The 52,845-nt window shown below is 70.2% G+C and carries 60 protein-coding genes (2 of these 60 cut by a window edge); 30 read left to right on the forward strand and 30 right to left on the reverse strand.

Features of this window, described 5'->3' with window-relative positions; all coding sequences use genetic code 11:
* On the reverse strand, positions 1-446 hold the 5' portion of the coding sequence (locus PSESU_RS10445) for a gamma-glutamyl-gamma-aminobutyrate hydrolase family protein (RefSeq protein WP_013535740.1). It extends 343 nt beyond the left edge of the window; 446 of the gene's 789 nt are visible here — the first part of the coding sequence; its start codon is at positions 444-446; its stop codon lies off the left edge, out of view.
* Positions 447-611: 165 nt separating this feature from the next.
* Here PSESU_RS10445 and PSESU_RS10450 point away from each other — a divergent pair, with 165 nt between their 5' ends.
* The 4 genes from PSESU_RS10450 to PSESU_RS10465 all read left to right on the forward strand — a co-directional run bounded on the left by PSESU_RS10450 (position 612) and on the right by PSESU_RS10465 (position 5,249).
* Positions 612-1,994, forward strand: a complete 1,383-nt coding sequence (locus tag PSESU_RS10450) for a glutamine synthetase family protein (RefSeq protein ID WP_013535741.1) — start codon at positions 612-614, stop codon at positions 1,992-1,994.
* 21 nt (positions 1,995-2,015) lie between these two features.
* Positions 2,016-3,293 carry an NAD(P)/FAD-dependent oxidoreductase gene (locus PSESU_RS10455; protein ID WP_013535742.1) on the forward strand — a complete coding sequence of 426 codons (1,278 nt, stop codon included), beginning with the start codon at positions 2,016-2,018 and terminating at the stop codon, positions 3,291-3,293.
* Between the two features lie 91 nt (positions 3,294-3,384).
* Positions 3,385-4,674, forward strand: a complete 1,290-nt coding sequence (locus PSESU_RS10460) for a diguanylate cyclase (protein WP_013535743.1) — start codon at positions 3,385-3,387, stop codon at positions 4,672-4,674.
* 89 nt (positions 4,675-4,763) lie between these two features.
* Complete coding sequence (locus PSESU_RS10465) at positions 4,764-5,249, forward strand: bacteriohemerythrin (protein WP_013535744.1); 486 nt, start codon at positions 4,764-4,766, stop codon at positions 5,247-5,249.
* Between the two features lie 27 nt (positions 5,250-5,276).
* Here the strand turns inward: PSESU_RS10465 and PSESU_RS10470 are convergent, their stop codons facing one another.
* Entirely contained in the window at positions 5,277-6,539 is a 1,263-nt protein-coding gene (locus PSESU_RS10470) for an MFS transporter (protein ID WP_013535745.1), read from the reverse strand.
* 157 nt (positions 6,540-6,696) lie between these two features.
* On the opposite strand from PSESU_RS10470, the gene PSESU_RS10475 reads away from it, so the two are divergent.
* The 3 genes from PSESU_RS10475 (at position 6,697) to PSESU_RS10485 (ending at position 8,123) form a co-directional block, all read left to right on the forward strand.
* Positions 6,697-6,984: a DUF3247 family protein gene (locus tag PSESU_RS10475; RefSeq protein WP_013535746.1), complete on the forward strand. Its 288-nt coding sequence runs from the start codon at positions 6,697-6,699 to the stop codon at positions 6,982-6,984.
* A gap of 188 nt (positions 6,985-7,172) precedes the next feature.
* Positions 7,173-7,688, forward strand: coding sequence for a hypothetical protein (locus PSESU_RS10480; protein ID WP_013535747.1), 516 nt, complete (start codon positions 7,173-7,175; stop codon positions 7,686-7,688).
* Positions 7,689-7,832: 144 nt separating this feature from the next.
* Positions 7,833-8,123, forward strand: a complete 291-nt coding sequence (locus PSESU_RS10485) for a hypothetical protein (protein ID WP_013535748.1) — start codon at positions 7,833-7,835, stop codon at positions 8,121-8,123.
* 29 nt (positions 8,124-8,152) lie between these two features.
* On the opposite strand, the gene PSESU_RS10490 is transcribed toward PSESU_RS10485, so the two are convergent.
* On the reverse strand, positions 8,153-9,298 hold the full coding sequence (locus PSESU_RS10490) for an MFS transporter (RefSeq protein ID WP_013535749.1): 1,146 nt from the start codon (positions 9,296-9,298) through the stop codon (positions 8,153-8,155).
* Between the two features lie 109 nt (positions 9,299-9,407).
* Between PSESU_RS10490 and PSESU_RS10495 the strand changes: the two genes are divergently transcribed.
* The 3 genes from PSESU_RS10495 (at position 9,408) to PSESU_RS10505 (ending at position 10,742) form a co-directional block, all read left to right on the forward strand.
* Complete coding sequence (locus tag PSESU_RS10495) at positions 9,408-9,656, forward strand: DUF6522 family protein (RefSeq protein WP_233275215.1); 249 nt, start codon at positions 9,408-9,410, stop codon at positions 9,654-9,656.
* 91 nt (positions 9,657-9,747) lie between these two features.
* Positions 9,748-10,017, forward strand: coding sequence for a hypothetical protein (locus tag PSESU_RS10500; RefSeq protein WP_013535751.1), 270 nt, complete (start codon positions 9,748-9,750; stop codon positions 10,015-10,017).
* A gap of 65 nt (positions 10,018-10,082) precedes the next feature.
* Complete coding sequence (locus PSESU_RS10505; protein ID WP_013535752.1) at positions 10,083-10,742, forward strand: HAD hydrolase-like protein; 660 nt, start codon at positions 10,083-10,085, stop codon at positions 10,740-10,742.
* Between the two features lies 1 nt (position 10,743).
* Here the strand turns inward: PSESU_RS10505 and PSESU_RS10510 are convergent, their stop codons facing one another.
* Together PSESU_RS10510 and xth are read right to left on the reverse strand one after the other, a co-directional pair.
* Complete coding sequence (locus tag PSESU_RS10510; RefSeq protein ID WP_013535753.1) at positions 10,744-12,930, reverse strand: hypothetical protein; 2,187 nt, start codon at positions 12,928-12,930, stop codon at positions 10,744-10,746.
* Positions 12,931-13,068: 138 nt separating this feature from the next.
* Entirely contained in the window at positions 13,069-13,872 is an 804-nt protein-coding gene (gene xth / locus PSESU_RS10515) for an exodeoxyribonuclease III (protein ID WP_013535754.1), read from the reverse strand.
* Positions 13,873-14,039: 167 nt separating this feature from the next.
* Between xth and PSESU_RS16555 the strand changes: the two genes are divergently transcribed.
* Complete coding sequence (locus PSESU_RS16555; protein ID WP_013535755.1) at positions 14,040-14,171, forward strand: hypothetical protein; 132 nt, start codon at positions 14,040-14,042, stop codon at positions 14,169-14,171.
* Between the two features lie 394 nt (positions 14,172-14,565).
* Here the strand turns inward: PSESU_RS16555 and PSESU_RS10520 are convergent, their stop codons facing one another.
* The 5 genes from PSESU_RS10520 to PSESU_RS10540 all read right to left on the reverse strand — a co-directional run bounded on the left by PSESU_RS10520 (position 14,566) and on the right by PSESU_RS10540 (position 17,795).
* Complete coding sequence (locus tag PSESU_RS10520; protein ID WP_013535756.1) at positions 14,566-15,312, reverse strand: DUF72 domain-containing protein; 747 nt, start codon at positions 15,310-15,312, stop codon at positions 14,566-14,568.
* A 73-nt stretch (positions 15,313-15,385) separates the two neighbouring features.
* Complete coding sequence (dapA, locus tag PSESU_RS10525; protein ID WP_013535757.1) at positions 15,386-16,288, reverse strand: 4-hydroxy-tetrahydrodipicolinate synthase; 903 nt, start codon at positions 16,286-16,288, stop codon at positions 15,386-15,388.
* A gap of 192 nt (positions 16,289-16,480) precedes the next feature.
* On the reverse strand, positions 16,481-16,981 hold the full coding sequence (locus PSESU_RS10530; protein WP_013535758.1) for a lipocalin family protein: 501 nt from the start codon (positions 16,979-16,981) through the stop codon (positions 16,481-16,483).
* 75 nt (positions 16,982-17,056) lie between these two features.
* A complete protein-coding gene (locus tag PSESU_RS10535; RefSeq protein ID WP_013535759.1) occupies positions 17,057-17,326 on the reverse strand; it encodes a hypothetical protein in 270 nt (89 codons plus the stop codon).
* A 169-nt stretch (positions 17,327-17,495) separates the two neighbouring features.
* Complete coding sequence (locus tag PSESU_RS10540) at positions 17,496-17,795, reverse strand: DUF5076 domain-containing protein (RefSeq protein ID WP_013535760.1); 300 nt, start codon at positions 17,793-17,795, stop codon at positions 17,496-17,498.
* A 463-nt stretch (positions 17,796-18,258) separates the two neighbouring features.
* On the opposite strand from PSESU_RS10540, the gene PSESU_RS10545 reads away from it, so the two are divergent.
* Complete coding sequence (locus tag PSESU_RS10545; RefSeq protein WP_041764851.1) at positions 18,259-19,020, forward strand: OBAP family protein; 762 nt, start codon at positions 18,259-18,261, stop codon at positions 19,018-19,020.
* 67 nt (positions 19,021-19,087) lie between these two features.
* Here the strand turns inward: PSESU_RS10545 and PSESU_RS10550 are convergent, their stop codons facing one another.
* Positions 19,088-19,309, reverse strand: coding sequence for a hypothetical protein (locus tag PSESU_RS10550; RefSeq protein WP_013535762.1), 222 nt, complete (start codon positions 19,307-19,309; stop codon positions 19,088-19,090).
* A gap of 275 nt (positions 19,310-19,584) precedes the next feature.
* On the opposite strand from PSESU_RS10550, the gene PSESU_RS10555 reads away from it, so the two are divergent.
* A complete protein-coding gene (locus PSESU_RS10555) occupies positions 19,585-20,013 on the forward strand; it encodes an organic hydroperoxide resistance protein (protein ID WP_013535763.1) in 429 nt (142 codons plus the stop codon).
* A 102-nt stretch (positions 20,014-20,115) separates the two neighbouring features.
* Here PSESU_RS10555 and PSESU_RS10560 read toward each other — a convergent pair whose 3' ends face one another.
* From PSESU_RS10560 to PSESU_RS10575, 4 genes are read right to left on the reverse strand one after another with little or no spacing between them, the layout of a single operon-like run.
* On the reverse strand, positions 20,116-20,556 hold the full coding sequence (locus PSESU_RS10560; RefSeq protein ID WP_013535764.1) for a DUF1810 domain-containing protein: 441 nt from the start codon (positions 20,554-20,556) through the stop codon (positions 20,116-20,118).
* 21 nt (positions 20,557-20,577) lie between these two features.
* Complete coding sequence (locus tag PSESU_RS10565) at positions 20,578-20,898, reverse strand: hypothetical protein (protein WP_013535765.1); 321 nt, start codon at positions 20,896-20,898, stop codon at positions 20,578-20,580.
* A 55-nt stretch (positions 20,899-20,953) separates the two neighbouring features.
* Positions 20,954-21,280 (reverse strand): hypothetical protein, encoded by a 327-nt coding sequence (locus PSESU_RS10570; protein WP_013535766.1) that lies wholly within the window; start codon positions 21,278-21,280, stop codon positions 20,954-20,956.
* Between the two features lie 57 nt (positions 21,281-21,337).
* Positions 21,338-21,691: a hypothetical protein gene (locus tag PSESU_RS10575; protein ID WP_013535767.1), complete on the reverse strand. Its 354-nt coding sequence runs from the start codon at positions 21,689-21,691 to the stop codon at positions 21,338-21,340.
* Positions 21,692-21,789: 98 nt separating this feature from the next.
* Here PSESU_RS10575 and PSESU_RS10580 point away from each other — a divergent pair, with 98 nt between their 5' ends.
* Complete coding sequence (locus tag PSESU_RS10580) at positions 21,790-24,255, forward strand: cation-translocating P-type ATPase (RefSeq protein ID WP_013535768.1); 2,466 nt, start codon at positions 21,790-21,792, stop codon at positions 24,253-24,255.
* 18 nt (positions 24,256-24,273) lie between these two features.
* On the opposite strand, the gene PSESU_RS10585 is transcribed toward PSESU_RS10580, so the two are convergent.
* The 9 genes from PSESU_RS10585 to PSESU_RS10625 all read right to left on the reverse strand — a co-directional run bounded on the left by PSESU_RS10585 (position 24,274) and on the right by PSESU_RS10625 (position 33,343).
* On the reverse strand, positions 24,274-26,853 hold the full coding sequence (locus PSESU_RS10585) for a bifunctional diguanylate cyclase/phosphodiesterase (protein ID WP_013535769.1): 2,580 nt from the start codon (positions 26,851-26,853) through the stop codon (positions 24,274-24,276).
* A 1,054-nt stretch (positions 26,854-27,907) separates the two neighbouring features.
* Complete coding sequence (locus tag PSESU_RS15720; RefSeq protein WP_013535770.1) at positions 27,908-28,315, reverse strand: hypothetical protein; 408 nt, start codon at positions 28,313-28,315, stop codon at positions 27,908-27,910.
* A 149-nt stretch (positions 28,316-28,464) separates the two neighbouring features.
* Positions 28,465-28,860 carry a hypothetical protein gene (locus tag PSESU_RS10595; protein ID WP_041764110.1) on the reverse strand — a complete coding sequence of 132 codons (396 nt, stop codon included), beginning with the start codon at positions 28,858-28,860 and terminating at the stop codon, positions 28,465-28,467.
* Between the two features lie 58 nt (positions 28,861-28,918).
* A complete protein-coding gene (locus tag PSESU_RS10600; protein WP_013535771.1) occupies positions 28,919-29,365 on the reverse strand; it encodes a hypothetical protein in 447 nt (148 codons plus the stop codon).
* Positions 29,366-29,799: 434 nt separating this feature from the next.
* A complete protein-coding gene (locus tag PSESU_RS15730; RefSeq protein ID WP_049782334.1) occupies positions 29,800-30,315 on the reverse strand; it encodes a hypothetical protein in 516 nt (171 codons plus the stop codon).
* A 42-nt stretch (positions 30,316-30,357) separates the two neighbouring features.
* Entirely contained in the window at positions 30,358-30,768 is a 411-nt protein-coding gene (locus tag PSESU_RS10610; protein ID WP_155942761.1) for a hypothetical protein, read from the reverse strand.
* Positions 30,769-30,913: 145 nt separating this feature from the next.
* Positions 30,914-32,416 carry an aldehyde dehydrogenase gene (locus PSESU_RS10615; protein WP_013535773.1) on the reverse strand — a complete coding sequence of 501 codons (1,503 nt, stop codon included), beginning with the start codon at positions 32,414-32,416 and terminating at the stop codon, positions 30,914-30,916.
* 43 nt (positions 32,417-32,459) lie between these two features.
* Positions 32,460-32,786, reverse strand: coding sequence for a hypothetical protein (locus PSESU_RS15735; protein ID WP_013535774.1), 327 nt, complete (start codon positions 32,784-32,786; stop codon positions 32,460-32,462).
* Positions 32,787-32,794: 8 nt separating this feature from the next.
* Entirely contained in the window at positions 32,795-33,343 is a 549-nt protein-coding gene (locus tag PSESU_RS10625; protein ID WP_013535775.1) for a cupin domain-containing protein, read from the reverse strand.
* Between the two features lie 231 nt (positions 33,344-33,574).
* Here PSESU_RS10625 and PSESU_RS10630 point away from each other — a divergent pair, with 231 nt between their 5' ends.
* From PSESU_RS10630 to PSESU_RS10655, 7 genes are all read left to right on the forward strand, one after another.
* Complete coding sequence (locus tag PSESU_RS10630) at positions 33,575-34,870, forward strand: aspartate aminotransferase family protein (RefSeq protein WP_162145841.1); 1,296 nt, start codon at positions 33,575-33,577, stop codon at positions 34,868-34,870.
* A gap of 31 nt (positions 34,871-34,901) precedes the next feature.
* Positions 34,902-36,020, forward strand: a complete 1,119-nt coding sequence (gene ald, locus PSESU_RS10635; protein WP_013535777.1) for an alanine dehydrogenase — start codon at positions 34,902-34,904, stop codon at positions 36,018-36,020.
* Between the two features lie 35 nt (positions 36,021-36,055).
* Positions 36,056-37,546 (forward strand): CoA-acylating methylmalonate-semialdehyde dehydrogenase, encoded by a 1,491-nt coding sequence (locus PSESU_RS10640; RefSeq protein ID WP_013535778.1) that lies wholly within the window; start codon positions 36,056-36,058, stop codon positions 37,544-37,546.
* A 425-nt stretch (positions 37,547-37,971) separates the two neighbouring features.
* Positions 37,972-38,115 (forward strand): hypothetical protein, encoded by a 144-nt coding sequence (locus PSESU_RS16425; RefSeq protein ID WP_203415159.1) that lies wholly within the window; start codon positions 37,972-37,974, stop codon positions 38,113-38,115.
* 224 nt (positions 38,116-38,339) lie between these two features.
* Positions 38,340-39,626: a DUF445 domain-containing protein gene (locus PSESU_RS10645; RefSeq protein ID WP_013535779.1), complete on the forward strand. Its 1,287-nt coding sequence runs from the start codon at positions 38,340-38,342 to the stop codon at positions 39,624-39,626.
* A 409-nt stretch (positions 39,627-40,035) separates the two neighbouring features.
* Positions 40,036-40,407, forward strand: coding sequence for a response regulator (locus tag PSESU_RS10650; protein ID WP_013535780.1), 372 nt, complete (start codon positions 40,036-40,038; stop codon positions 40,405-40,407).
* A gap of 34 nt (positions 40,408-40,441) precedes the next feature.
* Positions 40,442-41,284: a chemotaxis protein CheX gene (locus tag PSESU_RS10655; protein ID WP_013535781.1), complete on the forward strand. Its 843-nt coding sequence runs from the start codon at positions 40,442-40,444 to the stop codon at positions 41,282-41,284.
* A gap of 230 nt (positions 41,285-41,514) precedes the next feature.
* Here PSESU_RS10655 and rlmKL read toward each other — a convergent pair whose 3' ends face one another.
* The 3 genes from rlmKL to PSESU_RS16640 form a co-directional block, all read right to left on the reverse strand.
* On the reverse strand, positions 41,515-43,743 hold the full coding sequence (gene rlmKL, locus PSESU_RS10660; protein WP_013535782.1) for a bifunctional 23S rRNA (guanine(2069)-N(7))-methyltransferase RlmK/23S rRNA (guanine(2445)-N(2))-methyltransferase RlmL: 2,229 nt from the start codon (positions 43,741-43,743) through the stop codon (positions 41,515-41,517).
* A gap of 118 nt (positions 43,744-43,861) precedes the next feature.
* Positions 43,862-43,984, reverse strand: a complete 123-nt coding sequence (locus tag PSESU_RS16635; protein ID WP_428992101.1) for a hypothetical protein — start codon at positions 43,982-43,984, stop codon at positions 43,862-43,864.
* A 72-nt stretch (positions 43,985-44,056) separates the two neighbouring features.
* Positions 44,057-44,224 carry a hypothetical protein gene (locus tag PSESU_RS16640; RefSeq protein ID WP_155942762.1) on the reverse strand — a complete coding sequence of 56 codons (168 nt, stop codon included), beginning with the start codon at positions 44,222-44,224 and terminating at the stop codon, positions 44,057-44,059.
* A gap of 110 nt (positions 44,225-44,334) precedes the next feature.
* On the opposite strand from PSESU_RS16640, the gene PSESU_RS10665 reads away from it, so the two are divergent.
* Positions 44,335-45,423: an IS5 family transposase gene (locus PSESU_RS10665; RefSeq protein ID WP_013535305.1), complete on the forward strand. Its 1,089-nt coding sequence runs from the start codon at positions 44,335-44,337 to the stop codon at positions 45,421-45,423.
* A gap of 148 nt (positions 45,424-45,571) precedes the next feature.
* Here the strand turns inward: PSESU_RS10665 and PSESU_RS10670 are convergent, their stop codons facing one another.
* Together PSESU_RS10670 and PSESU_RS10675 are read right to left on the reverse strand one after the other, a co-directional pair.
* Entirely contained in the window at positions 45,572-46,102 is a 531-nt protein-coding gene (locus PSESU_RS10670; protein ID WP_013535783.1) for a hypothetical protein, read from the reverse strand.
* Entirely contained in the window at positions 46,099-46,617 is a 519-nt protein-coding gene (locus tag PSESU_RS10675; protein ID WP_013535784.1) for an MOSC domain-containing protein, read from the reverse strand. The genes PSESU_RS10670 and PSESU_RS10675 overlap by 4 nt, the downstream gene beginning before the upstream one ends.
* A gap of 24 nt (positions 46,618-46,641) precedes the next feature.
* Between PSESU_RS10675 and PSESU_RS10680 the strand changes: the two genes are divergently transcribed.
* The 3 genes from PSESU_RS10680 (at position 46,642) to PSESU_RS10690 (ending at position 48,777) form a co-directional block, all read left to right on the forward strand.
* On the forward strand, positions 46,642-47,229 hold the full coding sequence (locus PSESU_RS10680) for an N-acetylmuramoyl-L-alanine amidase (RefSeq protein WP_013535785.1): 588 nt from the start codon (positions 46,642-46,644) through the stop codon (positions 47,227-47,229).
* 99 nt (positions 47,230-47,328) lie between these two features.
* Complete coding sequence (gene tesB / locus PSESU_RS10685; RefSeq protein ID WP_013535786.1) at positions 47,329-48,240, forward strand: acyl-CoA thioesterase II; 912 nt, start codon at positions 47,329-47,331, stop codon at positions 48,238-48,240.
* Between the two features lie 3 nt (positions 48,241-48,243).
* On the forward strand, positions 48,244-48,777 hold the full coding sequence (locus tag PSESU_RS10690; RefSeq protein ID WP_013535787.1) for a hypothetical protein: 534 nt from the start codon (positions 48,244-48,246) through the stop codon (positions 48,775-48,777).
* A gap of 9 nt (positions 48,778-48,786) precedes the next feature.
* On the opposite strand, the gene PSESU_RS10695 is transcribed toward PSESU_RS10690, so the two are convergent.
* Positions 48,787-49,377, reverse strand: coding sequence for an EF-hand domain-containing protein (locus PSESU_RS10695; RefSeq protein ID WP_013535788.1), 591 nt, complete (start codon positions 49,375-49,377; stop codon positions 48,787-48,789).
* A gap of 30 nt (positions 49,378-49,407) precedes the next feature.
* On the opposite strand from PSESU_RS10695, the gene PSESU_RS10700 reads away from it, so the two are divergent.
* The 5 genes in view from PSESU_RS10700 to PSESU_RS10720 are tightly spaced (at most 45 nt apart) and all read left to right on the forward strand, a layout consistent with a single transcriptional unit that may run on beyond the window.
* Positions 49,408-50,289 carry an arginyltransferase gene (locus PSESU_RS10700; RefSeq protein ID WP_013535789.1) on the forward strand — a complete coding sequence of 294 codons (882 nt, stop codon included), beginning with the start codon at positions 49,408-49,410 and terminating at the stop codon, positions 50,287-50,289.
* A gap of 27 nt (positions 50,290-50,316) precedes the next feature.
* The gene (locus PSESU_RS10705) at positions 50,317-51,546 is read left to right on the forward strand and encodes an endonuclease/exonuclease/phosphatase family protein (protein WP_013535790.1); all 1,230 of its coding nucleotides are present in this window, start codon (positions 50,317-50,319) and stop codon (positions 51,544-51,546) included.
* A gap of 45 nt (positions 51,547-51,591) precedes the next feature.
* Positions 51,592-51,981 carry a roadblock/LC7 domain-containing protein gene (locus tag PSESU_RS10710; protein WP_049782336.1) on the forward strand — a complete coding sequence of 130 codons (390 nt, stop codon included), beginning with the start codon at positions 51,592-51,594 and terminating at the stop codon, positions 51,979-51,981.
* Positions 51,982-51,990: 9 nt separating this feature from the next.
* Positions 51,991-52,494 carry a PAS domain-containing protein gene (locus PSESU_RS10715; RefSeq protein ID WP_013535792.1) on the forward strand — a complete coding sequence of 168 codons (504 nt, stop codon included), beginning with the start codon at positions 51,991-51,993 and terminating at the stop codon, positions 52,492-52,494.
* Positions 52,491-52,845 carry the 5' end (the start) of a PhnD/SsuA/transferrin family substrate-binding protein gene (locus tag PSESU_RS10720; RefSeq protein WP_013535793.1) on the forward strand. The gene runs 401 nt beyond the window's last position, so only the first 355 of its 756 coding nucleotides appear in the window; its start codon is at positions 52,491-52,493; its stop codon lies beyond the right edge, outside the window. The genes PSESU_RS10715 and PSESU_RS10720 overlap by 4 nt, the downstream gene beginning before the upstream one ends.

The raw sequence follows: 52,845 nt of genomic DNA on the forward strand, positions 1-52,845 counted from the left end.
TCCAGCGGATCCTCTGGGTTCTCGCGGTGGTCCATCATCCCGGGGACCTCGTGCACCTTCTGGTGCAGGCGACCGCCCAGGGCGACGTTGACCTCCTGCAGGCCGCGGCAGATCGCCAGTACCGGCAGGCCCATGGCGATCGCACGCGGGGCCAGGGCCAGGGTGTTGGCGTCGCGGGCGGGGTCGTGCAGGTTGCCCTCCCAGCTGGGCTCGTCGCTGTAATGGTGCGGCTCGATATTGCTGACCGCGCCGGTGAGCAGCAGGCCGTCCAGGCGGGAAAGCCACGTGTCCGGATCCGGGGCCGGCTGCAGCGAGGGCATCAGGACCGGGATGGCATCGGCGCCGTCGACCACCGCGCGCACGTACTTCTCGCCGGCGGCGAGGAAGGGGTGCGGACCGATCAGTTTGCGGTCGGTAGGCAGTCCGACCAGCGGCGTCAGGGCCATGCGAGCAGCGTCCGATGGCGTTCAGGCAACTTACCCCGGCCGTTTTATTTTTACAACACGAGGCCATTACCCACGCGACAGGCGGCGCCGCGGCGGGCGATGGCGTTGAGTATTCTTGACGACAGCACCGCTGTTACCCTCGTCTGGACCCGCCGAGCCACCGCCATGACCCCACCGTCCACGTCCGCACTTCCCGCCGGCGACCTGGCCACCCTGCAGGCCCTCGGGAGCGCGCCCGACGCCCATGTCGACCTGCTGCTGCCGGATGCCAACGGCGTGCTGCGCGGCAAGCGCGTACCCGCCTCCGCGCTGGAGAAGGTCTACGCCAATGGCGTCTGCCTGCCGATGTCGCTGGTGGCCGCCGACATCCTCGGCAACACCGTCGAGGAGACGGGCCTGGGCTACGACATCGGCGACGAGGACCGCATCTGCCGCCCCGTCCCCGGCAGCCTCAGGCCGGTGCCATGGTCGCCGCGCCCTGCCCTGCAGCTGCTGCTGCAGATGGAGGATGCCGAAGGCGGCTGGTTCGAGGCGCATCCGCGCCGGGTGCTGCAGCGGGTGCTGGACCGCTTCGCCGCCGCGGGGCTGGCCCCGGTGCTGGCGGTGGAGCTGGAGTTCTACCTGTTCGACCGCCTGGCCGATGCCGACGGCCGCCCGCAGGCGACGATCAACAGCGCCACCGGTCGCCGCAACGACAGCACCCAGGTCTATTCGATCGACGACCTGGACGAGAACGCCGGCTTCATCCATGCCGTGGCCAGCGCCTGCCGCGCCCAGGGCATCCCCGCCGACACCGCCGTGGCCGAGTACGCGCCGGGCCAGTTCGAGATCAACCTCGCCCATCGCGCCGACGCGCTGGCCGCGTGCGACGACGCGGTACTGCTCAAGCGCGTGATCAAGGCCGTCGCCCAGCAGCACGGCGCGCTGGCCAGCTTCATGGCCAAGCCGCTGGCGGGCCAGGCCGGCAGCGGCATGCACCTGCACGTGAGCCTGCTCGACCGCGACGGCCGCAACGTGTTCGCCTGCTCCCCGGATGCGCCGGCCGACGCCCTGCGCCACGCCGTGGCCGGGCTGCAGGCCAGCGCGCGCGACAACCTGCTGCTGTTCGCACCGCACGCCAACAGCTACCGCCGCTTCGTCGCCAACGCCTTCGTCCCGCTCAACGACAGCTGGGGCTTCAACAACCGCACCGTGGCCCTGCGCATCCCGCACAGCGACCCGCGCAACACCCGCATCGAGCACCGCATCGCCGGCGCCGATGCCAATCCCTACCTGGTCGCCGCGGCGGTGCTGGCCGGCATCCTGCACGGGCTGGAAACCCGCCAGGATCCGGGCCCGCCGGTGGCCGGCAACGCCTACGAACAGTTCGAAGTCCAGCAGCCGCATTGGCGCCAGGCGATCGACGACTTCCTCGCCAGCGAGTTCGCCGCCCGGTGGTACGGCGAGTCCTTCCGCCACGTCTACGGCCAGCAGAAGCGGCGCGAGATGCTGGACTTCAACACCCTGGTCCCCGACATCGACTATGCCTGGTACCTGCGCAGCGTCTGATACCGCCCGCGGGGGCCGCCAGTGAGCGCGCCCTATCCGCCCAGCTGGTACGCGGCCAGCGCCGCGCCGCTGCCGGAACAGCCGGTGCTGGAGGGCGCGGTCGAGGCCGATGTCTGCATCCTCGGCGCCGGCTATACCGGCCTGACCGCGGCGCTGGAACTGGCCGAGGCTGGCTATTCGGTGGTGGTGGTCGAGGCGCAGCGGGTCGGCTGGGGCGCCTCGGGCCGCAACGGCGGCCAGGCCATCGTCGGCTACGGCTGCGAGCAGGAAACGCTGGAACGGCTGCTTGGCCCGGACGAGGCGCGGCTGCTGTTCGATTACTCGCGCGAGGCCATGGACCGCCTGCGCGGACGCATCGCCCGCCACGGCATCGAATGCGATTGGCGCGACGGCCATGCCCACGTGCCGATCAAGCCGCGCCAGGAACGCGCCCTGCGCGCCGGCATCATCGAGATGGCCGGGCGCTACGACTACCCGCTGGAATGGTGGGACCGCGCCCGCCTGCGCCAGGAACTGGCCAGCGACCGCTACCTCGGCGCGATGTACGACTCCGCCTCCGGCCACCTGCACCCGCTGGAGTACTGCCTGGGCCTGGCCCGCGCGGCATTGGCCGCCGGCGTGCGCATCTACGAGCAGTCGCCGGTCGTGGAGCTCGTGCACGGCGCGAAGCCGGTGCTGCGCACCGCCCGCGGCCAGGCCACCGGCGAATTCGCGGTCCTGGCCGGCAACGCCTGGCTGCGCGGCATCGCCCCGGAGCTGGAATCGCGGGTGATGCCGGTCGGCACCTATATCGCCGCAACCGCGCCGCTGGGCGAGGAGGCCGCGCGTGCCCTGATCCGCAACGACATGGCCGTGGCCGACGTGAACTGGGCGCTGGACTACTTCCGCCTCAGCCGCGACCACCGCCTGCTGTTCGGCGGCCGCGCCAGCTATTCCAGCTATCCGCCCCCGAACCTGTGCGGGGTGATGCGCCGGCGCATCCGCAAGGTGTTCCCGCAGCTGGCCGACGTGCCGATCGACTACCTGTGGGGCGGCTACGTGGACATCTCGCTCAACCGCGCCCCGCACTGGGGCCGGATGGGCAACAACGTCTACTACGCCCAGGGCTTCTCCGGCCACGGCGTGGCCACCACCGGCCTGGCCGGGCGGCTGGTGGCCGAGGCCATCGCCGGGCAGTCGCGCCGGCTGGACGTGTTCGCGAAGATCCCGCATGCGCCCTTCCCCGGCGGCCGCCTGCTGCGCATGCCGCTGCTGGTCGCGGCCATGGCCTGGTACCGCCTGCGCGACGCGCTGTGGTGAGACGCCGCCCGGCGGAATGACGATCGGACCCTAAAGTCGGCCGCCCCCCGCGCCGCTAAGGACAGGGACAGACCGTCCACCTGATCCGGGCATGCCAGCGACCGCGCCAACCCCGCACGCAAGTCCCCTGCCGCAGCGCGTGCTGCTGGTGGAGAACTCGCGCGCGTTCGTGCAGGCGGTCGCCCAGGCGATCGAGCAGCAGCTGGAGCTGCCGGTCACCGTCGCCTCGACCCTGGCCGAGGCGCGTGCCGCCCTGGCCACCCACGACGACTGGTTCCTGGTCCTGACCGGCCTGGTCCTGGCCGACGGCGACCTGGAAACCGTGGTCGACTGCTTCCTCGGCCGCGAACTGCCCACCGTGGTGGTCAGCGGCGTGTACGACGAGGAGCTGCGCGAGCGCCTGCTGCGCCGGCAGATCATCGACTTCGTGCTGAAGAACACCCCCGGCAGCCTGGACTACATCGTCTGGCTGGTGCAGCGGCTGGAGCGCAACCGGCGCATCTCCGCGCTGGTGGTGGACGACTCGGCCAGCGCGCGCGCCCAGGCCGGCCTGCTGCTGGAGATGTTCGGCTACCGCGTGGTGCAGGTGCCCGACGGCGACCGCGCCCTGGCCGCGGTCGAGGCCGACCAGAGCATCCGCCTGGCCATCGTCGACCAGGAGATGCCGGGCATGCAGGGCATCGAGCTGACCCGCCGCCTGCGCGCCCTGCGCGCACGCGACCGCATGGCGGTCATCGGCGTGTCCGGCCGCGACGATCCGGGCCTGGTGGCGCGGTTCCTGAAGAACGGCGCCAACGACTTCCTGCGCAAGCCGTACTCGCGCGAGGAGTTCTTCTGCCGGGTTTCGCAGAACGTGGACCAGCTGGAGCTCATCGGCAGCCTCCAGGACCTGGCGACCCGCGATTTCCTCACCGGCCTGCCCAACCGCCGCCACTTCCTCGACCAGGCCGAGCGCCTGGTGCCGCGCATGCGCGACGTGCGCCAGCCGCTGGCGATGGTCATGCTCGACCTGGACCACTTCAAGCACGTCAACGACACCTGGGGCCACGAGACCGGCGACCGTGCACTGCGCGCGGTGGCCTCGACGATCTCGGCCCATGCCCGCCCGCAGGACCATATCGCCCGCTTCGGCGGCGAGGAGTTCTGCATGCTGTTGCCCGGCCTGGAAGGCAGGGAGCTGCACGAGCACCTGGAGAAGCTGCGCCTGCGGGTGGAGGACCTGCGGGTGCCGGTGGACCAGGGCGAGCTGCGCCTGTCGATCAGCATCGGCGCCTGCAACGCACGCGTCGGCGATACCCTGCACAGCTTGCTGGCCGAGGCCGACCGGCGCCTGTACCTGGCCAAGGCCGGCGGCCGCAACCAGGTCATCGACGTCGCCTGAGCCGCCAGCGGCGGCTTTTGATCGCGATCAAGGCCGCGCCGTCCGCGGCGCCCTAGCCTGCACGCAACTCCAATCGCGTGCATGACCGCATGTCCCTGATGATCTGGCAGGACAGCCTCGATACCGGCATCGAGGTGATCGACGAGCAACACCGCCGCATCGTGTCGATGATCAACCAGCTGCACCAGGCCCAGACCGGCGCATCGGCCCTGGCCGTGGCCGAGGTGCTGGACGAGCTGGTGGACTACACCCTATCCCACTTCGCCTTCGAGGAGGAGCTGATGGAGGAGGCCGGCTACCCGTTCAGCGCCGCCCACCGCCGGGTGCACGAGGTGTTCACCAAGCGCGTCAGCGAGTACCGCATGCGCTTCCAGGCGGGCGAGGACGTGGTCGACGAGCTCAAGAGCATGCTCTCGCGCTGGCTGTTCAACCACATCCGCAACGACGACAAGGCCTACTCGGAGCAGGTGCGCCGCCACCTCGACCGCTTCGCCCGCGAGCACCAGCAGGGTGGCTGGCTGGCACGCACCGTGCACCGCCTGTTCCCGCGCCACGGCCACCACCACGCGCACTGAGGCGCGTGGCGACCGGTGCGGGCCGGATCATTCCACCGGCTTGCGTGGCACCAGAAGCAGGGCCAGCAGGGTCAGCGTGGCCATGCCGGCCATGTAGCCGCCGACCGCGGCGATGCCGTGGTCGCCGGCCAGTCTGGTCGCGATGTACGGCGCCGGCGAGGCGCCGAGGATGCCGGCCAGGTTGAAGGCCAGCGACGCGCCGGTGTAGCGCACCGGCGTGGGGAACATCTCGGCGAGGATCGTGCCGCAGGGGCCGTAGGTCATGCCCATCAGGCCCAGGCCCACGCACAGGAACAGCAGCACCTGCCAGGCACTTCCGGCGCCGAACAGCGGCTTGAACAGCAGGCCGAACAGGATGATGCCGACGGTCGCGACGATCATCGCCCGGCGCCGGCCGAAGCGGTCGGCGTACACCGCAGACAGCGGGATGGTCGCGGCGAAGCAGAGCACGCCGACCATCTGCAGCAGCAGGAACTGCTCGCGACCGTAGCCCAGGGCCGAAGTACCCCAGCTCAGCGCGAACACCGTCATCAGGTAGAACAGGACGAAGGTCGCCATCAGCGCCAGGGTGCCAACCACCAGGGTGCCCGGATGGCGCAGCAGCACCGTGGCCATCGGCAGGCGCTCGCGCTCCTCGCGTTCCAGGGTCTTCTGGAACGCCGGCGTCTCGGTGATGCGCAGGCGCACCCACAGGCCCACCAGGACCAGGGCGGCGCTGGCCAGGAACGGCACGCGCCAGCCCCAGGCCATGAACTGGCCCTCGTCCAGGAAGTGGGCCAGCACCAGGAACACGCCGGTCGAGCACAGGAAGCCCAGCGGCGCGCCCAGCTGCGGGAACATCCCGTACCAGGCGCGCTTGCCCGGCGGCGCGTTCTCGGTGGCCAGCAGCACCGCCCCGCCCCACTCGCCGCCCAGGCCCAGGCCCTGGCCGAAGCGGCACAGCGCCAGCAGGGCCGGGGCGAGTACGCCGACCTGGGCGTAGGTCGGCAGCAGGCCGATCAGCACGGTGGAGATGCCCATGGTCAGCAGGGCCGCGACCAGGGTGGCCTTGCGCCCGATGCGGTCGCCGTAGTGGCCGAACACCGCCGAGCCCAGCGGCCGGGCCAGGAAGGCCAGGGCGAAGGTGGCCAGCGACTGCAGGGTGGCCGCGGTCGGCTCCGAGGCCGGGAAGAACAGCTTCGGGAACACCAGCACCGCGGCGGTGGCGTAGATGTAGAAGTCGAAGAACTCGATCGTCGTGCCGATGAGGCTGGCGAACAGGATGCGGCGTGGCGAGGCAGGAGCACTCATCGGCAGTCGTCGGCTTCCACGGGAGGCGGCCGATTATGGCGCAGGTCCGGTGCGTGCCGCGGCCGTTGCACGGGCAACCGCACGGTTGCAGGCGCGATCATGATCCGGCGGTCACCTGCTCCCGGCTAGCGTACGCGGACCCGATGGAGGACGGCCGATGAACAGCATTGCCATCGCACCGCGCGTGCACACCGACCCGCAGGCGATCGAGCGCCTCAAGACCCTGCAGCTGGAACTGGACGGCGAGCTCGAGGTGGAACTGCACATGCGCGACGGCAGCGTCCTGCGCGGCACCCTGCCGGAGCGTCCCACGATCCAGCAGTTCTTCGACCCGGACGGCAACGCGGGCACCAACGGCCTGTTCCGCATGGACGACGGCGACGGTGGCGTGCACCTGTACTGGCTGGACGAGATCGAGAAGGTGGTCCCCACCGGTACCGCCTGAGGCGCGAACTGCGTCTCCGTTGAAGGCTTTGCATCGCCAGAGCCGCCGCGATTCACGCGATGGATTCCCCGGGAAGCCCAGCGTGGGATCGCCCCACCCCACGCACGTCGCCTGCCCATGCACAACCCGCACCCGCCCTGTCGACCAGGTCGCCTGCCCTCCGCGCGCTTCACCGTGGGGGGCAGGCCATGAACGGCGCCACCGCCCGCAACCCGGGCAGACCTACCCTCCGCATCCAGCGCAGCCTCGCCTTCCAGGCCGACGGGCCGCGCATCCTTGATGCCTGGTGCGATCCGGGGGTCCAGGCCCGGATCCTCGCCGGCGCCGCCGACCCGGCCGGCAGCAGTGGCGATGCGACGCTCTGGGAGATCCGCGTCCCGCTGGGACAGAAGCCGCAGGTGCGCCTGCACCTGGACGCGCGCGACGCCACCTCGGCCCGCCATCGCGCCGAGGGCGACGGCGGATTCCAGCTGCGCAGCCGGCTGGCCACCCTGCCCGCCCGCGGGCGACCGGGCACCGAGGTCAGCCTGGAAGTGGAACTCCACGCCGACGGCTTCCTGACCGGGCTGCTGTCGCGCCGCGCCGATCCCGCGCCCCTGCTGCTTGCCGGCCAGGCCCTGCGGCGGCTGCGCGAATGGGTCGAGGCCGGGAACATCCACCCGGCGGCATCCAGCCCCCAGGGCGGAGGCGACGGCTCGGGTTGAGGCGGCGCCTCACCCGGGTTTGACCGGCGGCGCGCAAAGCTGGAGCTCCCCACCTGGCTACGCCCCCATGCACGCATCCAGCCGCGACCATCGCCGCGGGCCGCAACCGCTCCCGCCGCGCCCCTCGTCCACCCGGAGGGGAGGATGAATCCCGACCTGATCGGCTGGGCCGCTTCGGGGGTGCTGCTGGCCACCCTTGTCCGCCAGATCCTCAAGCAGGCACGCAGCGGCGGCGACGGCGTGTCGACCTGGCTGTTCATCGGCCAGGCAACGGCCTCTGCATTGTTCATCGTCTACTCGGTGCTGCTGGACAACACCGTGTTCATCGTCACCAACAGCTGCCTGCTGGCCACCGCGATCTTCGGCCAGGTGATGGCCTGGCGGACGCGGCGCAATGGCCCGTCCGGGGCAGCGGACCCGAGCAGCCCTCGCTGACCCCGCTCACGCGGGCAGAGGGCACGAGGTCAGACCCTCAGCCAGCGCGTCGCCAGGGCCACGCCAAGCACGGAGAAGGCCAGGCACCAGAACGCGAACTGCAGCGAGGTGCCATGGGCAACGAAGCCGATCAGCGCCGGCCCGGCCAGCACGCCCGCGTAGCCGAGCGTGCTGATCGCCGGGATCGCCAGGCTCTCCGGCATCGCGGTCTGGCGGCCGGCCGCGGTGAACATGACCGGGACGATGTTGGCGCAACCGATACCCACCAGCACGAAGCCCAGCAGCGCCACCGTGACGCCCGGCGCCAGCACGATCACCGCGAACCCGGCGAAGGCAACCAGCGCACCGGCCACCACCGCGCGCATCGCACCGACGGCCTGGACCACGCCGTCGCCGGTCAGGCGTGCAACGGTCATGGCCAGGGAGAACGCCACGTAACCCAGGCCCGCGCGCGCCGGATCCATGTCCTTGGCCTGGTCGAGGAACACCGCGCCCCAGTCCAGCATCGCGCCCTCGGCCAGGAACATCACGAAGCAGACCACGCCGACCAGCAGCACGATGCCGCGCGGCCAGGCGAACGCCGGTACGTCCGAGTCCACCCGCTCCCCGCGCCAGTGGCGGAAGGCCACGCCGACCAGGGCCAGGACGACCACCACCGCGGCCACGCAGGCCCAGACCGGCACGGCACCGGCGCTCAGCAGCGCGGTCATCGCCGCGGCCCCGGCGAAGCCGCCGATGCTGTAGAAGGCGTGGAAACCGGACATCAGCGCGCGCCCGCTCTCGCGCTCGACCACGACCGCCTGCAGGTTCATGGTGCAGTCCATCGCGCCGATCGCCGCGCCGAACACGAACAGCGCCAAGCCCAGCACCACGGCGTTGGGCGCGATGGCCAGCACCGGCAGCGCCGCGCAGGCGGCCAGCATCGCCGCGAGCATCACCCGGCGGCAGCCCTGCCGCGCGGCCAGTGCGCCCGCCATCGGCATCGCCAGCAGCGAGCCCGCGCCCAGGCACAGCAGGACCATGCCCAGCATCGCCTCGTCCAGTCCGGCACGCGCCTTGGCGAACGGCACCAGCGGGGCCCAGGCCGCGATCGCGAAACCTGGCATGAAGAAGGCGGCGCGGGTGGCGTGCTGCTGGAGGCTTGGCGTGGAAGGCACTCGGGTCCGGTCCTGCATCGGTCGGGGCGCCCATTATGGCCAGCCCCGGCGAGGCTGCCGCCGCCCGCATACGTATGCCGAGCGCGACACATGACCTGGATCAAGGCCGCGCCAGGCGCCGCCTGCGATGCTGCACGCACAGGAGGATGCGATGCAGGGCGTTCCCGCACTGGAAATCGACGGCGCGCGCGTGGCCGCGCGTATCGGCCTGGAGCTGCCGGTGTTCCGGCGGCTCATGGACCAGGGCCGGATCGCGGTGCTGTGCGAGCGCGGCACCGGCGAGGACGAAGGCACCTGGCGGGCGACCTTCTACTACGGTCGCCAGCGCGCGCGGTTCCTGGTCGACCGGCGCGGCAGGGTGGTCGATATCGACTGACGCCCGCCTGGAAGTTCATGCACCCGCCTTGACCCAGCGGCCACGCGGCGGGGCGGAACCTGCACCGGAGCCCACAGCAGCGAGGTGCGACATGATCCGAGGCCTGTTCGTCGGAGGCGTGGTGGACAACACCGAGATCGACCTGGACCCGGGCAAGCCGCCCATGCACTACCCGCCGGACAGCGGCGGCGGCCAGTCGCGGTATCGCCTGCGCCAGGTCGGGAGGGGCAAGGGCGGCGAGGCGGTATGCGCGGTCTATGGCGCCCCGGACACGCCCTATGCCGAGGTGGCACGGGTAAGCGACGAGCGCGACTACGCCCGCCGCTTCGAGGTGGAGCTGGAAGAAGTCGAGGGGGAATAACGGCACGGGTGGGTGGAATCCGGGCACTGCACAATCGCCCCGTCTCCACCCTTCCGCCGTGACCCATGTCTTCCGTCCCCGCGCCTGCCGGTACCCGCCACCACGACCTGGCGATCTTCGACCTGGACGGAACCCTGGCCGACTCCTTCGGCTTCTTCCTGGCCAACCACAAGCGGCTCGCGGAGAAGCATAGGTTCGCCAGCATCGCCGGGCACGAAGTGGAGATGCTGCGCGGGCTGGGGCCGCGCGAGATCATGCGCCACACCGGACTGCCGGCCTGGCGGTTGCCGCTGGTGGCGCGCGACTTCCGCCGCCTGATGCAGGAGGAAGGCCAGGCCATCGCCTGCTTCCCCGGTGCACGCGAGGCCCTGCACCAGCTGCACGCGCGTGGCATGCAGCTGGCCCTGGTCACCAGCAATTCGGTGGAGAACAGCCGTCGCATCCTCGGCGACGACACCTGGCGCCTGTTGGCGCATGTCGAATGCGCTGCCTCGATCTTCGGCAAGGCACGGCGCCTGCGCCGGGTACTGGCCCGCACCGGCATCCCCGCCCCGCGCGCGATCTATGTCGGCGACCAGGGCTCGGATGCGGAGGCCGCCCGCCAGGCCGGAGTGGCCTTCGCCGCGGTGACCTGGGGCTATGCGACCGCCGCGGCGCTGGAAGCCTTCGAACCCGAGGTGTGGCTGCGGGACGTGGCCGAGCTCCAGGCACTGGCCGGGAACTGAGTTACCTGGCCAGCAGCGCCGGGCGCGACTCGTACCAGTTGCGCGCGCCGGCCAGGTGCAGCTTGCGCTGCTCGCCCGGCTGCAGCTCCACGCCCATGCCCAGCACGCCCCAGCGCGCATAGAGATCGCCATCCGGCTTGCCGCCCGCGATGCGCAGCCGCGCCTGCATGCCGATGCGGTCGTTGCTGGCCTCGACCTGGTCGAACACCAGCTCGTCGCCGCGGATCCGCACCAGGCCCGTGGCACGGGCCTGTCCGGAATCAACCAGGTTCCCGATCCAGCGCGGGAACGCCTTGCGTTCGGCGAACAGGCCCAGCAGCACGCTGGCATCGCGCATCTCCACCTGGCCGCGACCGCTGAGTTCGAATGGTTCGCGCCATTCCAGCCCGCCCTCCTGCAGCGACATCCGCGCCCACCAGCTGGCATCCGTTTCGCCCTCCTGTTCCAGCTGCACGCCATCCAGGTCCAGGTCCAGCGCCTCGATGGCGTACTGGCGACCGCCAGGCTCGAGCCTGCGCAGGCGACTGTCGAGCCGCAGGTTGCCGGCAAGCCGCGAAGGACCCAGCGCCGCACGTACGTTGCGACCCCGCAGGCTGATCCGCCCATCGACCATGCCGCCGCCGCGGTCCAGCCGCAGGTCGCCCGTGGCCAGGCCGCTGCCACCGAGCAGGTGCGCGCTCCGGCCCGGCAGGTAGCGGTTGTAGTTGCGCAGGTCCCGGATCTCGGCGTCGTTGAAGCGCAGCCGTCCTTCCAGCTGCTCGTGGAAATCCGCCAGCGGCGCATCGGAGCGCAGGTCCAGGCGCAGGTCGCGGCCGCGCACGTCCACCTGGCTGGGCCGCGCCTCCGGACCGAGGGTGAACTGGTGCATGCGGATGGCGATCCCGGTACGCGGCGCATCGGCTTCATCGGCCACGCGCACGCGCGCCTGGGCCTGGCCGGCGAAGCGGTTGTCCAGCACCCGCGCCTCCAGCGTTACCCGGTCCAGGTCGACGCGGCTGCCGGGCTGGGGCTGGCCGTCGGCCAGCAGCAGGTCGGCGTCCACGTCTCCGCGCCCATCCACCTCCAGCCAGGGCAGGTCCTCGAGCAGGGCATCGACCCAGCGCAGCGGCACCTGCGGCCACTGCGTGCGCAGCTGGCCGTTGAGCGCGCGCAGCGGTCGCAGCCAGTCGTCGGGACCGAGGCGGCGATCATCCACGCGCAGGTCCGCCTGCAGCCACGGCGAGCCCTCGCCGGTGGACGGCATGCGCACGGCGAGGTCGATCGCCTCGCGGCGCGTGCGCAGGGCGGCGCCGAGCGGATGCCGCAGTGCATTGCCGTCCGCGTCCACCGAGTACACCGGCGCCGACCAGTCCAGCCAGCTGCCGGGCATCAGCGCGCCGCGGCTCAGGCGCAGGTCCGCGCGCAGGTGGCCGGCATGTCCACTCGTCCCGAGGGGCAGCACGTCACCGCTGCGCATGGCCAGGTCGATGCCGGGCGCCGCGCCGTCCGCGCGCAGCCAGGCATCGAGGATTCCGAACTTCTCCCGGCCCTGCGCCCGCTCGCGGATATGCGCCGGGATCTCCAGCCCGAACTCCAGGCGGCCATCGCGCAACAGCTCCACCCCGGCCAGCGCCAGGGTCGCGTCCGGCATGTACAGGGTGGACTCGCCCACCTGCATCGGCCCGCCCTGCAGCTGCTTGGTGAACACGAAGCGGGCATCGCCATGGCCCCTGGCCTGCACCTCGTAGAAGTCCAGGCGCAGCAGGCTGGGCGTGGTGATGGCCGGGAAATCCAGGGTCCAGCCATGTCCCTCGCGCTTGGACGTGGGCTTGTCCTCGGCCGCCCGGGACACGTGCACCGATACGTCGTGCGCGCGGATGGTGCCGAAGGACACGGTGCGCCACAGCAGCGGCAGCAGCCTGATGCGGCCGTCGGCACGGGTCGCGGCCACCACCCAGCGGTTGGTGCGCGCATGACCGCCCATCACCACCCCGCTGGCGTGGATATGCCCGGGATAGGCGCTGAGCGCCCAGTCCCAGCGCGCGTGGTAGCGGTCGGGCTTGCGGTTGATGATCCGCTCGCCAATGGACGTGTTGAGGAACACGTTGGCGGCGAGGAGGTAAAGCAGGTAGAGGCCGAGCAGCGCCCAGCCCGCCCGGCGCAGGCCGGTGCGGTGGGCCTGCAGCCACGCACGGAAGGGGATTCGCATGCGTACAGCATGGCGGGCGGCGGGTGATGGCCGTCTCCACGGGCCGCCCTGCCCGGCCAGGGCTGGAGTCGCATCTGGATCGGACCGGTGACCGGGCCGGGGCCGGGCACGCTTCGCCCGCCGGGCTACGCTTGCGCCCTAGCCCGGCAGCTTCACCCTTATCCATGTCGGGGCATGGTCGCTGGGCTTCTCCAGCGCCCGCACCCAGCGGTCCACCCCGGCTTCCTCCAGGCCCGGCGCCAGCGCCGGGTTGAGCAGCAGGTGGTCGATGCGCAAGCCGCGATCGCGTTCGAAGTGCTGGCGGAAATAGTCCCAGAACGTGTAGACCCGCTCCTCGCCGTACACCTCGCGCAGGGCATCGGTCCAGCCCTGGGCCAGCAGCTTCGCGTAGGCCTCGCGCACCTCCGGCTGGATCAGCGCGTCACGCTTCCACGACTTCGGGTCGTAGACGTCCTCGTCGGTCGGGATCACGTTGAAGTCGCCCATCAGTACCGCCGGATGCGGCAGGTCGACCAGGGTCGCGACGTGCCGCGCCAGGCGCGCCATCCACTTGAGCTTGTAGTCGAACTTCGGCCCCGGCTGCGGATTGCCGTTGGGCAGGTACAGCGCGCCCACGACAACCCCGTGCACCGCCGCCTCGATGTAGCGGCTCTGGCTGTCACTGCGGTCGCCCGGCAGCCCGCGCCGGCTCTCGATGGGCGTGACCCCGCGTCCCAGCAGCGCCACCCCGTTCCAGCGGTGCTCGCCATGCCAGATCGCGCCATAGCCCGCCGCCTCGATCTCCGCCGCCGGGAACGCCTCGTCCCGCGCCTTCAGCTCCTGCAGCGCGACCACGTCCGGCTGCTCGCGCTCCAGCCACAGCAGCAGGTGCGGCAGCCGCGGGCCGATGCCGTTGACGTTGAAGGTGGCCAGCTTCAGTACGCGTGGCTTGCGGCGGGGCATGGTCGGCTCCGTGGGTCGCTTGCGTGGATGGTCCCTTCAACAAAGCTAGGGCGCGCACGGTTGGCTACCAGTGAAGCCTGGGGCGAACCGGGTCACATCCTGGACCGCCAACTTTTGCGCAGGTGCTGCCGGTGCAGTCTGGAACCAGACCCACGCCGGAACTTTCGATGAAAAACCACCCGATCCGCCAGGCCGTCCAGGCCGGCATCCGCGAAGGCCTGCGCGACTTCTTCGCACCGTCACTCGCCGTGCTCCTGTGGCTGCCCCGACTGGTGTGGCACCTGCTGCGGAAGCGCTGAGCATCCACCTCGCACCGGGGAAAGCCGCCCACCTGGCAAGGTGGGCGGCAGGTCCAGGCAGGTCGACCAGGCGGTTGCCCGGGAACGACCGCCTGCGTACCACGGCGCATCGCATCCCGTATGCGGGCGACGTGGGGCTGCGCGTCCTCCAGCGAGGCAAACCACAGGTTCGGGTAGCCGACCTGTCGGCGACGCAGGTCGGTTCTGCAGCGCGGGCTCACGCGTTGCCAGCGCCTTGCAGTACTCCTCCCAGCCCGCGGACCGGCCTCGAGCGCGCAGGCCAGGATGCGCCTACGCTGCACCACTTTCCGCTGCGAGTGCAGCCGGGCCGGGGAGTGTGCCGGAGGACATTGGAGGCCAGCAGGTGGCGCAGCACCGGAAGTGCACTGGCGAGTTACCCGGCCCCCTCGACCAGTTGCCGCAGCCGCACCGCGTTGGCCACGGCGAAGCCATGGGCGGTGTTGTCGAAGATCACCCAGCGCTGGCCCGGCCCCTTCGCTGTCCGCAGGTCGTCGGCCAGCGCGCGCAGCGCAGCCTCGTCGTAATCGCTGTAGTAGATCCGCGGTGAGCCATGCCAGCGCCAGTAGCACCACTGTCCGGATGCCAGCGGCAGGTCGCCGCCGGGTACCCGCGGCGGATCGGCGCCGACGCGGCTGACTCCGTGGCGCGCGAACAGGTCTTCGGCCCGCGGAGTGAACCAGCTGGCATGGCGCGGCTCGCAGGCCAGCGGCGCATCGCTGCGGCGGCGGAACATGGCGAAGAACGCGGCGGCGCTGCGTCCGTCCAGTGCCAGCCCCGGCGGCAGCTGCAGCAGGAAGCCGCCAAGGCGGCCGCCAAGCCCGTCCACCTGGGCCAGGAACCGGTCCAGGGCCGGGCCGGCGCCGCGCAGGCCCAGCTCATGCGAGATTTCCTGCGGCAGCTTCACCGAGAAGCGGAAGCCGCGTGGCACCGTGGCCGCCCAGCGCTGCCAGGTGCCGCGCTGGTGCGGGCGGTAGAAGGAGGAATTGATCTCTGCCACGTCGAAGCGCATGGCATAGCGCGCCAGCGCACTGTAGCCCTCGCCGAACAATCCCGCGTAGCGGCCAGGGATGGACCAGCCGGCACATCCGATCCTGATCCTGCCCACCGACGTCCGGCCCATGGCTGTCCCCGCGTTGCGAACGCGGGCAGTCTCCGGTCCAGGCCGTGAGCGGGCGGCGAAACCCCGCCTGGGGTCAGTCGACCAGCAGGCCGGCCTGGCGCAGCGCAGCCTCCACCTTGGCCTGGTTGCCTGGCTCCAGCCCGGTCAGCGGCAGGCGGATATGGCCACCGATGTGGCCAAGCCGCGACAGCGCCCACTTCACCGGGATCGGGTTGGCCTCGCAGAACAGGTGGCGGTGCAGCGGCAACAGCCGCAGCTGGATGCGCATGGCCGCTTCCACGTCCTTCGCCAGCGCGGCCATGCACAGCTCGTGCATCAGCCGCGGCGCGACGTTGGCGGTCACGCTTACGTTGCCATGGCCACCGCAAAGCATCAGCGCCACCGCGGTGGCATCGTCGCCTGAGAACACCGCGAACCCGGCCGGCGCCTCGCGCACCAGCCACTGCGCGCGCTCGATGTTGCCGGTGGCTTCCTTGATGCCGACGATGCCGGGCACTTCCGCGAGGCGGAGCACGGTCTCGTGTTGCAGGTCGGCGCCGGTGCGGCCGGGCACGTTGTACAGCACGATCGGCAAGTCGCCGGTGGCTTCGGCGATGGCGCGGAAGTGCTGGTACTGCCCTTCCTGCCCGGGCTTGTTGTAGTACGGCACCACCTGCAGCTGGCTGTCGGCGCCGACCTTGCGCGCGAACTGCGCCAGGGCGATCGCCTCGGCGGTAGAGTTGCCGCCACAGCCGGCCATCACCGGCACCCGGCCGGCAGCCTGCTCGACCGCGACGCGGATGATCTCGCAGTGCTCCTCGACGCTGACCGTCGGCGACTCGCCGGTGGTGCCAACCACGCCGATGCAGTCCGTGCCCTCGGCCACATGCCAGTCGACGAGTTTGCGCAGCGCGTCGTAATCAACGCTGCCGTCGTCGTGCATGGGCGTGACGAGCGCGACGATGCTGCCGCGCAGGAAGACATCCGGACCGGTCATGGCGTGGGGCGTGCGGGTGTGGGAGCGTCGATTCTATCGGCCCGCGGGCGCCGTGCACGGGTAGTCACCACTGCAACGACCAGCCCGACCAGCTGGTTTCTCCATCCAGGCTCAAAAGACGCTGGGTCCCGGCTTCCGCGGGGACCCAGCGTTTCGATCCTGGGCGGCGACTGGAGCCGCTCAGCTGTTGGTTCAGCGCACCGGGTTACCCGTGTGTGGCGTAAGGATCAGGTCATCCAGGTCGTAGCCCTGCGCACGTGCGGTATCCAGCAAGTCCTGCTGCACCTGCGCCGGCAGCGAGGGCTCGCGCGACAGCAGCCACAGGTACTTGTGGTCGGGCGAGCCGACCAGGGCGGTGCGGTATTCCGGGTCCAGGCGCAGGATCCAGTAGTCGCCCTTGGTGAACGGGATCCACTTCAGCCCGTCCGGGAGGAAGGTGACTTCCAGCTTGGCATTGTTGCTGCCCTCGACCACGAAGGCCTCGCCCACGGACTCCTGCGGCTCACCATGCTTGTCACGCGCACGGTTCTGTACGCGCACCGTGCCTTCCGGGTTGAGCGAGTAGGTCGCGGTGATGTCGGTGTAGTCCTCGGGCTCGTGGCGCATGGGCAGGCGCGCGATCTCGTACCAGGTGCCGAGGTAACGCTGCAGGTCGACGGAGGCCACGGTCACGGGCTTGGAAGCTTCGTTCATGGGGATGCTCGCTATGGAAAGCCTGCATTGCAGACGGTGCAGCGTGAATCCACCGTCGTCCACGCGCGCTGTCGTTCAGCCTTCTCCGCTCTCGCGGATGCCATGCGGCGCGTCGCTACGAACGTCATCGGCGAAGGAGCGGCCGTAGGCATCCCGGTCGCCGGGCTCCTCGTCCAGGGCGACGTCGAGCAGGTCCGCCTGGTCGTACACGCCGATGTTGTCGATCGCGGCAACCGAACGCGGATCCTTGAGCGCCGGCCCCTGCTGCTCAAGCGGAACGCCGTCCTCGCCCAGGCCGGCTTCGTCCTGGCGGGCGGTGGGATTGGTGGAATTGGACCTGGCCATGGTCGGCTCCTGGGGCGCGGAGGTTCGACCGTAGCGCCGGCCATGGAAGCGGTACGTCAACGCGGGCACCCGTTCCATTGACACCATGCTTGCAGCCGCCTGCATGGAGGCTGCAAGCAATCCGATGCCAGGGCGCTGGCCGGTGGCTCGTCGCCGGACCAGCCCGCGGCTAGTGCTCCGTCGGCAGCGTGCCTTCCAGGCTGGGCTTGGGCGACTCCACCCTGCGCAGGAAGTCCTGCAGCATCAGTTCGCGGCACTCGGCCAGCGGCACGCCGTCGCGATGCGCGAACATGCGCGAGGCGTGCTCGAACAGGTCCGCCAGCAGCTCCCCGAAATCCTCCGCCCCGCCGCCCAGATCGCTGCGGATCGCAACATGCAGCTGTTCATGCGCGGCCCAAAGCCGCAGCAGTTCGAACGCTTCCGGATCGGACAACGCCTCCGGCGGGATTTCCAGCTGCTCGTCGTTCATGGTGCTCCCCTTCTTCCGTCAAACAATGCAAAGGTCCATCCGGTCCCGGCCCGGGTTGCAGCAGGCCTGGGCGGCATCCAGGCCCATGTCGCGGCAAGCGCACTCGTGCGCATGCAAACCGCGTTCCCCAGCCCACCAGATACATCAACGCTCATCGTGCCTCCTGCACGGTGTGGATACATGTTGGAATCCGGCCCGTGGCATCGCCTCCAGGCGGCGCCGGGATGCGGGAACGGCGCTGCACGGCGCCACCCCATGCCTCCACCCAGCTTGCCGGACCCCTCCCCCTTGTCCTGCGGGGAATCCTATCGGGGGGAACAGGCTGGCGACAGACGCCAGCCGGCATTCTCCGGTGGCATCGCTGCGTCCACACTTCACTGAACTGCGATCAGCCCCGTGCTATCCCGGCCTCCCACGATCCAAGGAGCCCGCCATGCGCCGGACCGCGACCACCCTGCCCTTGCTGGCCCTCGCCCTTGCCGCCTGCACCGGCGGCGACCGCGTCGATCCCGCCGTCTCTACCCCGGGAGCGGAGGAGTCGGCGCGCACCAATGCCCTGGAGGCCGGAGCGGCCCTGCTCCAGGGCAACGGGCCGCTCGGGAAGATGGACATGTACGTGGTGGGCTTCCATCCGATGAAGGACCATCCGCTGCACCAGATGGAGGCGCACCACTTCTGCCGCCAGGTCAACGAGGACTTCGCCCAGTGCACGCTGTTCGACGGCAACAGCCCGGAGGCGAACCTCACCGGCATCGAGTACATCATCTCCGAGTCGCTGTACGAATCCCTGGCCGACGACGAAAAGCAGTACTGGCATCCGCACAACGGCGAGATCCTGTCCGGCCAGCTGGTGGCACCCAACCTGCCCGAGGTGGCGGAGAAGGAGCTGATGCGCTCCAAGATGAACACCTACGGCAAGACCTGGCACACCTGGCATACGCGCGACGGCGTGAACCCGGGCCACAAGATGCCGGTTGGTCCCGCCATGCTGGCCTGGTCGTTCAGCCGTGACGGCGAGGTGCAGCCGGAGCTGGTGGCCGAGCGCGACAAGCGCATGGACATCTCCACCGAGGAACGCCGTCGCGATCGCGAGGACCTGCTTGAACTTGCGCGTCCGCAGGATGGCGTGGACACGCTGCGCCGCCAGTTCCCGCAGGCGACGCCGATTCCCGGCGTGGTCGACAAGTCCGCCGCCACGCCCACGCCGGTAGCAATGTTCTACTGAGCGTTACGGTGCCCATAAGCTAAGGCGGACGGGAAGCGCGCGATCACCGGTCGCGCGCTTCCTGCATTCAGCGCTGGGCGCGCGGCTGCTCCTTGTCCGCCTCCGGATCCTCACCCACGCGGGTTTCCTGGGCATCGGTGGCGTAACGCACCGGATTTTCCGGAGCATGGGCCTCCGCGGTCGGCGCGGGATTGTCCGGCGCCGGATCGGCGGGGTGTTCCTGGCGGCAGGCAGCGAGCGGGATTGCGGCAAGCACGGCGAAAGCCATGGTGGCGATCTGGATCTTCATGGGCTGTTTCCTTCTTCTGGTCGAAGGACATGGTCGGCGCCTGGCAGTGAATGGGCTGCATAAGAGGGGTGGAGGCGGGTGATCCGTCCCGGCGCCCCACGTGCCGCCGCGCATGCTTCCCCGCTGTCCATGCGATCACAGTCACGGGCCCGCCGATCGCCCGCGCGGACTCCCGGTCAAGTTTTCCGGACTGGTTGTCCATCCACCGCAACAGCCTGCCGGCAAAGTAACCCTCACCGGCCACCACCGCGCCGGCCCGACACCAGGAGTCCCACATGTCCCTCGAAAAGATCCTCTACACCGGCACCGCCACCTCGACCGGTGGCCGCGAAGGCCGTTCGTCCACCTCCGACGGCAAGCTCGATCTCGCCCTCTCCACGCCGCGCGGCCTCGGAGGCCCGGGTGGCGAAGGCACCAACCCCGAGCAGCTGTTTGCGGCCGGCTATTCGGCCTGCTTCCTCAGCGCGCTGAAGTTCGTGGCCGGCAGGCAGAAGGTCGCCCTGCCCGACTCGACCTCGGTCACCGCCGATATCGATATCGGCCCGCTGGGCGGCGGCTTCGGCCTGCAGGCTACCCTGACCATCTCCGCCCCGGGCGTGGATCGCGACACCCTGCAGGCCCTGGTCGAGCAGGCCCACCAGGTCTGCCCGTACTCCAACGCCACCCGCGGCAACATCGAGGTCGACCTGCGCATCGCCGAGTGATGCCCCAGCAGGCCACCCACCGCCGCGACCGATACGGATTGCGGTCCCGGCCTCAAGGGGACCGCGATCCGACGGGTGGCCGGTGCGAGGGATCTGGAATCGCTAGGCCCCGCCCCGCCGCGCCAGCAGCGCGAGCGTCTTCGGGTCGGACTCACCGTTGAAGAATGCGTCCAGCGCCGCGGTGAACAGCGGCTCCGCTGGATCGGCCAGCGCGAACAGGCTCAGGCATGACCTGAACTTCATTGCATCCAGTTCGCCAAGCACGGCACTGGCCCCGAGCAGGCGATGCGCGAGCATGACCTCCACGCACTCCCGCAGACGCGCGCCCAGGACCGGATCGGCCAGGTAGGCGCGGGCTTCGCCCAGGCCATCCAGCCCATACGTTTCCGACATCGTGCTCTGGCCCAGGCCACGCAGCTGCGGGAATACGAACCAGATCCAGTGCGACTCCTTCCGACCGGAGTGCAGCTCGCCCAGGGCAGTGCCATAGGCATGCTGCTGGGCGCTGCGGAACCGGGAGAGCTCGAATGGGCCTGCGTTCACTGGACCTCCCGCACTGCCGCCTCAGGCACCCGGATGCCCCAGCCGCTCCGCCTTGTCCTTCGCCGTCCTGCGGATCGCCGGGCCAGCGAGGTAACGGCCGACCATCATCCAGCCGGCCAGGCACCCGATCAGCACCCAGAGGGCCGAATCACGGGCCGCGCCCGGCATGAAGTACAGGAACCCTGACAGGCCCAGGCCAGCAACAAACACGATCCAGGCAAGCGGGCTGCGCCGTAGCACACGCTGGGTTTCCCCGGACACGATGTCCCGGGCGAGCGTCTCGCTGAGCCGGTACTCACGCGCCACGTCTTCGGCATTGATCAAGCCGTTTTCCCTCGACATTGCACTCCTCCATGGAGCAGCGGCACATGGCGGAAGCCTACCCGCCCCGGACGGATCATTCACTCCCCTGTTCGACCCAGGGATCGCCCGGCTCTTCACGGTACCAGTGCCTCCATCCATGGCGGTAGGCGTTCTCGATGTAAGGCCCGCGAAGCACCCTGGGCTGCTCCTGCGCGGACGAATCGGTCCCGAGCAGATAGACGGCCGACGCAAAGGAGCGCACTTCCCCGCCAGACTCACGGGACAGCATGGGGTCGACCAGCCCCACCGCCTCCTCCACGGACCCGGCCCGCACCAGGAAACAGGTGTCCGGACCATTCGCCCCCACAGTGAGGGGATCGTCCGAGTCGTTTCCCCAGCGGATGACTTCATAAAGCTTCATGCGGCATTCGCTTCCGACGACCTGGCCAAACCCGGCCACGCGCGAGTGGCACGGACGTCAGTCATACCAGAACCCCTCGGTTTCCAGCCAGGAACAGAAAGCATTCGTGGAGCTTGCAGCCTCCGCCGAGTCGCGTCCGAACTGCCGCTGGTCCTCGATGGCCTGCCGCAGAAGGATGTGGCCGTGGATGACTTTGGCCTGGTTGAGTGCTCCATGCTGGAACCCGCCAGTCACTTCGCCGCGGCCGACCATGTCCCGCAGCCGCTCTGCAGCGATGACTGCGGCCGGCTGGCCGAGGTCGGACTCCCGGATGCGCATGTCCGGCTCGATCCCGTTCCTGTATCCCACGCACAGCTCCTGCGTTACCGGTGCGACGGCCAGCGCAACTGCAAGCGATACGGCGATGACCATGGGAGTACCGGGGCAGGCCCGCGGGGCGTTCCCCACACGCTAAAGGATTTGCCTCCCCGGCGCCTATCATCGGGATTCCAGGAAGGGGAATACGCACCATGGACAACCTGCCCGTTCCACCGGAGCGCCTGCTCGGCAGCGATCCGCAAACCGGACTGGGCAGCGCCCAGCTCGAAGAGCGCCGGCGGCAGTTCGGGGAGAACAACGTCACCGAGGCGCGGCCACATCCCTTGCTGGCGGTGGTGACCGCCTCGGCCGGGGACCCGATGCTGTGGTTCCTGCTGTCGATGAGCGTGCTGTTCTTCTTCCTCGGCGATACCACCGAGGCCGTCGTGCTGCTCCTGGCCATCGTCCCGTTGCTGGGCATGGATGCCTGGCTGCACCGCCGCACCCAGGCATCGACCGAAGGCCTGGCCTCGCGTCTGGCCTCGACTGCCCGCGTGCTGCGCGATGGCCGCTGGCAGGAAATTGCTGCCCGCGAGCTGTTGCCCGGCGACGTGGTCGAGGTGGTGCCCGGCGACTGGGTGCCGGCTGATGGCCTGGTGCTGGCCGAGGACCAGCTGCAGGTGGACGAGTCCTCGCTGACCGGCGAGTCCTTCCCGGTGCGCAAGCAGCCCATCGCCCCCGGCAACACGCCGCCTGCCGGAGCCGACGGCGGGCAGTGGGTGCATGCCGGCACCCGCGTGCTCGGCGGCAAGGCCCGGCTGTGGATCGTGCACACCGGTGCGAACACCCGCTACGGCGAAATCGTCCGCCTCACCCGCACCAGCGGCCAGGCCCGCACCCCACTGCAGCAGGCCGTCACCCGCCTGGTGCGCTGGATCCTCGTCGCCGCACTACTGCTGTGCCTGCTGCTGGCGGTGGTGCGACTGGTGCAGGGACACGGCCTGGTCGATGCCCTGGTCAGCGCGCTGACCCTGGCCGTGGCCGCCCTGCCGGAGGAGTTCCCGGTCGTGCTCACCCTGTTCCTCGGCGTCGGCGTGTATCGGCTGGCCCAGCGCCAGGCGCTGGTGCGGCGCGCGGTGGCGGTGGAGAACATCGGTCGCGTCAGCGCGATCTGCTCCGACAAGACCGGCACCCTGACCGAAGGCGAGCTGCGTCTGCTGCAGTGCGTCCCAGGCGACGACCTGGAAGCAGGCGATGTTGCCGGCGTGGCGGCCCTGGCCTGTGGCGCCGCGGCGCACGACCCGATGGATCGCGCGATCCTGGCCGCGGCCGGCCCCGGCGCCGGCGCGGTGCGGCTGGCAAGTTTCCCCTTTACCGAGGACCGCCGGCGCGAAACCGCCCTGGTCGAGCGTGACGGCCAGCGCCTGGCCGTGGTGAAGGGCGCGCCGGAAACGGTGCGCAGGCTGTGCGGGCTCGGGGCCGCCCAGTACCAGCCCTGGCAGCAACAGCTCGATGCCCTCGCCGCCCAGGGCCTGAAGGTGATCGCCTGCGCCAGCCGGCCGCTGGCACCGGGCCACGAGCTGACGGTCGAGCCAGACGACGGCTACACCATGGCCGGCCTGCTGGCCTTCGGCGACCCGCTGCGCGAAGGCGTGCGCGAGGCGGTGCAGACCTGCCTGCAGGCCGGCATCCGCGTGGTCATGGTCACCGGCGACCATCCGCTGACCGCAGGCGCGATCGCCGGCCAGATCGGCCTGGGCCACGGCAGCCCGCGCGTGCTGAGCCTGGACGGTCGCCAGGACCAGGAACTGGATGCCGACGAGCTGGCCGCCGCGGACGTCATCGCCCGCGCCGCGCCAGGCCAGAAGCTACTGCTGGTGCAGGCCCTGCAGGCGCGCGGGCACACCGTGGCCGTGACCGGCGACGGCGTCAATGACGTACCGGCCCTGCAGACCGCCGATATCGGCATCGCCATGGGCCAGCGCGGCACCCGCAGCGCGCGCGAGGCCGCGGCCATCGTGCTGCTGGACGACAACTTCCGCACCCTGGTCAATGCCATCGCCGAGGGCCGCCAGCTGTTCACCAACCTGCAGCGCGGATTCGCCTACCTGCTGCTGTTCCACGCGCCGCTGGTGCTTTCTGCGGCGCTGGTGCCGCTGGCCGGGCTGCCCCTGCTCTACCTGCCGATCCACATCGTCTGGCTGGAACTGTTGATCCACCCGACCGCGATGCTCGGCTTCCAGCAACACAGCCAGGCCGGATTGCGACGCCTGCCCGCGGCAAAGGGACCGGTGCGCTTCTTCCCCCCGCGCGCGTGGTGGGCGCTGCTGCTGGGCGCAGGTGTCGCCACGGCGGCGGTGATCGGCGCCTACGCGGCCGGCCTGCACTGGCCGGGCGACGCAGCCGACCCGGCAGCCACGGCCCGCACCCTGGCCCTGGTCACGCTGATGCTTTGCAGCGCGGTGTTCCTCGCCATGCTCAGCCGGCTGGCAGGACGGATGCCTCGCGTGATCGGTGCCGCCACCCTGGCCAGCGTGGCCCTCGTCCAGGTGCCGGCCCTGTCATCGGTGCTGCTGGTCCAGCCACTTGGGACCAGTGCGTTGCTGCTGGCAGTCGTGCTGGCGACGGTGACCGGCGCGGCTGTGCTGCCGCTGCGCCGGGCCTTGTCGGCAGGTTGAGGCGGGACGCCAGATGCCTCAGGCCGCCATGCCCTGCCCGGCCATCCACCCCGGCAGCTCCTGCGGCGGCATCGGCCTGGCGAACCAGTAACCCTGCACCACCGGATAACCCTGGGCCTTCAGGATTTCCCTCTGCGCCTCGGTCTCCACGCCTTCGGCGACCACGGTCAGGCCCAGGCTGGTGCCAATCCCCAGGATCGCCGCGCTGAGCGCACGCGCAGTCGTGGCATTCTCCAGGTCGGCCACGAAGCTGCGGTCCAGCTTGAGCTCGGTGATCGGCAGGCGCCGCAGATAGCTGAGGCTGGAATAGCCGGTGCCAAAGTCGTCCATGGACAGGCCCACGCCCTGGGCGTGCAGCCGTTCGATGGTCTGCATGACCGCACCATGGCTGTCGAGCAGGATGCTCTCGGTGAGCTCCAGCAGCAGGTCCGATCCCTGCAGGCCGTGCGTCTCCAGTGTCTGCGCCACGATGGCGGGCAACTCGAGATTGTGGAAGTTGGAGGCCGACAGGTTCACGGCCATGTTGGGTACCACCAGTCCCTCGCGGCGCCACTGCGCCAGCTGCCGGCACGACTCGTCCAGGGCCCAGCGGCCCAGGGCGCCCATCAGTCCGCATTCCTCCGCAAGCGGGATGAAGCGTGACGGCGGGATGGAGCCCAGCTCCGGGTGCTCCCAGCGCGCCAGCGCCTCGACCCCGTACAGCCGGCCCGTGGCCAGCGCCACCTGCGGCTGGTAGTGCAGCTGCAGGCCACCGCCCTGCAGGGCTTCGCGCAGCGCGGTCTCCAACGCCAGGCGCTCGCCGGCAGCGCGACTCAGCTCCACGCTGAAGAAGCCTACGCGTCCCGGGCCACCGGCCTTGGCCTGGTGCACGCCCATCTCGGCACGGTGCAACAGGGTGCCCATGGCCGCGCCGTCCTCCGGATACATGGCCACGCCCATGCTGACGCTCAGGTCCACCTTGGTACTGGACAGCTGCAACGGCCGCATCAGGCGGGTCTGCCAGCGCTCGATCAGCGAGTTGATCTCTTCACCGGACCGCAGCGGCACGGCAACGATGAACTCGTCGCCCGGCAGCCGTCCGGCCACGCCGTCCTGGCGCAACAGCCCCCTGATGCGTGCTGCCACTTCCCGAAGCAGTGCATCGCCGGCGGCATGGCCCAGCGAGTCGTTGACGTGCTTGAACCGGTCCAGGTCCAGGTACAGGACGGCCACGCGCTGGCCGATTTCCTGCGCGCTTTCCAGTAGCTGCGCCGCCTGGGTTTCCAGCAGGCTGCGGTTGGGCAGGCCAGTGAGCGCGTCGTAGAACGCCAGTTGCTGGATGCGCTGTCGTGCCTCCTCGCGCTCCATGGCCAGCGCACACAGGTCCGTACAAGCCTCCACCAGCTGCTGGTGGAAGCTGGAGGCGACGAACGGACCGTCCTCGCGGTAATAGAAGGCGAAGGTGCCCAGTACCCTTCCATCCTTGGTCAGGATGGGCGTGGACCAGCAGACGTTGAGGCCCAGCGGCGCGACCAGGTGGCTGAAACCCGCCCACAGCGGATCGTTGGCGATGTCCGTGACCAGCACCGGGCTCTTGCGCCACGCGGCAGTGCCGCAGGAACCCACGTTCGGCCCGATGGCCACGCCATCAAGCAGGGAGGAATAGCTGAACGGAAGGCTGGGACTGGCCAACGGGTGCAACAGGCCGTGCTCGTCCACCTGCAGGATCGAGGCGCACACCTCCGGCGCCAGCCGCTCCACTTCCTCGCATACCAGTTCCAGCACCTGCATCAGCGGCATGTCGCTGGACATGGCCTGCAGCGCGCGGTGGTGCAGGACTTCGTGGATCTTGGTCTTGGTGATGTCCAGCAGCACCGACACCGTGTAGGCCCAGTTGCCCTCGGCGTCCATCACCGGATTGCAGAGGATCTTGCTCCAGTAGCGCCGGCCACCCTTGCCGGTCACCACCTCTTCCATCCCGGCGGGGCGGCCCTGGCGCAGGTCGCCACGCACGCGCTCGAACAGTTCCAGCGGCGCCTGCTGGGCCAGCAGCTCCAGCACCTTGCGCCCCTGCATCTCGCCCAGGGTCCAGCCGAACATGCGGAAGAAGCCACCATTGCTGTAGACCACCCGCGAGTTCGCGTCGGTGATCACGATCGCCGCATCAGTGGTGTCTGCCACCAGCGACAGGCGCCAGAGATGATCCTGCCTGGCAAGCTCCGTCCGTTTGCTCTGGGTGACGTCGGTGGCCACCACCATGATGTGGGTGACCACGCCATCCCGGTCGTGCACGGGGGCATACAACGCCTCCAGCCAGCACACGCCGCCGTCGCTGCACACACGCTCGACCACGCCGGAAAACTCGTGGCCCGCGCAAAGCGACTCCCACATGTTCCTGTAGGCCTGGCCCTGCACGAGTCCTGGCGGGCACAGCTGGTCGTGATGCAGGGCCGTCATCTGCGCGGGAGCCAGGCGCAACAACGACTGGAATTTCGCGTTCGCAGAAACCAGCTGCCCATCAAGCGCGAACTCCGCAAGCGCCATGGCCTTGTCGAACGCACTCCACCGGTTCTCCAGCTGCGAGGCAGCTTCAGAGCGGCTGACGGAGGATGAAGGCATGCAAAGACTCCGAACGCGGCGAACGACCGACCCAACAGCAGGAACCTGGTGCATCCCGGCAGGCAGCAGACACCGGTTCCCGAATATAAAGCCCTGATCGGCCCGCCTCCATGAAGACTGGAGGGGACGGCAACAGCCTGCGCCACCTTCTCCAGACACCACCTGCAACGCGAAGATCCGGGAGACTCCGGGGACATCCATCCGGGCCACGACAAGCGAGGCCACGTTTCATCCCCGTGGGTCTCCCTGACCCTCCAACTCGCCCCGCCCGGTGCCGCCTCCCGCGCGGTGCGAGGCCCGGGGATGCTCCAGTCATCGGGAAAGGCCCAGGACGGCCCAGGCCGCATCGCGTCCCTTGGTGAAAAACGCGGCGCGGCCGATGGTTGCGTATCGGCCGGATACGCGGATTCCGTAGAGGGATCCGACCGCCAAAGCCACCGGCCATGCATCAAGCGTGGCGGCCGTCACGCTCCGGAAGAACGTCACCCCGATGGCAGCTACCCCGCGAGCGCCAGCAGCACGAAAGAACCCTCGCCACGCTTCGGCGCCGACGGTCTCGCTCCCGTGTTTCATCGATCCATCCCCTGACAGGCACGCCTGATGACACCACTCCCCGCAAGGAGAACGGCCCGGCAATCCTCCAGCCCCCCATGGCTCACGCATGCGCAGATTGCAGAACACGCAGCCCGCGCCGCAAGTGGCGTCCGCAGGCACCGGCCCGGATCCGGCCCTCCAGCGCGCTCGCCGAAGCGAATCATATGACGGGATCGATCAACCAGTCCGCGGTCATGCCCTCCGGTCAGGAAACGCTAGCCGTGCCGGCAATCATTGCGTTCCCGAAGCCTCCCCATGCTCGGGCACCAGAGTCCAGCGGGCGATCAGGCGGGTAACCGACTACCGACGCTGGAACCCCCCGTGTTTCAACTGCAGTGCAGAACTCCGCGAGCAGTAACCCGGTCCCGTCCAGGCCGGGGAGGACCACCACCCTCATGCGACCACTCCCGTCTTGCGACCGGGTCTGGCCGACTGCGCAGGGCGTATCCGCATGGAGCCTCTATCGGACAGGATCTTCGCCACTGTAGGACCACAGCGGCCGGAACGCGCTGCGATGCAGCCAGGCCAGCACGGCCAGCACTCCCAGATGGAGACTCCCCCACACCACGCTTCCGGTCAGGAACACGTGGAACAGGAATATGCCGGTCACCAGCGGCGCGAGGACGGCGATGCCCAGGGGCGCGGTGCGCTGCACCAGCAGGAGAGCCCCGCCCACGAGGCAGGCGGCGGCAATGAATGGATCCACCACTCCACTGGCCGAGAAAGCGCTGGTGATGGCCTTGGCCAGGGGCGGCTCCGGCGGCGTGACCCATGGCTTGCCAATCAGCTTGTGCACGAACCATGACACGCCGACGTACAGATAGAAGAGACCGAACAACCAGCGAATAACCAGGCCGAACTTCCGCATGCAGACCTCCCCGAGCCCCGGAACTGGATTGGAATCGCACAAGCAGCTCGTCCGTCCCCGGAACCACGGCATGTGGCATGGCATTGCTGGCCGGACCGCCAAACACTAGCGCCATGCCGCAGACCGGGCCAGTGGACTGCTACGGGCTGCTATTCCCCACCCCTCTCCCGCCGATGCAATCCGAGGAACCGCACCTGGGTGGTGGTTCCCGCGTCGGCTGCACGTGCGCCGAAGCCATCGGCGGCCGACCAGCGGAACCTGACCTGGTCGCCGACACGTGGAACGCCCGCTCGCCGCGGGACCCGCATGGAAACATCCATGAGGCTCCCGACATGCTCGGTGCAGTCCGTGTACGCGCCGTGTTCGTCCTCCCTGGCACGCCGGCCGGCCACCACCTGGATGTCCATTTCGTAGGCGCGCCTGCTGGCGCCGGCCTCGAGCGCGGCGATATTGCCTTCCAGCTCGCAGAACTCGGACCAAGAGGCCCAGGCCACCGCGGGGAGGATGGAGATCGCCCCGACGAGGAGCGCCAGCCCACGCCTCACTGGCCCGCGATGTTGGCGAGGGCCGTGGTCGCGAAGCGATGGTGGCGGGGACGAAGCTTCAGCTGCCATCTCCCCAGGCCCTGATGACCTGGCGATCCAGTTTGAACCTGGGTGACAGGATGCGTTCGGCGACATGACTGGCTCCCGTGGCGGCTTCCAACTCCGGACTGGCTTTGACCAGGACGACATGGCAGTCGTCCGTAACGGCCGGAATGTACTCCCCGTGCTGCAGATGGACGAACTGCACCCGGGAGCCATCCCAGGTCCCGACAACCACGCGCTCAACCTCGGCGTCGTACCTGTACCAATGATGGAACGGTATGCATCCCTCTCCACACCCGGGATGCAGGCCGGTGGACTCGACCCGCTTCACTGAAACCTTCAGGACCAGCGCCCCGGAGGGAATGGCATATGCGGGTTGGCCGGCGCCGTCGCCGATACCGGTGGAGCATGCACTGGCGAGACCAAGCAATAGAGACGCGCCATTCAGGGTCAGTAACCGCATGCAGCCTCCATCCCGGTCGACCTTGCGGAGCAACGTCGACGCCTCACAGCCTGGTCCCGGCGACACGCCAGTGCACCACGCGACCACCATCCCCGCGGATGCCCACATATGTGTACCCGTAGGGCTCCGCACCCGGGCATTCGTAGAACGAATACGCACGACGCAATTCGTCCAGGCTGGGCCACCACTCCTGCCGGTAGCGGGAGTGCACGACGACAGAGGCCTCGATCGTCCTGCACTCCGCGGGCGGTGCCCAGGAAAGGTCTCGTGGAGTGTCGAAAGCCAGCGCGCTCTCGTTTGTGTCCAGGTTGTGGATCTCGCGGATGTCGCTGGCATCAGCCGCTAGCCACCCGGGAATCCAGCCGCGCGACACACCGCCGCCAGAAGCCGCGGCAGCCATGTCCGGGTACGAGGTTTCAACCGCCTCCAGCGGGTCACACCCCGCCAACCTGGCCAGGAGGATGAAGGCAATTGGCGACCATGTCCTCGTGCGTGCACGACCCCAGGATCTTCCAGACAGGCCTCCGATTGGACGGAATATCCCACCCGTGGCTGCTCCCGCTCCCCGCCAGCCCGGCGAGGCCCTTGCCGCGCGCCGGCAAGCAAGAAGGATAAAGATGGAAATGGAAAACAGTCCCGAGGCGGGCGCGTAACCGCGCCACGATGCTTGAGCTAGGCATAGCGGCCCAAGTCGCCCGGAGAGCAAGGAGCCCGGGATGTTGCCAAGCGCCTTGAACCCGGAAGTACCGGTTGTAGATCGCGAACGACACCAGGACCAGGCCAACCACCGCGATGCCTGCAACGTGGAAATGCTCCTCGGTAAGGTTCCGCAGCACCCTCTTCCGCCCCAGCAGCACCAGGCCACCACCAAGGACCACCAGCCCCAGCAGAGCCAGGACGATGTCCCGGACGGTTGCCTGGGCCCATGCCTCGGACAGGTTAGCCAGCATCGGTTGCCACCACCCTGACGTTGTCACCCATCTCCATGTTCCTCAGCGTGCCTCACCCAGCGAATCCAGATACGCGCGACTCGATGCGGTAACCGGGGCAAGCAACTGCAGCAATGCCGCGGCAGACGCACGAACAGGCTCCCAGGAAGGGTGGCGCATCGCCACGAGATTGGGAGCGAGGCCTGCCCCGCCAGGCATCTGGTCAACGGGCACTGCATCAAGCTGATCGACCAGGTGCTGGATGGCTGCTTCCTGGCTGGCCGAAAGGCGGCCAGAACCGAGGAGATAGCGGCCCGCCATGCCATCATCCCTCAGCTCCCACGCGGTGTTGTAGCTACCCATCGCTTCGCACGCCTCCCGCGGCGGACGGGCCAGCGCCTCGAGCGTGAAGACGAAGATCTGGTACCAAAGGTGCCATCCCTCCGCCTCCGACACCTGATTCGGATTCTCCATGCGTCCCCCGCCAGCTGTGTCGAGCCGCTCCAAGCGCCAGTTTCAAGGCTGGCACCCGTCCCCACTCCACGCCCCCGGGCCGCGTCCACAGGACGCGGGCATTCGCTGCACGCGCGCCACTCACTCCGGAGGTATAGGGCTGCCCCTAGTCCGCGAGGTTGATCCAGGTCGCCTTGACCTCGGTGTACTTGTCGAAGGCATGGAGCGACTTGTCGCGGCCGTTACCGGACTGCTTGTAGCCGCCGAAGGGGGCGGTCATGTCGCCACCGTCCCAGTAGTTCACCCAGACGCTGCCGGCGCGCAGGCCGCGGGCGACGCGGTGGGCGCGGGAGAGGTTGGCGGTCCAGACGCCGGCGGCCAGGCCGTACTCGGTGTCGTTGGCGATCTTGAGGGCCTGGGCCTCGTCGTCGAACGGGATCACCGACAATACCGGGCCGAAGATCTCTTCGCGGGAGATGGTGTGCTCCGGGCGCACGTCGTCGAACACGGTCGGCTCGACGTAGCAGCCGCCGTCCACCGGCGCGATGCGGTTGCCGCCCAGGGCCAGTTTCGCGCCCTCGGCCTGGCCCTTGGCGATGTAGTCGAGCACGCGCCTGGTCTGGGTCTCGTCGACCAGGGCGCCCATCGGCGCGCCGGGTTCCAGCGGGTGGCGCGGCTGCATCTTCCTGCCGGCCTCGACCACGCGGGCGACGAACTCGTCCTTGATGCTGCGCTCCACCAGCAGGCGCGAGGCGGCGGTGCAGACCTCTCCCTGGTTGTAGAAGATGCCCATGGCCGCGGCTTCGGCGGCCTTGGCCAGGTCAGGGGCGTCGGCGAACACGATGTTCGGGCTCTTGCCGCCGCACTCCATGTAGGCGCGTTTCATGTTCGACAGGCCCGCGCACTGCAGCAGGCGCTTGCCCACCGCGGTCGAGCCGGTGAACACCAGGCCATCGACATCCATGTGCAGCGCAAGTGCCTCGCCGGCCTCCTGGCCAAAGCCGGGCAGCACGTTGAACACGCCCTCCGGGATGCCGGCCTCGGCCACCAGCTCGGCCAGGCGCAGCACGCTCAGCGGCGACTTCTCCGAAGGCTTGATCACCACCGAGTTGCCGGTGGCCAGCGCCGGCGCCAGCTTCCAGGCCGCCATCAGCAGCGGGAAGTTCCACGGCACGATCGCGGCGACCACGCCCAGCGGCTCGCGCGTGACCAGGCCCAGTTCGTCCTCGCCGGTGGGCGCGACCTCGCCATAGACCTTGTCCAGCGCCTCGGCGGTCCAGCCAAAGCAGCGGATGGTGGCGGCGATGTCGACGTTGCGGGCGTCGTCGATCGGCTTGCCCATGTCCAGGGTTTCCAGCAGCGCCAGCTCGTCGGCGTGCTGTTCGATCAGCTGCACCAGCTTCTGCAGGGTCTTCTTGCGCTTGACCGGCTTTGCCCGCGACCAGTGCCCGGCCTCGAAGCTGCGCCGCGCCGCGCGTACCGCGCGTTCGACGTCGGCCTGGCCGGCGCGTGCGACCTGGCCCAGCACCCGGCCGTCGATCGGGCTGGTGCAGTCGAAGGTGCGGCCGTCGGCGGCATCCACGTACTGGCCATCGATGAAGGCGCGGGTGCGCAGTTCCAGCCCGTCGGCCATGGCCTGCCAGTCGGCGCGGGTACGTGGGTTGGACATGGATCGCCTCCGGATTCGCTGAAGGGAAGGACCGGCGCGCCGGTCAGAGTTCTTCGAGATGTGCCGGCCTGGGCGGCGGCCGGAACCACCACAGCCCGACCAGCCACCCAGGCAGGCCGACCCAGGCCAGGAGGCGCTTCCAGGTATCCAGCGCCGCCAGTTCTGCAATGGAGAAGACACCCACAGCGCAGCCCACCACGGCGCCCACGGCGATCGCCGCCAGGGCCAGCGGCAACGCACGCCGGTTGCGGTGGTGGAGTCCTGCAGCGCTCCACCTGCGCTGCAGCCGCGACTGCCGCTGCTCGGCCTGGCGCCGGCGCTCCGGCTCCAGCAGCGCCTCCGCGATCTTCTCCGCCTGTTCGCGATCCATGCTGCGCCTCAGAACGTCGCGGGCGTGTTGGCACTGACGATCACCGCCTCGACCTCGCCCACGTTGCGGAAACGATGCGGGATGCGGCTCTCGAAGTAGTAGGCCTCGCCGGGGCCGAGCACGCGCACCTGGCTGCCGACGGTGACCTCGACCTGGCCGGCGACGATGACGCCGCCCTCCTCGCCCTCGTGGACGATCATCGCCTCGCCGGTATCGCTGCCCGGCGGCATCACCTCGCGCAGGATGCACATCTGCCGCTGCGGCCGGTGCTGGCCCACCAGGTAGTAGTGGATGTCGTTGTTGCCCACGTCCGGCAGCTCGTCGGCCGTATAGAACGGCTGTTCCGGCTGGCCGGGATCCAGGTCTTGGGTGAAGAAGTCGGCCAGCGAGATCGGGATGCCGTCCAGCACCTTCTTCAGCGAACTGACCGAGGGGCTGACCTTGTTCTGCTCGATCAGGGAGATCGTGCTGTTGGTGACGCCCACGCGGCGGGCCAGCTCGCGCTGGCTGAGGCCCCGGGCCGTGCGTACCCGCTGCAGGCGTGCGCCGATGTCCATCCGCGTAGGTCTGCTCTGCTGCCGGAGGCGCCGGCGTGTTGCGGATACTTTACATGGCACCCCGCCACGGTCAATTTTTTGGCTTAGACTCGGCCCAGCGTTGAATTTATCGAACGGCCCCGCCCCGGTGGCGGCCTGCCCCGAACTCCCGACCGGAGCCTGCGCATGAGCGACGACGCCACCTCCCTTCCCGGCCAGGCCGCGGCCCCGGGACCCGCCACGCCGGCGTCGATGGACGCCTTCTGGATGCCGTTCACCGCCAACCGCCAGTTCAGGCGCACGCCACGCCTGCTGGCCGCGGCCGAGGGCATGTACTACCGCGACGTCGAGGGCCGCCAGATCCTGGATGGCACCGCGGGCCTGTGGTGCTGCAACGCCGGCCATGCGCGCCCGCGCATCGTCGAGGCGATCGCGCGCCAGGCCGCGACCATGGACTTCGCCCCGCACTTCCAGATGGGCTCGCCGCTGCCGTTCGAGCTGGCCGCGCGGCTCAAGGAACTGGCGCCGCGCCCGCTGGACCATGTGTTCTTCACCAACTCCGGCTCCGAGTCGGTCGATACCGCGCTGAAGATCGCCATCGCCTGGCACCGCGCCCGCGGCGAAGGCCAGCGCACCAGGCTGATCGGCCGCGAGAAGGCCTACCACGGCGTCGGCTTCGGCGGCTTCTCGGTCGGCGGCCTGCCCAACAACCGCAAGTGGTTCGGCCCCGGCCTGCCGGGCGTGGACCATATGCGCCACACCCTGGACATCGCCCGCAACGCGTTCTCGCGCGGGCTGCCGGCGCATGGCGTGGAACTGGCCGAGGACCTGGAGCGGCTGGTGCAGCTGCACGATCCATCCACCATCGCCGCGGTGATCGTGGAGCCGATCTCCGGTTCGGCCGGCGTGATCCTGCCGCCGCCGGGCTACCTCAAGCGCCTGCGCGAGATCTGCGACAGGTACGGCATCCTGCTGATCTTCGACGAGGTGATCACCGGCTTCGGCCGCGTCGGCGCGCCATTCGCGGCGCAGCGCTTCGAGGTCACCCCGGACATGATGACCGTGGCCAAGGGCCTGACCTCCGGCTGCGTGCCGATGGGCGCGGTGTTCGTGTCCGACCGCGTGCATGAGGCCTTCATGCAGGGCCCGGAGGGCGCGATCGACCTGTTCCATGGCTACACCTACAGCGGCCATCCGCTGGCCTGCGCCGCCGCCCTGGCCACGCTCGACACCTACGCCGAGGAAGGCCTGCTGGCCCGGGCGCTGGAACTGGAGGACTACTGGGCCGACGGCCTGCACGGCCTGCGTTCCAGCAACCCCGGCATCATCGACATCCGCAACTACGGCCTGATCGGTGCGATCGAGCTTGCGCCGCAGGACGGCGCACCCGGCGCGCGCGGCTACCAGGTGCTGGAGCGGGCGTTCCGCAAAGGCCTGCTGGTGCGCACCACCGGCGACACCATCGCCCTGTCGCCGCCGCTGATCGTCGAACGACAGCACATCGACGACATGTTCTCGATGCTGGGCGAGGTGCTGGCGACGGTCTGACGCCGGCAAGGCTTCCGCAAAGGAGAATTCCATGCTCGTCGGCGTCCCCAGCGAAACCAAGGTCCATGAGTACCGCGTCGGCATCACCCCGGCCGGCGCGCGCGAACTGTCCGCCCACGGCCACCAGGTCCTGGTCCAGCGCGGCGCCGGGCTAGGCGCCGGCCTGGCCGACGAGGCCTACGAGGCTGCCGGCGCGCAGCTGGTCGACGGCGCCGCCGAGGTCTACGGCCGCGCCGAGCTGGTGGTCAAGGTCAAGGAGCCGCAGCCGGACGAGTGCGCGATGCTGCGTGCCGGCCAGGTGCTGTTCGCCTACCTGCACCTGGCGCCGGACCGCGCCCAGGCCGAGGCCCTGCTGGCTTCCGGCGCGACCGCGATCGCCTACGAGACCGTGACCGATGCCGCCGGCGGCCTGCCGCTGCTGGCGCCGATGAGCGAGGTCGCCGGACGCATGGCGATCCAGGCCGGCGCGCATGCGCTGGAGAAGGCGCAGGGCGGCTCGGGCGTGCTGCTCGGCGGCGTGCCCGGCGTGGCCCCGGCCGAGGTGCTGGTACTGGGCGGCGGCACGGTCGGGCTCAACGCCGCGCGCATGGCCATGGGCCTGGGCGCGCGGGTTACCGTGGTCGACCGCTCGATCGAGCGCCTGCGCCAGATCGACGAACTCTACGGCGACCGCATCTCCACCCTCTATTCGGTCCGCGATTCCATCGACGACCGCCTGGCGCGCAGCGACCTGGTGATCGGCGCGGTGCTGGTGCCCGGCGCCGCCGCGCCGCGACTGGTCACGCGCGGACAGCTGAAGCTGATGCGCCCGGGTTCGGTGCTGGTGGACGTGGCCATCGACCAGGGCGGCTGCTTCGAGACCAGCCGACCGACCACGCACGACGCGCCGACCTACGAGGTCGACGGGATCATCCATTACTGCGTGGCCAACATGCCCGGCGCGGTGGCGCGCACCTCCACCTTCGCCCTGGCCAACGCCACCCTGCCGCGGGTGCTGGAGCTTGCCGGCAAGGGCGTCAACCAGGCGCTGGGCGACGACGTGCACCTGCGCAACGGTCTCAACGTGCACGCCGGCCACATCACCCACCGCGCCGTCGCCGACGCGCTGTCGCTCCCCTTCACCCAGGCAGCGGAGGCGCTGGCGTCCTGACGCCACGCCGCCGTCCGCAACGCGCAAGGACCGCCATGACCCGACAGCTCCACCACTACATCGCCGGCCAGGCCCGTCCCGGTGCCGGCGGCCGTAACGGCGAGGTGTTCGACCCGGCCACCGGCCAGGTGACCGCGCAGGTACCGTTGGCCTCCACCGCCGAAGTACGCGCGGCGGTGGACGCGGCACAGGCGGCGTTCCCGGCATGGGCGGCGACCCCGCCGCTGCAGCGGGCACGGGTGATGTTCCGGCTGCGGGCGCTGATCGAGCGCGATGCCGACCAGCTGGCGAAGATGATCACCTCCGAGCACGGCAAGACCCTGTCCGACGCACGCGGCGAGGTCACCCGCGGCATGGAGGTGGTGGAGTTCGCCGCCGGCATCCCGCACCTGCTCAAGGGCGAGTACTCCGCTTCCGTGGGCCGCGACGTGGACAGCTGGAGCGAGCGCATGCCGCTGGGCGTGGTTGCCGGCATCACCCCGTTCAACTTCCCGGTGATGGTACCGCTGTGGATGGCGCCGGTGGCGCTGGCCTGCGGCAACAGCTTCGTGCTCAAGCCTTCGGAGAAGGTGCCTTCGGCCGCGCTGCACCTGGCCGGGCTGCTGGCCGAGGCGGGCCTGCCCGAAGGCGTGTTCAACGTGGTCAACGGTGACCGCGGGACGGTCGAATCGCTGCTGGACGAGCCGCGGGTGCAGGCGCTGTCCTTCGTCGGCTCCACCCCGGTGGCCGCGGCGCTGTACGCGAACGGCAGCGAGCGCGGCAAGCGGGTGCAGGCCCTGGGTGGCGCCAAGAACCACGCCGTGATCCTGCCGGACGCGGACATCGACCAGGCCGCCGACGCCCTGCTCGGTGCGGCCTACGGTTCGGCCGGCGAGCGCTGCATGGCGATCTCGGTGGCGGTGTGCGTGGGCGACCAGGTCGCCGATGCCATGGTCGAGGCCCTGGCCGAACGCGTGCGCAACCTGCGCATCGGCCCCGGCATCGAGGACCCGGACATGGGCCCGCTGGTCGACGCAGCGCACCGTGCCCGGGTGCGCGCCGCGATCGACGCCGGCGTGGCCGACGGCGCCACCCTGGTGGTCGACGGCCGCCGCCATCCCTGCGCCTCGGGCCCGGGCTTCTTCCTCGGCGGCAGCCTGTTCGACCACGTGCAACCTGGCATGCGCCTGTGGCGCGAGGAGATCTTCGGCCCGGTGCTGTGCGTGGTCCGCGTGCCTGACTTCGAGGCCGCGCTGGCGCTGGTCGACAGCCACGAGTACGGAAACGGCACCGCGGTGTTCACCCGCAGCGGCGGAGCGGCACGCGAATACGCGCGGCGCGTCCAGGCCGGCATGGTCGGCATCAACGTCCCGATCCCGGTGCCGATGGCCTTTCACTGCTTCGGCGGCTGGAAGCGCTCGCTGTTCGGCCCGCTGCACATGCACGGGCCGGACGGCGTGCGCTTCTTCACCCGCATGCGCACGATCACGGCGCGCTGGCCGGAAGGCGCGGCCGGGGCGGAGTTCGTGATGCCGACGATGCGCTGAGCGCCCCTCCCCGGCGGGGTGAAGCGACCCGCTTGCGCGCACTGATGCACCTGCCAACGGGCGCCCGCGGCCCATTGGCGCCGGCTCTGGGCGCGAAGCGGGAGCCGGGGGAGAGGGTCGGGAATTGACGGTGCTTGCCCCGACGCAGAGCCGGACTCTCTTGCGCCACTGCGCTGCTGCGAATGGCTGTAAACGCCGGACCCTGCGCAGTTGAAGCGCCCTGCGCCCACAGCGCGCTTTCCACATCGCCAGCCTACCGCCCTCCCCGACCCCTCTCCCGGGGGAGAGGGGCTTGAGCAGACGAGACGCCTCACGAAACCGGCTCTGCGTTGCTTTCGTTTTTTGCTGTTGCTGTTGCCGTTGCTCTGCCCCGCCCGTTATAGCGAGCCGAGCATCGGAGTGCCGGCGGGGGCGTAGAGGCCCGCATGTCTGAGCGCAGCGAGTTTGCGGGCCGTCCCCCGCCGGTGCGAGAAGCGCAGGTTACCGACCGGCGGAGCCGGTCGGGCGAGCGGTTCGGGCTGTGCTTTCTTTTTGGTTACTTTTTCTTTGCACAAGCAAAGAAAAAGTGACTCGCCCAAGCCGCGAAGCGGCTGGCGAAAGCTCTTGCTTTCGAGGCCTCACCTTGTATGGCGAACCTATCAAGCACGGCGCGCCTCCCTGCCCCCTCCTCAACCCCTTCCCCGATGGGGTAGAGGGCTTGAATGCGTACTGCACATCCTCCCCGCTACACTTCCGCGCCATGTGTCGCCGGAATCGGGCATGGCCCCGGTGATGCGATCTCCACGGGAACGGCATGAGCAGCAGCGAGGATCCACGCCAGGCACAACTGCGCCGCATGAAGGCCATCGCCCTGGCGATGCTGCTGGCGATGGTCGCCGGCTTCGTCACCGCCCACGTGATGGGCAACCAGGGGGTGTGGGCCTGGGCGTCGGCATTCTGCGAGGCGGCCACGGTAGGCGCGCTGGCGGACTGGTTCGCGGTGGTGGCGCTGTTCCGCCATCCGCTCGGATTGCCGATCCCGCATACCGCGATCATCCCGCGCAGCAAGGCGCGCATCGCCGACAGCCTGGCCGCGTTCGTGCGCGACCATTTCCTCGAGCCGCAGACCCTGCTGGCGCGACTGGAGGTGTTCGATCCGGCCGAGCGCCTGGGCCAGTGGCTGTCGCGACCGGAGCAGTCCCGAAAGCTGGCCGGCATGGCGCGTGGCTGGGCACTGCAGGCGCTGGACCTGCTGGACGAGCGCGCGGTGCGCGAGCGCATCCGCGAATTCGTGGTCGCGCGGCTGCAGGCGTGGGATGCGTCGGCCACCGCCGGCGACGTGCTGGGCGTGCTCACCGCCGACGGCCGCCACCAGGCCCTGCTGGACGAGGCCCTGCGCCGGCTCGGGCGCTACCTGGACAGCGGGGACATCAAGCAGCGCGCCTCGGGCATGCTGGTCAAGCATGCGCGGCGCGAGTGGCCGCGGCTGGTCGGCACGGTGGACTGGGTCAAGCCGGTCGAAGGCATCGCCGACAGCCTGGCCGAACGCATCGCCCACGCCCTGCTGGACGAACTCAACGAGATCCTGTCCCAGCCCGACCACCCGATGCGGCGCGACTACGAGCAGTGGCTGCAGTCCTACGTGCAGCGCCTGCGCGACGATCCCAGGGTCGGCGCGCGGGTCGAGAAGATCAAGCAGGAGTTGATCGGCCACGCCAGCGTGCAGGAATACGTCAGCGGGCTGTGGGACCACATCCACACGGCGCTGCGCCACGACCTGGAACGCGAGGACGGCGTGCTGGCCGCGAACCTCGAAAGCTCGCTGGCAGGACTGGGCGCGGCACTGGGGCGCGATCCGGAGCTGCGCGCGGCAATCAACCAGCACGTGATGGGCGGCGCCGAGAAGCTGGCGCTGCGCCTGCGCGGCGGGGTGACCGACTACATCGCCCAGACCGTCAAGGGCTGGGACGAACGCCACCTGGTGCGCGAGCTGGAACTGGGCGTGGGCCGCGACCTGCAATACATCCGCTACAACGGCACCCTGGTGGGCGGGCTGATCGGACTGCTGCTGCATGCGGTGATCGTGTGGCTGGAGACCTAGGGCGCGCCTCGTAGCCCGGGTAAACGGAGCGCACCCGGGGACCGGGGGCAATTGATTGGCCGTACTGAACCCCGGATGCGGCCTGCGCCCGCATCCGGGCGACGCGCTGCTGCATGCGGTGATCGTGTGGCTGGAGACCCAGGGCGCCCTTCGTAGCCCGGGTAAGCGGATCGCACCCCGGGGCCCGCGGCATGTGAGTGACCAGACCATCCCCGGATGCGGCCCTGGCCTTGTCCGGACCAGGCGCATGATTCTCCAGCCAGCCCGTTCGTCCGGATGCGCTGGTCGCCGCCCCACCCTGCCCCACCCCAGTGGCGGAGGGAAGATTGAGAAGACCCCCTCAAGTATCCGGCGCCCCGGCCGATAGGCCGAACAGGGCCCAATGCGGCTTGCCAACAGGGGACGAAAAATGACGACCGCACGACCGACCGTGCTGCTTTGCGACGACTCGCGCGCCCTGCGCATGCTGGCGGCCAGCCAGCTGGAAGAGGCCGGGTTCCGGGTCGTGGGCGAGGCCGGCAACGGCCACGAGGCCCAGGCCCAGTACCGCGCGCTCAAGCCGGACGTGGTCCTGCTGGACCTGGTGATGCCCGAATGCGATGGCCGCCAGGCCCTGGCCGGGATCCTCGAGCACGATCCGCAGGCGAAGGTGGTGATCCTCAGCTCGCTCGGTGCCCAGAGCGACATCGAGCACTGCCTGCGCAGCGGTGCCCGCTCCTACCTGCAGAAGCCGATCGATCCGGAAGTCATGGAGCGCGTGCTCCGTGAAGTCCTGGCCTGATCCGGCCCGCCTCCCGAACCACGGAGCACCACCAATGGCAGTCAAATTCCTGGGCCAGTTCCTGCTGGAACGTGGCCTGATCACGCCGGCGCAGCTGCTGGCGGCCACCGAGGCGCAGCGCGCGTCCAATCCCCTGCTGGGCGAACTGGCCGTGCGCCAGGGCCTGCTGAGCGAGGCGCAGGCGCGCCGGATCAACGAGCGCCAGCGCGCCGAGGATCGCCGCTTCGGCGACATCGCGCTGGAGCTGGGCCTGCTCGACACGCCCGAGATCGAGGCCCTGCTGGACGCGCAGAAGGCCGGACGCAAGCTGTTCGGCCAGGTGCTGGTCGAACAGGGCGTGCTTGATGCCGAAACACTGGAGAAGGCGCTGGTCGAGCACCGCGCCGAGCAGCAGGCCGGCAACCAGGAGCTGGCCGCGACCCTGGCCGGTCACCCGCTGGGCGAGCTGGCGCAGGAGACCACCGACCTGTGCATGCGCCTGTTCCCGCGCATGCTGGCCACCCAGGTGCAGCCGGCGGGACTGGCCGATACGGTAGCGACCGCGACCTGGCCGTACACCGCGCACGTGCGCATCAGCGGCGAGCGCAGCCTGCGGGTGGGCCTGTCGTGCGACCGCGCCACCCTGCAGACCCTGGCCTGCGCCTTCCTGCGCGTGCCGACCGAGCAGTGCGACAGCGAGCTTGCGGCCGATGCGCTGGGCGAGATCGTCAACGTGCTGATGGGCTACGTGGTGCGCAACACCCTGAGCGAGGACGCGGACTACCGCGCCACGCCCCCGGACTTCACCCGTACCGCGGCCACCCTGGTGGACGAGGGCGCGCTGGCGGTGCAGCTCAACAGCCAGCTGGGACCGCTGCTGCTGCTGGTCGGGGAGTAATCCGCGGTCCCGTGCGCGTCCGGAGCACGAATCCGGACGATCGCAACGGGAGCCACCGGGTCCCCGCTCTGGCGGGGACGAAGTCCGGATCGGGAAACCAGCGAACCATCAGCGACGTCGTCCCGGCGGCTGCAAACCGGAAGCCGGCGACCCTGCTTGTGGCTTTCGCGCCTGCGCAGGAAGCCGTTCCGCGGCCCGCGTCTCTCCGGGCCGCTCTTTCTTTACTGGGCTCAGGCGTGGGTCAGGCGCCAGGCGCGGTGGATGCGGGCATTGCGCTCGAAGTCCGGCGGGATGGTCGAGGCGCTGATCTCCTCGCACTCGGCGAACTGGGCCACCGCCTCGGTATCCAGGCGGAAACGGCGGAAGTTGTTGGAGAAGTACAGCACCCCGCCCTGTGCCAGCCGCGCCATCGCAGCGCGCAGCAGCCGCACGTGCTCGCGCTGGACGTCGAAGTCGTCCGCGCGCGCGGAGTTGGAGAAGGTCGGCGGGTCGCAGAAGATCACGTCGTACCAGCCGCGGTCGGCCTCCAGCCAGGTCAGCGCGTCGCCCTGTACCAGGCGGTGCGAGGTACCACCGAGGCCGTTGAGCGCGAGGTTGTCGGCGCACCACTGCAGGTAGGTGCCGGACAGGTCCACGCTGGTGGTCTGCGCCGCGCCGGCCACAGCCGCCTGCACGCTGGCCACGCCGGTGTAGCAGAACAGGTTGAGGAAGCGCCGGCCCTTGGCCTCCTTGGCCATGCGCCGGCGCAGCGGGCGGTGGTCGAGGAACAGGCCGGTGTCCAGGTACTCGAACAGGTTCACCCACAGCCGCGCGCCGTTCTCGCGCACCACGAAGCGCTCGCCGTGCTGGTCGAAGCGGCCGTACTTGGAACCGCCCTTGCCGCGTTCGCGGGTCTTCAGCGCGACCCGCTCGGCCGGCACGTCGAAGCTGGCGCGCGCCGCGGACAGCAGCTCGCCACGGCGGCGGCGCACGTCGGCCTCGGGGATCTCCTTCGGCGGCGCGTATTCCTGCACGTGCAGGAAGGTGCGCTGCTCGCCGCCATCCTCGGCATAAACGTCGATCGCCGCCGCGTACTCGGGGATGTCGGCATCGTAGGCACGGAAGCAGGTCACGCCCTCGCCGCTGCGCCAGTTCTTCAGCTTGCGCAGGTTGCGCTGGATCCGGTTGGCGACCATCCGTGCGCCCTCGGACAGCTCGCGTGGCGCGCTGTCGCGCTGCGGCACCTGCACCGGGTCGCACACCACCAGCGCGCACTCGAGCGCGCCGTTGAACAGCTGGTACTTCTTCGCCGCGCGCAGGCCGGTGGCATGTGCCAGTTCAGCGTCGCCGCACAGCAGGCTGGCGCGCCACTGCGGCACCGCCCGCTGCAGGGCCTGGCCGATGCGCCGGTACAGCGCGGCATCGGCGGCCAGGCGGCGGTCGTAGGGCGGGTTGCATACCACCAGGCCGCGTCCGGCGGCCTGCGGCGGCAGCGCATCGATATCGCGCACCTGCAGTTCGATCGCGGCGGCAACGCCGGCGCGCATGGCGTTGTCGCGGGCCGCCTCGATCGCGCGCGGATCCAGGTCGCTGCCATGGAACACCGGGCGCAGCGCGGCCAGGCCGGCCTGCGCGCGCTCGCGCGCCTCGGCCACCAGCGCGTTCCAGCCGGCCAGGTCGAAGCCGCGCCAGCGCGAGGGCGGCGATGCCTCGTCGGTGAACGGCGGCGCCAGCTTGCCGCGGGCCACGGCCCAGGGATCGTCGGCCAGCTCCGGCTCTCCGCCCGCAGCAGTCTCCAGCGCGGCCTGCATGCGGCCCAGGCCGGGTGCGACGTCGGCGGCCATCAGCGCGCCTTCGACCAGCAGCGTGCCGCTGCCGCACATCGGATCCAGCAACGCGCCGCCTTCGGCGTACATCTTCGGCCAGCCACCCCGCAGCAGCACGGCCGCGGCGAGGTTCTCCTTCAGCGGCGCCTCGTGCTGCGAGCTGCGCCAGCCGCGCCGGTGCAGCGCACCCCCACCCAGGTCCACCGACAGCGTGGCCCTGCCCTTGCGCAGCGACAGGTTCAGGCGCAGGTCCGGCGCATCCACGTCGACCGAGGGACGCTCCAGGCCTTCGGCGCGGAACACATCGACCACCGCGTCCTTGACCCGCTGCGCGGCAAAGCGCGCATGGGTGATCGCGTCACCCGACACGTGCGCGTCCACGGCCAGGGTGTGGCCCTCGGCCAGGTGTTCGGTCCACGGCACGGCGGCGGCCCCGTCGTACAGCGCCTGCTCGTCCGGGCAGTCGAAGCTGGCCAGCGGCCACAACACGCGGCTGGCCAGGCGCGACCACAGCACGGCACGCTGCGCATCGGCCAGGCTGCCCTCGGCATTGGCGCCGGCGCTGGCGGCGGTGGCGCGGCTGGCGCCCAGCGCGACCAGCTCGTCGGCAAGCAGGTACTCCAGGCCCTTGGCGCAGGAAACGAAGAACTTCATCGGGAAGCGGACTCGCGGTCAGGGCCGCCCGGCCGCGGGGCGGCTGTCGGGCATCGGCATGGATGCGAATGGTCGGCCATCGGGCGCGGCGGCGCCAGCCCGGCGGGCATGGCGGCGTTCACCATTGGGCGACGACCCAGCCTTCCGGACCGGCCTGCAGGCGCGTATCCAGGCCCAGCCGGTCGAGGAAGGCATCCTCGTGCGAGACCACCACCCGCGCGCCGGGATAGCCACGCAGCACCTCTTCAAGGGCCTCCTTCGAGGCCAGGTCGAGGTGGTTGTCCGGCTCCTCGAGCAGGAGCAGCTGCGGCGGTCAGGCGGCATCGAGCACGCAGGCCAGGGCCGCCTTCAGCCGCTCGCCGCCACTGGGCGATGCCGCCGAGGTGGCGATCCGCGCCGCGCCCAGGCCCATCAGGGCCAGTCGCGTGCGCAGGTACGCCACGGCCTCGTCCGGCGCGGGCGTGCCGGGCTGAACCGACACGACCGCGGCCGTGCGGGCACCTAGCAGCTTGTTGAAATTCTCCCGCGCCAGAGCTTGCTTTCAAGCCCTCTGTTTGCGATATCGACCTCAGCCATAGTGGAGGGCGTGGGATGCGCGGTGCAGACGTCACTCAGGAATCGTTGTTCACGGTCGCCAAGCTCGCCGACTTCGTCCCGGCGGACCATCCGCTCCGATCCATTCGGGAGCTGGCCGATGAGGCGCTCAGGCGCATGAGCGGCCTGTTTTCGGCGCTGTACGCCGATACCGGCCGCGCCTCCATCGCGCCGGAGAAACTGATGCGGGCGCAGCTGCTGCAGCTGTTCTACTCGATCCGGAGCGAGCGGATGCTGATGGAGCAGCTCCACTACAACCTGCTGTTCCGCTGGTTCGTCGGTATCGCGATCGACGAGCCGGTCTGGGATCACTCCGTGTTCTCGAAGAACCGGGATCGCTTGAACGGAAACGAGGTGGCGAGCGAGTTTCTGGCCGAGGTGGTGCGGTTGGCGGAAAAGCGGGGCCTGATGTCGGACGAGCATTTCTCGGTCGACGGCACGCTGCTGCAGGCGTGGGCCTCGCACAAGAGCTTCCGTCCCAAGGATGGGACGCCGAAGGACCCACCGGGTGGTGGGCATCGCAACGCCCAGCCTGATTTCAAGGGTCAGAAGCGTCGCAACGACACGCACGAATCGGCCAGCGATCCGGACGCCAGGCTTTACCGCAAGGGCAATACCGGGGCGCAGCTGAGCTACCAGGCCCATGTGCTCATGGAGCATCGCAGCGGCCTGGTGCGTGCAGCGTGTGTCACGCAGGCCAGCGGCCATGGTGAGCGTGACGCGGCGTTGGCGATGCTTGGTTCGCTGCGCGGCCGACGACGGCGCACGCTGGCCGCGGACAAGGGGTACGACACGGCGGACTTCGTCGCGGGCTGTCGGGCCATGGGTATCACCCCGCACGTTGCGCAGAACACCTCGCACCGCCGCAGCGCCATCGATGGCCGCACTACCCGACACGCCGGGTATGCGATCAGCCTGCGGACGCGCGCCTGGATCGAAACGCACTTCGGATGGCTCAAGGCGGCTGCCGGAATGCGTCAGGTCAAGCAGCGCGGCCTTACGAAGGTCGAGGCGCTGTTTCAGCTGGCGATGGCGGCGAGCAACCTCGTCCGCCTGCCGAAGCTGATTGCCGCGGGGGCCGCGTGATGGCGGCCCCGGCGGGGAAGGTGCGCCTGGAAGCCCGAAAGCGGGCTTGTTTCAGAGCGCGGGACGCGCTTGCGGAGCGCTTGAGCAGCGAGAAATCCGCGCTGCCGACCGAGTCGGGGGCTTCGCCGGGTCGAATTTCAACAGGCTGCTAGAGGGTTTCCAGCAGTTCGGCGAAGGCGCGCGCGGTGGCGTCCACGTGCGCGGACAGACGATGGCTGTCGTCCAGCAGCAGCAGCCGCGCCGAACGCGCGCGCGCCCACTCGATGACGTCCATCGCCGGGATGATCTCGTCGTGCCAGGCGTGCACCACCGAGGTCTGCACCGCGGCGGCATCCAGCCCCGGCATCGGCCCCATTTTCACCGGCGGCACCATCAGGAACAGCGCGCGCGTGGGCACCTGCAGCGAGGCCGTCGCCGAGACGTAGGCGCCCAGGCTGGAACCGGCAAGCACCACCGGTCCGCCACGCTCGGCCGCGCGCGTGGCGAGCCCGACCAGGCGCTGCAGGCGCGCCGGCACGTCGCCGACGCGGCTGATGTCGCTGCGCGCATCCAGGTCGGTGTAGTCCGGGCGTTCGGTGGTGAAGCCCAGGGCCTCGGCCGCTTCGGCCAGGGCGGTGACCTTGGTCGCGTCCGGGCCGCTCTCGAAACCGTGGGAGAGGATGCAGTGGCCACGGCTCACGCCGGGTCCTCCGCCAGCGCCTCGACCGCATCGCCCAGGCGCAGGGTGCCCCCGGAGACGATGCGCGCGCACAGGCCGCCATGGCCGCGCATCGCATTGAAGCCGCCCGGGCCCAGCGCCTCCTCCATGCGCGAGCATGGATCGCAGGGTGCGGTGCCTTCCAGCACCACCTCGCCGATGCGGAAGCGTCGGCCCTTGAGCGCGACCAGCGGGATCCCGGACACCACCAGGTTGCGGCGCAGGGTTGCCGGGGCGAGCGCGTCGTGCCCGGCCAGGGCCGCGATCGCCGGCAGGTGCTCGGCCTGGATCAGGGTCACGTCGCGCTTTCCGCTGCCGCCCTTGTAACGGTCGCCGGACAGGCCGGCGCCGACCGCCGCCTCGACGCTGTCGACCTCGCGCATGGCCGCGCCGCGGGCCGGACGCAAGCCGATCCATTCCACCCGGCCGGCGCGCGGCAGGGTCGACATCAGTAGCCCCAGCGGGCTGTCCGCGGGAGGTCGGGAGGGTGCAGGCATGCGCGGATGCTAGCATCCCGGCCCATGCCGCCCCTGCCCCCGCCGACCGTGATCGACCAGCCCCTGCCCTACGTGGAACGGCTCGCGCGGCGCCTCCCGGGGCAGGTCGACCTGGTCGTGGTCCACTGCACCGAGCTGCCGGACCTTGCCACCGCGCGCGAGTACGGCGAGCGCGTGCTCTACGCCAGCGGCACCGGCAACAGCGGCCATTACTACGTGGACCGCGACGGCACGGTGCTGCGCTACGTGCCCGAGGACCGCATCGCCCACCACGTGCGTGGCTGGAACGAGCGCGCCATCGGCATCGAACTGGTCAACCGCGGCCGCTGGCCGGACTGGCTGGACTCGCGCCGCCAGGCCATGGACGAACCCTATCCGGAGGCGCAGGTCCGGGCCCTTGTCGCGTTGCTGCGGCAGCTGGCCCTGGACCTGCCTGCACTGCGCTACATCACCGGCCACGAGGACCTGGACCGCGAACAGGTACCGGCCAGCGACGATCCGGCGCTGCGGGTGCAGCGCAAGCTCGACCCCGGCCCGCGCTTCCCGTGGGAGCAGGTGCTGGCCGCGATCCCGCTTCGACGCCTGCCCGATCCGCCGCCCGCCGCGCCTTGAACGCAGGTTCCTGCGGCCCCGCCCGTTGCCGCTGACGTTGCAGGGGCCGCAAGCGGCCAGCCGTATAATCGCCAGTCCTCCCGAACAACTGGCCTGCCCGTGTCCGCTGTCCTTGGCCCCGTGGTTTCCGAACTGATCGACCTGCTCGCCCTGGAACGGCTGGAGGACAACCTCTTCCGCGGCCAGAGCCGGGACATCGGTACCCGCTACGTGTTCGGCGGACAGGTGCTGGGCCAGGCGCTGGCCGCCGCCCAGGCCACGATCGACAACGGCCGCCAGGTGCATTCGCTGCACGCCTATTTCCTGCGCGCCGGCGATATCGAACATCCGATCGTCTACGACGTGGACCGCACCCGCGACGGCGGCAGCTTCTCGGTGCGCCGGGTCACCGCGATCCAGCACGGCAAGGTGATCTTCTTCTGCGCCGCCTCCTTCCAGGACGGCGAGACCGGCGCCGAGCACCAGCTGAAGATGCCCGAGGTGCCGCAGCCGGAGGACATCTCCCCGGCCGATCCGGTGCCGCCGGACGTGATGGCCACCCTGCCGACCAAGGTCCAGCGCTGGCTGTCGCGCGGCGGTCCGTTCGAGTTCCGCCACGTATATCCGCGCGACGAGCTCAACCCGCCCAAGCGCCCGCCCTACCAGCAGGTCTGGTTCCGCCTGCGCGAGAACGTCGGCGACATCCCGGCCGAACTGCACCAGGCGCTGCTGGCGTATGCCTCGGACTTCCACCTGCTGGGCACGGCGACCTTCCCGCACGGGATCAGCTACTACACGCCCAACGTGCAGATGGCCTCGCTCGACCACGCGCTGTGGTTCCACCGCCCGTTCCGTGCCGACGACTGGCTGCTGTACTCGCTCGACAGCCCCAGCAGCCAGGCTTCGCGGGGGCTCGCCCGCGGACAGATCTTCGACCGCCAGGGCCGGCTGGTCGCCAGCACCGCCCAGGAAGGCCTGATCCGCGTAGTGCCCGACAGCGATGCCGCGCGCGCCGTGCCGGCCCAGGAGTAAGCCATGCGCCAGATCTTCACCAGCCAGCGCCTGGAAACCGTCGAAGGCGTGGCCAGGTTGCTGGAGGACGCCGGAATCCCGGTGCACATCAGCCAGCCGCGCTCCTACCGCAGCCGCCGCAGCGGACAGTTCAGCTATGCCGAGCCGACCGCGATGAACAAGCAGCCGGCAGTGTGGGTGCGCATTCCCGAGGACCAGCCGCGTGCGCGCGAACTGCTGCGCCAGCACGGCCTGCTGGCCACCACCCGCTCGTACTCCGACCTGCCGCCTTCGGCGGTCGGACCGATGGAACTGCCCGGCGACAAGCCGGCCGGCAACCGCTGGGCCTGGCGCGTGCGCATCGGCCTGCTGGCGGTGATCGCCGCGGTGGCGGTGATCATCTGGCTGCGTCGCCCGGCGCCGGTCGAGGCACCGCCTGCAGTCGAAGCAGCTCCCCAGACGCAGGGCGGCGGGGAGGAAGAGGTGCGCTTCCGCATCTCCCCCACCCCGCCGGCCAGTGACGCCCCCGCGGGGACGCCGGATCAGGCACCGCGCTAGGCGCGCGGCTTACTTCTTCGCCGCAGCCTCGGCGCCGTGGCCGCGATGGCCACCGCGCTCACCGCGCTCGCCACGCTTGGCCTTGGCCGCATCCAGCTCGGCCTGGCTCAGCTTGCCATCGCCGTCGGTGTCGACGCGCTTGAACCACGCTTCGCGGCGCGACTTGGCCATCGCTTCGCGGTCGGCCTTGTCGATGAAGCCGTCCTTGTTCACGTCCATCCGCTCGAAGTGGCTGGTAGCCGCCGCCAGGGCCTCGGCCTTGCTGATGCGGCCGTCCTTGTCGGTATCGGCACCCGGGCCGGCGAAGCCGAAGCCACCGAAGCCGTGGCCGCCGCGGCCACCATGGCGGCCTGGGTGCTTCATGCGCGGCAGTTCGTCGCGCTGCAGCTTGCCGTCCTTGTTGCGGTCCAGCTCGTCGAAGCGCTCGGCCAGGCGCGGATGCGCCGCGGCCTCGGTACGATCGACCACGCCGTCCTTGTTGGCGTCCAGCGACACGCGCGGCTTGGCCTGGGCGGCGGGGGCCGCGGTGTCCTGGGCCATGGCGGCCCCGGCGGTGACGGCCAGCAGCGCGGCGGCGATCAGGTAAGGGGTCTTGTTCACGTGTTTGTCTCCAGGTAAAGGCGTGACGTGATGGCCACGGAGGGGAAAACGCCCCTGCGTCCCTGGCCGTTGACCCCGCCGCCGGCCGTGTTCAGGAACCAGCCGGTTAGCGCCACCGCGCGCATCCACGGCGCTATGCTGCATGCACACGTCGACCGCGATGCCATGGGCCACGACACCACTCCCGCCGAAGACCTGCGCCTGTACCAGACCGGCGGGCACCCGTGTGGCTACTGGCCCGACCGCGAGGCACGCGACCTGGTGCTGGATCCGCGCGACCCGCGACTGGGCCTGGTCTATCCGCGCGCACTGGAGTGGGGATTCCGCCGCTCCGGCGACATCGTCTACCGCCCCTACTGCGCCGGTTGCCGTGCCTGCGTGGCGGTGCGCATCCCGGTGGACCGCTTCCAGCCCGACCGCAGCCAGCGCCGCTGCCTGCGCCACAACGCCGACGTCAGCGCGCGCATCGTCCCGGCGCAGCGCACCGACGAGCATTTCGACCTCTACCAGCGCTACCTGCGCGCGCGCCATCGCGACGGTGGCATGGACGACCACGGCACCGCCGAGTTCGACCAGTTCCTGGTCGGCGCGTGGTCGGATACGCGCTTCCTCGAGCTGCGGCTGGCGCCCACGCCCGGCTCCACCGGCCCGGGAAGATTGCTGGCGGTCGCGGTGACCGATCGCGCGCCACACGGGCTGTCCGCGGTCTACACCTTCTACGAACCGGAAGAAGCCGCGCGCGGCCTGGGCACGCTGGGCATCCTGCGGCAGCTGGAATGGGCGCGGCGCGAGGGCCTGCAGCACCTGTACCTGGGCTACTGGATCGACGGCCACGACAAGATGGACTACAAGCGCCGCTTCCGTCCGCTGGAAGCGTTCAACGGACGCGGATGGCTGCCGTTCCCGGACTGAGGCGCGGAGGCGTGCGAAGATCCGCGCATGCGAACCGTCCTCCCGATCATTCCGCTGCTGGCCGCGATGCTGAGCGCCTGTTCCACCCCGGCCCCGGTAGCCGCCGACGAGCCGCGCGACGACGCGCCGCTGCGCGTTGCCACCTACAACGTCTCCCTTTACGACGACCAGGCCGGCGGCCTGGTCGCGCGCCTGCAGGGCGGCGACGCGGGCGCGCGCAAGGTCGCGGCGGTGCTGCAGCGGGTGCGTCCGGACCTGGTGCTGGTCAACGAGTTCGACCATGACGAGGCTGGCCGCGCGGCCGACCTGTTCCAGCGCGAATACCTCGAGCAGGCCCAGCCCGGCGGCGGCGAGCCGCTGCACTATCCCTACCGCTACCTGGCCCCGGTCAACACCGGCGCGCCCAGCGGACTGGACCTGGACCGCAATGGCACGATCGGTGGCGAAGGCCGGGCGCGCGGCAACGATGCCTGGGGCTACGGCCTGCACCCGGGCCAGTACGGGATGCTGGTGCTGTCGCGGCATCCGATCGATGCCGATGCGGTGCGCAGCTTCCAGCTGCTGCGCTGGAGCACGATGCCCGGCGCGCGCCGGCCGATCGATCCGGCCACCGGCAAGCCCTGGCACGACGATGCGGTGTGGGCACAGCTGCGGCTGTCGTCCAAGTCGCACTGGGACGTTCCGGTGCGCACGCCGCAAGGCACCGTGCACTTCCTGGTCTCGCATCCGACCCCGCCGGTGTTCGATGGTCCGGAAGACCGCAACGGCGCGCGCAATGCCGACGAGATCGAGCTTTGGCGCCACTACATCTCCGGCGGCGATGACGCCTGGCTGTGCGACGACGCCGGCCGCTGCGGTGGCCTGGCCGAGGGCGAGCGCTTCGTGGTCGCCGGCGACCTCAACAACGATCCTGCCGATGGCGATGGCCACCACGAGGCCATCCTCGGGCTGCTCGAACATCCGCGCGTGCTGCGCATGGCCACGCCGCGCTCCGAGGGCGGTGCGGAGAAGGCGCGCGCCTATGCCGCGGCCGGACTCAGGCGCGTCGGCGCACCGGAGCACGTGACCGGCGACTTCGGCCCGCGCTCGGGCACGATGCGGCTGGACTACGTGATCCCCTCCACCGGCTTCGAGGCCATCGGCAGCGGGGTGTTCTGGCCAGCCTCGACCGACCCGGCCGCGGCGATCGCAGATGGCAGCGACCACCACCTGGTATGGGTCGACCTGGCCGCTCGTCGGGACGTCGGCGGCGATTGATCCTGATCAAAAGGGCTGCGGATGGCGCGTGATGCAATTCGCGCCATGAACGCCATCCCCCTCCATCACAACCCGCGCGCCGCCCAGATCCGGCAGACCCTGGAAGACCTCAACGGCTCCAGCGCCGACATCGAAGCCTCCGCGCTCGTCTCCATCGACGGCCTGCTGATCGACGCCGCCATGCCGCAGGGCATGGACGAGGACCGCATCGGCGCCATGTCCGCCGCCCTGCTCTCCCTCGGCGAGCGCACCGCGCGCGAGCTCGGCCGCGGGCGCCTCGAGCGCGTCCTGGTCCAGGGCGAGCATGGCTACGTGATCATGACCGCCGCCGGCGAAGAGGCGGTGTTGACCGTGCTGACCCGTGCCGAGGTCAAGCTCGGCCTGGCCTTCCTCGACATCAAGCGGGCCGCCCAGGTCCTCGGCCGCATCGTCTGAGGGTCGCCGATGAGCCGCCTCCCGGACATGAGCCCGCCGACCGGCCCGCACCAGCGCGCCGTGCATACCTGCCATGACGGCACCAGCCGCACCGTCTACTGGACCGACGAGGAAGTGCCGTATCCGGACGGGCGCCTGATCGTCTCGCGTACCGGCCTGGACGGCGTGATCACCCACGCCAACGAGGCCTTCGTCGAACTCAGCGGCTACAGCCGCGAGGAGCTGATCGGCGCCCCGCACAGCATCCTGCGCCACCCGGACATGCCGCGCGCCGCCTTCGCCGACCTGTGGGACACGCTGAAGGCCGGCCGCAAGTGGCACGGCTACGTCAAGAACCTGCGCAAGGACGGCAAGCACTACTGGGTCTACGCCACCGCCCTGCCCAACGTGCGCGAGGGCCGCGTGGTCGGCTACACCTCGGTGCGGCGCAAACCTTCGCGCCGCGCGATCGAGGAGGTGCTGCCGCTCTACCGCGACTGGCTCAGGCAGGAAGCGGCGGAGGCGTGCGCATGACCCTCAACCTGCTGGTCGCCCCCGACTTCGCGCCGGAGAACTTCCCCGGCTGGTACATGCTGGCGACCCTGCTGCAGCACCGCTCCGGCACCCGCCTGCACCTGCTGATGCCGGCCGATGCACGCGAGCAGGCGCAGATGCTGGCCGATGGCCTGGCCGACCTGGTCTACGCCAATCCGTTCGACGCCACCGCGATGATCCGCGACCAGGGCTACCGGGCCTTCGCGCGGCCGAAGGCGCATTCCAACGAGATGGTGATCGCCACCGCCGCGGCGTCCCCGGCCGACCACGTCGAGGACCTGCGCCCCGGCTGCCGCATCGCCGTGACCGACAACCGTGACGTGCGCCTGG

The organism is Pseudoxanthomonas suwonensis 11-1 (assembly GCF_000185965.1).
Lineage (GTDB): Bacteria > Pseudomonadota > Gammaproteobacteria > Xanthomonadales > Xanthomonadaceae > Pseudoxanthomonas > Pseudoxanthomonas suwonensis_A.

What these genes read in the sequence shown, in the direction of transcription:
- PSESU_RS10450 (WP_013535741.1), top strand. Translation starts at nt 612, where the DNA reads ATGACCCCACCGTCCACGTCCGCACTTCCCGCCGGCGACCTGGCCACC.
- PSESU_RS10460 (WP_013535743.1), top strand. Translation starts at nt 3,385, where the DNA reads ATGCCAGCGACCGCGCCAACCCCGCACGCAAGTCCCCTGCCGCAGCGC.
- PSESU_RS10465 (WP_013535744.1), top strand. Translation starts at nt 4,764, where the DNA reads ATGTCCCTGATGATCTGGCAGGACAGCCTCGATACCGGCATCGAGGTG.
- PSESU_RS10470 (WP_013535745.1), bottom strand. Translation starts at nt 6,539, where the DNA reads ATGAGTGCTCCTGCCTCGCCACGCCGCATCCTGTTCGCCAGCCTCATC.
- PSESU_RS10475 (WP_013535746.1), top strand. Translation starts at nt 6,697, where the DNA reads ATGAACAGCATTGCCATCGCACCGCGCGTGCACACCGACCCGCAGGCG.
- PSESU_RS10480 (WP_013535747.1), top strand. Translation starts at nt 7,173, where the DNA reads ATGAACGGCGCCACCGCCCGCAACCCGGGCAGACCTACCCTCCGCATC.
- PSESU_RS10485 (WP_013535748.1), top strand. Translation starts at nt 7,833, where the DNA reads ATGAATCCCGACCTGATCGGCTGGGCCGCTTCGGGGGTGCTGCTGGCC.
- PSESU_RS10490 (WP_013535749.1), bottom strand. Translation starts at nt 9,298, where the DNA reads ATGCAGGACCGGACCCGAGTGCCTTCCACGCCAAGCCTCCAGCAGCAC.
- PSESU_RS10495 (WP_233275215.1), top strand. Translation starts at nt 9,408, where the DNA reads ATGCTGCACGCACAGGAGGATGCGATGCAGGGCGTTCCCGCACTGGAA.
- PSESU_RS10500 (WP_013535751.1), top strand. Translation starts at nt 9,748, where the DNA reads ATGATCCGAGGCCTGTTCGTCGGAGGCGTGGTGGACAACACCGAGATC.
- PSESU_RS10505 (WP_013535752.1), top strand. Translation starts at nt 10,083, where the DNA reads ATGTCTTCCGTCCCCGCGCCTGCCGGTACCCGCCACCACGACCTGGCG.
- PSESU_RS10510 (WP_013535753.1), bottom strand. Translation starts at nt 12,930, where the DNA reads ATGCGAATCCCCTTCCGTGCGTGGCTGCAGGCCCACCGCACCGGCCTG.
- xth (WP_013535754.1), bottom strand. Translation starts at nt 13,872, where the DNA reads ATGCCCCGCCGCAAGCCACGCGTACTGAAGCTGGCCACCTTCAACGTC.
- PSESU_RS16555 (WP_013535755.1), top strand. Translation starts at nt 14,040, where the DNA reads ATGAAAAACCACCCGATCCGCCAGGCCGTCCAGGCCGGCATCCGCGAA.
- PSESU_RS10520 (WP_013535756.1), bottom strand. Translation starts at nt 15,312, where the DNA reads ATGGGCCGGACGTCGGTGGGCAGGATCAGGATCGGATGTGCCGGCTGG.
- dapA (WP_013535757.1), bottom strand. Translation starts at nt 16,288, where the DNA reads ATGACCGGTCCGGATGTCTTCCTGCGCGGCAGCATCGTCGCGCTCGTC.
- PSESU_RS10530 (WP_013535758.1), bottom strand. Translation starts at nt 16,981, where the DNA reads ATGAACGAAGCTTCCAAGCCCGTGACCGTGGCCTCCGTCGACCTGCAG.
- PSESU_RS10535 (WP_013535759.1), bottom strand. Translation starts at nt 17,326, where the DNA reads ATGGCCAGGTCCAATTCCACCAATCCCACCGCCCGCCAGGACGAAGCC.
- PSESU_RS10540 (WP_013535760.1), bottom strand. Translation starts at nt 17,795, where the DNA reads ATGAACGACGAGCAGCTGGAAATCCCGCCGGAGGCGTTGTCCGATCCG.
- PSESU_RS10550 (WP_013535762.1), bottom strand. Translation starts at nt 19,309, where the DNA reads ATGAAGATCCAGATCGCCACCATGGCTTTCGCCGTGCTTGCCGCAATC.
- PSESU_RS10555 (WP_013535763.1), top strand. Translation starts at nt 19,585, where the DNA reads ATGTCCCTCGAAAAGATCCTCTACACCGGCACCGCCACCTCGACCGGT.
- PSESU_RS10565 (WP_013535765.1), bottom strand. Translation starts at nt 20,898, where the DNA reads ATGTCGAGGGAAAACGGCTTGATCAATGCCGAAGACGTGGCGCGTGAG.
- PSESU_RS10570 (WP_013535766.1), bottom strand. Translation starts at nt 21,280, where the DNA reads ATGAAGCTTTATGAAGTCATCCGCTGGGGAAACGACTCGGACGATCCC.
- PSESU_RS10575 (WP_013535767.1), bottom strand. Translation starts at nt 21,691, where the DNA reads ATGGTCATCGCCGTATCGCTTGCAGTTGCGCTGGCCGTCGCACCGGTA.
- PSESU_RS10580 (WP_013535768.1), top strand. Translation starts at nt 21,790, where the DNA reads ATGGACAACCTGCCCGTTCCACCGGAGCGCCTGCTCGGCAGCGATCCG.
- PSESU_RS10585 (WP_013535769.1), bottom strand. Translation starts at nt 26,853, where the DNA reads ATGCCTTCATCCTCCGTCAGCCGCTCTGAAGCTGCCTCGCAGCTGGAG.
- PSESU_RS15720 (WP_013535770.1), bottom strand. Translation starts at nt 28,315, where the DNA reads ATGCGGAAGTTCGGCCTGGTTATTCGCTGGTTGTTCGGTCTCTTCTAT.
- PSESU_RS10600 (WP_013535771.1), bottom strand. Translation starts at nt 29,365, where the DNA reads ATGCGGTTACTGACCCTGAATGGCGCGTCTCTATTGCTTGGTCTCGCC.
- PSESU_RS15730 (WP_049782334.1), bottom strand. Translation starts at nt 30,315, where the DNA reads ATGCTGGCTAACCTGTCCGAGGCATGGGCCCAGGCAACCGTCCGGGAC.
- PSESU_RS10610 (WP_155942761.1), bottom strand. Translation starts at nt 30,768, where the DNA reads ATGGAGAATCCGAATCAGGTGTCGGAGGCGGAGGGATGGCACCTTTGG.
- PSESU_RS10615 (WP_013535773.1), bottom strand. Translation starts at nt 32,416, where the DNA reads ATGTCCAACCCACGTACCCGCGCCGACTGGCAGGCCATGGCCGACGGG.
- PSESU_RS15735 (WP_013535774.1), bottom strand. Translation starts at nt 32,786, where the DNA reads ATGGATCGCGAACAGGCGGAGAAGATCGCGGAGGCGCTGCTGGAGCCG.
- PSESU_RS10625 (WP_013535775.1), bottom strand. Translation starts at nt 33,343, where the DNA reads ATGGACATCGGCGCACGCCTGCAGCGGGTACGCACGGCCCGGGGCCTC.
- PSESU_RS10630 (WP_162145841.1), top strand. Translation starts at nt 33,575, where the DNA reads ATGGACGCCTTCTGGATGCCGTTCACCGCCAACCGCCAGTTCAGGCGC.
- ald (WP_013535777.1), top strand. Translation starts at nt 34,902, where the DNA reads ATGCTCGTCGGCGTCCCCAGCGAAACCAAGGTCCATGAGTACCGCGTC.
- PSESU_RS10640 (WP_013535778.1), top strand. Translation starts at nt 36,056, where the DNA reads ATGACCCGACAGCTCCACCACTACATCGCCGGCCAGGCCCGTCCCGGT.
- PSESU_RS16425 (WP_203415159.1), top strand. Translation starts at nt 37,972, where the DNA reads ATGTCTGAGCGCAGCGAGTTTGCGGGCCGTCCCCCGCCGGTGCGAGAA.
- PSESU_RS10645 (WP_013535779.1), top strand. Translation starts at nt 38,340, where the DNA reads ATGAGCAGCAGCGAGGATCCACGCCAGGCACAACTGCGCCGCATGAAG.
- PSESU_RS10650 (WP_013535780.1), top strand. Translation starts at nt 40,036, where the DNA reads ATGACGACCGCACGACCGACCGTGCTGCTTTGCGACGACTCGCGCGCC.
- PSESU_RS10655 (WP_013535781.1), top strand. Translation starts at nt 40,442, where the DNA reads ATGGCAGTCAAATTCCTGGGCCAGTTCCTGCTGGAACGTGGCCTGATC.
- rlmKL (WP_013535782.1), bottom strand. Translation starts at nt 43,743, where the DNA reads ATGAAGTTCTTCGTTTCCTGCGCCAAGGGCCTGGAGTACCTGCTTGCC.
- PSESU_RS10665 (WP_013535305.1), top strand. Translation starts at nt 44,335, where the DNA reads ATGCGCGGTGCAGACGTCACTCAGGAATCGTTGTTCACGGTCGCCAAG.
- PSESU_RS10675 (WP_013535784.1), bottom strand. Translation starts at nt 46,617, where the DNA reads ATGCCTGCACCCTCCCGACCTCCCGCGGACAGCCCGCTGGGGCTACTG.
- PSESU_RS10680 (WP_013535785.1), top strand. Translation starts at nt 46,642, where the DNA reads ATGCCGCCCCTGCCCCCGCCGACCGTGATCGACCAGCCCCTGCCCTAC.
- PSESU_RS10690 (WP_013535787.1), top strand. Translation starts at nt 48,244, where the DNA reads ATGCGCCAGATCTTCACCAGCCAGCGCCTGGAAACCGTCGAAGGCGTG.
- PSESU_RS10700 (WP_013535789.1), top strand. Translation starts at nt 49,408, where the DNA reads ATGGCCACGGAGGGGAAAACGCCCCTGCGTCCCTGGCCGTTGACCCCG.
- PSESU_RS10705 (WP_013535790.1), top strand. Translation starts at nt 50,317, where the DNA reads ATGCGAACCGTCCTCCCGATCATTCCGCTGCTGGCCGCGATGCTGAGC.
- PSESU_RS10710 (WP_049782336.1), top strand. Translation starts at nt 51,592, where the DNA reads ATGAACGCCATCCCCCTCCATCACAACCCGCGCGCCGCCCAGATCCGG.
- PSESU_RS10715 (WP_013535792.1), top strand. Translation starts at nt 51,991, where the DNA reads ATGAGCCGCCTCCCGGACATGAGCCCGCCGACCGGCCCGCACCAGCGC.